The organism is Vibrio sp. YT-15, assembly GCF_033337445.1.
Lineage (GTDB): Bacteria > Pseudomonadota > Gammaproteobacteria > Enterobacterales > Vibrionaceae > Vibrio > Vibrio alginolyticus.
In genome coordinates this window covers 1-57,671 of record NZ_JAWOQR010000008.1, presented here as the reverse complement: position 1 = coordinate 57,671, position 57,671 = coordinate 1, and the positions used below count along the sequence as shown (strand labels likewise).

General features: G+C 43.7%; 46 protein-coding genes and 3 tRNA genes (1 of these 49 running past the window's edge). 23 read left to right on the top strand and 26 right to left on the bottom strand.

Features of this window, described 5'->3' with window-relative positions; translation table 11 throughout:
- Nucleotides 1-1,129, bottom strand: the 5' portion of a protein-coding gene (gene nrdD / locus R7D93_RS15745; RefSeq protein ID WP_213867725.1) for an anaerobic ribonucleoside-triphosphate reductase. The gene continues 992 nt to the left of window position 1, outside the view; 1,129 of the gene's 2,121 nt are visible here — the first part of the coding sequence; its start codon is at nt 1,127-1,129; its stop codon lies off the left edge, out of view.
- 309 nt (nt 1,130-1,438) lie between these two features.
- Here nrdD and R7D93_RS15740 point away from each other — a divergent pair, with 309 nt between their 5' ends.
- On the top strand, nt 1,439-2,302 hold the full coding sequence (locus R7D93_RS15740) for an endonuclease/exonuclease/phosphatase family protein (protein WP_225495871.1): 864 nt from the start codon (nt 1,439-1,441) through the stop codon (nt 2,300-2,302).
- A 52-nt stretch (nt 2,303-2,354) separates the two neighbouring features.
- Here the strand turns inward: R7D93_RS15740 and R7D93_RS15735 are convergent, their stop codons facing one another.
- From R7D93_RS15735 to R7D93_RS15725, 3 genes are read right to left on the bottom strand one after another with little or no spacing between them, the layout of a single operon-like run.
- On the bottom strand, nt 2,355-2,795 hold the full coding sequence (locus R7D93_RS15735; protein ID WP_225495869.1) for a YeeE/YedE family protein: 441 nt from the start codon (nt 2,793-2,795) through the stop codon (nt 2,355-2,357).
- Nucleotides 2,796-2,809: 14 nt separating this feature from the next.
- On the bottom strand, nt 2,810-3,223 hold the full coding sequence (locus tag R7D93_RS15730) for a YeeE/YedE family protein (RefSeq protein WP_254901900.1): 414 nt from the start codon (nt 3,221-3,223) through the stop codon (nt 2,810-2,812).
- 5 nt (nt 3,224-3,228) lie between these two features.
- Nucleotides 3,229-3,519, bottom strand: coding sequence for an ArsR/SmtB family transcription factor (locus tag R7D93_RS15725; RefSeq protein WP_005376206.1), 291 nt, complete (start codon nt 3,517-3,519; stop codon nt 3,229-3,231).
- A gap of 151 nt (nt 3,520-3,670) precedes the next feature.
- Here R7D93_RS15725 and R7D93_RS15720 point away from each other — a divergent pair, with 151 nt between their 5' ends.
- A complete protein-coding gene (locus R7D93_RS15720) occupies nt 3,671-5,374 on the top strand; it encodes an FAD-dependent oxidoreductase (protein WP_225495859.1) in 1,704 nt (567 codons plus the stop codon).
- A 67-nt stretch (nt 5,375-5,441) separates the two neighbouring features.
- On the opposite strand, the gene R7D93_RS15715 is transcribed toward R7D93_RS15720, so the two are convergent.
- The gene (locus tag R7D93_RS15715; protein ID WP_176311566.1) at nt 5,442-6,140 is read right to left on the bottom strand and encodes an aspartate/glutamate racemase family protein; all 699 of its coding nucleotides are present in this window, start codon (nt 6,138-6,140) and stop codon (nt 5,442-5,444) included.
- 136 nt (nt 6,141-6,276) lie between these two features.
- Complete coding sequence (locus tag R7D93_RS15710) at nt 6,277-7,077, bottom strand: PhzF family phenazine biosynthesis protein (RefSeq protein WP_225495857.1); 801 nt, start codon at nt 7,075-7,077, stop codon at nt 6,277-6,279.
- Between the two features lie 147 nt (nt 7,078-7,224).
- Between R7D93_RS15710 and R7D93_RS15705 the strand changes: the two genes are divergently transcribed.
- Nucleotides 7,225-7,674 carry a YkgB family protein gene (locus R7D93_RS15705; protein ID WP_005376100.1) on the top strand — a complete coding sequence of 150 codons (450 nt, stop codon included), beginning with the start codon at nt 7,225-7,227 and terminating at the stop codon, nt 7,672-7,674.
- Between the two features lie 198 nt (nt 7,675-7,872).
- Here the strand turns inward: R7D93_RS15705 and R7D93_RS15700 are convergent, their stop codons facing one another.
- Together R7D93_RS15700 and R7D93_RS15695 are read right to left on the bottom strand one after the other, a co-directional pair.
- The gene (locus R7D93_RS15700; RefSeq protein WP_213970862.1) at nt 7,873-8,349 is read right to left on the bottom strand and encodes a DM13 domain-containing protein; all 477 of its coding nucleotides are present in this window, start codon (nt 8,347-8,349) and stop codon (nt 7,873-7,875) included.
- A gap of 195 nt (nt 8,350-8,544) precedes the next feature.
- Nucleotides 8,545-10,869 (bottom strand): FdhF/YdeP family oxidoreductase, encoded by a 2,325-nt coding sequence (locus R7D93_RS15695; protein ID WP_222711870.1) that lies wholly within the window; start codon nt 10,867-10,869, stop codon nt 8,545-8,547.
- Nucleotides 10,870-11,535: 666 nt separating this feature from the next.
- On the opposite strand from R7D93_RS15695, the gene R7D93_RS15690 reads away from it, so the two are divergent.
- The 10 genes from R7D93_RS15690 (at nt 11,536) to R7D93_RS15645 (ending at nt 24,967) form a co-directional block, all read left to right on the top strand.
- Entirely contained in the window at nt 11,536-12,420 is an 885-nt protein-coding gene (locus R7D93_RS15690; RefSeq protein WP_005460961.1) for a LysR family transcriptional regulator, read from the top strand.
- 53 nt (nt 12,421-12,473) lie between these two features.
- A complete protein-coding gene (gene fdhD / locus R7D93_RS15685) occupies nt 12,474-13,304 on the top strand; it encodes a formate dehydrogenase accessory sulfurtransferase FdhD (protein ID WP_017447522.1) in 831 nt (276 codons plus the stop codon).
- Between the two features lie 405 nt (nt 13,305-13,709).
- Nucleotides 13,710-15,104: a hexose-6-phosphate:phosphate antiporter gene (gene uhpT / locus R7D93_RS15680; protein ID WP_021707729.1), complete on the top strand. Its 1,395-nt coding sequence runs from the start codon at nt 13,710-13,712 to the stop codon at nt 15,102-15,104.
- A 138-nt stretch (nt 15,105-15,242) separates the two neighbouring features.
- Nucleotides 15,243-15,851 carry a transcriptional regulator UhpA gene (gene uhpA / locus R7D93_RS15675; protein WP_064369242.1) on the top strand — a complete coding sequence of 203 codons (609 nt, stop codon included), beginning with the start codon at nt 15,243-15,245 and terminating at the stop codon, nt 15,849-15,851.
- Nucleotides 15,851-17,353, top strand: a complete 1,503-nt coding sequence (gene uhpB / locus R7D93_RS15670) for a signal transduction histidine-protein kinase/phosphatase UhpB (RefSeq protein WP_213867729.1) — start codon at nt 15,851-15,853, stop codon at nt 17,351-17,353. The genes uhpA and uhpB overlap by 1 nt, the downstream gene beginning before the upstream one ends.
- A gap of 6 nt (nt 17,354-17,359) precedes the next feature.
- Nucleotides 17,360-18,700, top strand: a complete 1,341-nt coding sequence (locus tag R7D93_RS15665) for an MFS transporter (RefSeq protein WP_005480243.1) — start codon at nt 17,360-17,362, stop codon at nt 18,698-18,700.
- Nucleotides 18,701-18,824: 124 nt separating this feature from the next.
- On the top strand, nt 18,825-20,042 hold the full coding sequence (gene manA / locus R7D93_RS15660) for a mannose-6-phosphate isomerase, class I (protein ID WP_213867730.1): 1,218 nt from the start codon (nt 18,825-18,827) through the stop codon (nt 20,040-20,042).
- 351 nt (nt 20,043-20,393) lie between these two features.
- Complete coding sequence (locus R7D93_RS15655) at nt 20,394-21,656, top strand: hydroxymethylglutaryl-CoA reductase (protein ID WP_225495855.1); 1,263 nt, start codon at nt 20,394-20,396, stop codon at nt 21,654-21,656.
- A gap of 407 nt (nt 21,657-22,063) precedes the next feature.
- Complete coding sequence (locus R7D93_RS15650) at nt 22,064-23,632, top strand: DUF1800 domain-containing protein (RefSeq protein ID WP_064369239.1); 1,569 nt, start codon at nt 22,064-22,066, stop codon at nt 23,630-23,632.
- Nucleotides 23,633-23,641: 9 nt separating this feature from the next.
- On the top strand, nt 23,642-24,967 hold the full coding sequence (locus R7D93_RS15645; protein WP_213867731.1) for a DUF1501 domain-containing protein: 1,326 nt from the start codon (nt 23,642-23,644) through the stop codon (nt 24,965-24,967).
- A gap of 85 nt (nt 24,968-25,052) precedes the next feature.
- On the opposite strand, the gene R7D93_RS15640 is transcribed toward R7D93_RS15645, so the two are convergent.
- Nucleotides 25,053-26,147, bottom strand: coding sequence for a ketoacyl-ACP synthase III (locus R7D93_RS15640; RefSeq protein WP_005387993.1), 1,095 nt, complete (start codon nt 26,145-26,147; stop codon nt 25,053-25,055).
- Nucleotides 26,148-26,309: 162 nt separating this feature from the next.
- On the opposite strand from R7D93_RS15640, the gene trxC reads away from it, so the two are divergent.
- Complete coding sequence (gene trxC, locus R7D93_RS15635) at nt 26,310-26,744, top strand: thioredoxin TrxC (protein WP_213867732.1); 435 nt, start codon at nt 26,310-26,312, stop codon at nt 26,742-26,744.
- Nucleotides 26,745-26,920: 176 nt separating this feature from the next.
- Entirely contained in the window at nt 26,921-28,081 is a 1,161-nt protein-coding gene (locus tag R7D93_RS15630) for an MFS transporter (RefSeq protein ID WP_033907039.1), read from the top strand.
- Nucleotides 28,082-28,130: 49 nt separating this feature from the next.
- Here the strand turns inward: R7D93_RS15630 and R7D93_RS15625 are convergent, their stop codons facing one another.
- Entirely contained in the window at nt 28,131-28,520 is a 390-nt protein-coding gene (locus R7D93_RS15625) for a nitrous oxide-stimulated promoter family protein (RefSeq protein WP_005387988.1), read from the bottom strand.
- A 14-nt stretch (nt 28,521-28,534) separates the two neighbouring features.
- Nucleotides 28,535-29,044 carry a GNAT family N-acetyltransferase gene (locus tag R7D93_RS15620; protein ID WP_054865303.1) on the bottom strand — a complete coding sequence of 170 codons (510 nt, stop codon included), beginning with the start codon at nt 29,042-29,044 and terminating at the stop codon, nt 28,535-28,537.
- Between the two features lie 136 nt (nt 29,045-29,180).
- Here R7D93_RS15620 and R7D93_RS15615 point away from each other — a divergent pair, with 136 nt between their 5' ends.
- Nucleotides 29,181-29,372, top strand: a complete 192-nt coding sequence (locus R7D93_RS15615; protein ID WP_171342947.1) for a DUF2986 domain-containing protein — start codon at nt 29,181-29,183, stop codon at nt 29,370-29,372.
- Between the two features lie 49 nt (nt 29,373-29,421).
- On the opposite strand, the gene R7D93_RS15610 is transcribed toward R7D93_RS15615, so the two are convergent.
- Together R7D93_RS15610 and R7D93_RS15605 are read right to left on the bottom strand one after the other, a co-directional pair.
- Nucleotides 29,422-31,593, bottom strand: coding sequence for a TonB-dependent receptor (locus R7D93_RS15610; protein WP_005376064.1), 2,172 nt, complete (start codon nt 31,591-31,593; stop codon nt 29,422-29,424).
- An 89-nt stretch (nt 31,594-31,682) separates the two neighbouring features.
- Nucleotides 31,683-32,420, bottom strand: a complete 738-nt coding sequence (locus tag R7D93_RS15605; protein WP_213867733.1) for a siderophore ferric iron reductase — start codon at nt 32,418-32,420, stop codon at nt 31,683-31,685.
- A gap of 419 nt (nt 32,421-32,839) precedes the next feature.
- On the opposite strand from R7D93_RS15605, the gene R7D93_RS15600 reads away from it, so the two are divergent.
- On the top strand, nt 32,840-34,171 hold the full coding sequence (locus tag R7D93_RS15600; protein WP_213867734.1) for an anaerobic C4-dicarboxylate transporter: 1,332 nt from the start codon (nt 32,840-32,842) through the stop codon (nt 34,169-34,171).
- Nucleotides 34,172-34,258: 87 nt separating this feature from the next.
- On the opposite strand, the gene R7D93_RS15595 is transcribed toward R7D93_RS15600, so the two are convergent.
- A complete protein-coding gene (locus R7D93_RS15595; RefSeq protein ID WP_005387978.1) occupies nt 34,259-34,747 on the bottom strand; it encodes an NYN domain-containing protein in 489 nt (162 codons plus the stop codon).
- A gap of 119 nt (nt 34,748-34,866) precedes the next feature.
- On the opposite strand from R7D93_RS15595, the gene R7D93_RS15590 reads away from it, so the two are divergent.
- Nucleotides 34,867-35,307, top strand: coding sequence for a DUF4174 domain-containing protein (locus R7D93_RS15590; RefSeq protein WP_213867735.1), 441 nt, complete (start codon nt 34,867-34,869; stop codon nt 35,305-35,307).
- Between the two features lie 16 nt (nt 35,308-35,323).
- On the opposite strand, the gene cobA is transcribed toward R7D93_RS15590, so the two are convergent.
- The 4 genes from cobA to nirB form a co-directional block, all read right to left on the bottom strand.
- Nucleotides 35,324-36,082, bottom strand: coding sequence for a uroporphyrinogen-III C-methyltransferase (cobA, locus tag R7D93_RS15585; RefSeq protein WP_025767740.1), 759 nt, complete (start codon nt 36,080-36,082; stop codon nt 35,324-35,326).
- A gap of 116 nt (nt 36,083-36,198) precedes the next feature.
- Nucleotides 36,199-37,050 carry a formate/nitrite transporter family protein gene (locus R7D93_RS15580; RefSeq protein ID WP_025767739.1) on the bottom strand — a complete coding sequence of 284 codons (852 nt, stop codon included), beginning with the start codon at nt 37,048-37,050 and terminating at the stop codon, nt 36,199-36,201.
- Between the two features lie 195 nt (nt 37,051-37,245).
- Nucleotides 37,246-37,569, bottom strand: a complete 324-nt coding sequence (gene nirD, locus R7D93_RS15575) for a nitrite reductase small subunit NirD (RefSeq protein WP_005387969.1) — start codon at nt 37,567-37,569, stop codon at nt 37,246-37,248.
- 13 nt (nt 37,570-37,582) lie between these two features.
- On the bottom strand, nt 37,583-40,147 hold the full coding sequence (nirB, locus tag R7D93_RS15570) for a nitrite reductase large subunit NirB (RefSeq protein ID WP_213867736.1): 2,565 nt from the start codon (nt 40,145-40,147) through the stop codon (nt 37,583-37,585).
- 527 nt (nt 40,148-40,674) lie between these two features.
- On the opposite strand from nirB, the gene rnk reads away from it, so the two are divergent.
- Both rnk and R7D93_RS15560 read left to right on the top strand, forming a co-directional pair.
- Nucleotides 40,675-41,082, top strand: coding sequence for a nucleoside diphosphate kinase regulator (gene rnk / locus R7D93_RS15565; protein WP_005390213.1), 408 nt, complete (start codon nt 40,675-40,677; stop codon nt 41,080-41,082).
- 539 nt (nt 41,083-41,621) lie between these two features.
- Entirely contained in the window at nt 41,622-42,899 is a 1,278-nt protein-coding gene (locus R7D93_RS15560) for a hypothetical protein (protein WP_005390212.1), read from the top strand.
- Between the two features lie 70 nt (nt 42,900-42,969).
- Here the strand turns inward: R7D93_RS15560 and R7D93_RS15555 are convergent, their stop codons facing one another.
- From R7D93_RS15555 to R7D93_RS15545, 3 genes are all read right to left on the bottom strand, one after another.
- Complete coding sequence (locus tag R7D93_RS15555) at nt 42,970-44,634, bottom strand: Ig-like domain-containing protein (protein WP_225495851.1); 1,665 nt, start codon at nt 44,632-44,634, stop codon at nt 42,970-42,972.
- A gap of 942 nt (nt 44,635-45,576) precedes the next feature.
- Nucleotides 45,577-45,650 (bottom strand) — tRNA-Cys (locus R7D93_RS15550).
- A gap of 36 nt (nt 45,651-45,686) precedes the next feature.
- Nucleotides 45,687-45,773: transfer RNA gene (locus R7D93_RS15545), tRNA-Leu, on the bottom strand.
- 692 nt (nt 45,774-46,465) lie between these two features.
- Here R7D93_RS15545 and R7D93_RS15540 point away from each other — a divergent pair.
- Nucleotides 46,466-48,715: a hypothetical protein gene (locus tag R7D93_RS15540; protein WP_213867738.1), complete on the top strand. Its 2,250-nt coding sequence runs from the start codon at nt 46,466-46,468 to the stop codon at nt 48,713-48,715.
- 108 nt (nt 48,716-48,823) lie between these two features.
- Here the strand turns inward: R7D93_RS15540 and R7D93_RS15535 are convergent, their stop codons facing one another.
- Both R7D93_RS15535 and R7D93_RS15530 read right to left on the bottom strand, forming a co-directional pair.
- Complete coding sequence (locus R7D93_RS15535) at nt 48,824-51,511, bottom strand: Ig-like domain-containing protein (RefSeq protein ID WP_213867739.1); 2,688 nt, start codon at nt 51,509-51,511, stop codon at nt 48,824-48,826.
- Nucleotides 51,512-52,299: 788 nt separating this feature from the next.
- The gene (locus tag R7D93_RS15530; RefSeq protein ID WP_005389872.1) at nt 52,300-53,088 is read right to left on the bottom strand and encodes a DsbA family protein; all 789 of its coding nucleotides are present in this window, start codon (nt 53,086-53,088) and stop codon (nt 52,300-52,302) included.
- Between the two features lie 422 nt (nt 53,089-53,510).
- On the opposite strand from R7D93_RS15530, the gene R7D93_RS15525 reads away from it, so the two are divergent.
- Together R7D93_RS15525 and R7D93_RS15520 are read left to right on the top strand one after the other, a co-directional pair.
- Nucleotides 53,511-54,446, top strand: coding sequence for a CHAD domain-containing protein (locus R7D93_RS15525; RefSeq protein WP_225495847.1), 936 nt, complete (start codon nt 53,511-53,513; stop codon nt 54,444-54,446).
- Between the two features lie 69 nt (nt 54,447-54,515).
- Nucleotides 54,516-55,304: a lipase family protein gene (locus tag R7D93_RS15520; protein ID WP_033907029.1), complete on the top strand. Its 789-nt coding sequence runs from the start codon at nt 54,516-54,518 to the stop codon at nt 55,302-55,304.
- A 74-nt stretch (nt 55,305-55,378) separates the two neighbouring features.
- On the opposite strand, the gene R7D93_RS15515 is transcribed toward R7D93_RS15520, so the two are convergent.
- From R7D93_RS15515 to R7D93_RS15505, 3 genes are all read right to left on the bottom strand, one after another.
- Entirely contained in the window at nt 55,379-55,633 is a 255-nt protein-coding gene (locus tag R7D93_RS15515; protein WP_005375990.1) for a hypothetical protein, read from the bottom strand.
- A gap of 130 nt (nt 55,634-55,763) precedes the next feature.
- Nucleotides 55,764-57,287 (bottom strand): alpha-amylase, encoded by a 1,524-nt coding sequence (gene amyS, locus R7D93_RS15510; protein ID WP_213867740.1) that lies wholly within the window; start codon nt 57,285-57,287, stop codon nt 55,764-55,766.
- 307 nt (nt 57,288-57,594) lie between these two features.
- Nucleotides 57,595-57,668 (bottom strand) — tRNA-Cys (locus R7D93_RS15505).
- Nucleotides 57,669-57,671 lie beyond the last annotated feature (3 nt).

The window sequence follows — 57,671 nt, the reverse complement described above, 5'->3', positions numbered from 1 at the left end:
AACCCGTTACTTCCACTACTTTGTCGTAGTTAAGAATGTCTGGGTACATACGCTTAGACGCACACTCAAGCGCAAGTTGCTTGATGTCGTAGTTTGGATCTTCTGATTTGTGGTTCAAGCCATCTTTGATGCCGAATACCAGTTTAGGGAATACCGCTGTTTTACGGTTCTTACCTAGACCTGCAATTCGGTTCTTCAGAATCGATTTCTGGATAAGGCGTGATGCCCAGCTAGTACCAAGACCAAAACCAAACGTAACGAATGGTGTTTGACCGTTCGCCGTGTGTAGCGTGTTTACTTCGTATTCTAGAGATTGGAACGCGTCGTAACACTCTTTCTCTGTGCGTGCTTTTGCGAACTCTTCTGGCTCAGCAATGTTCCACTCTTTTGCGATCTCTAGGTGTTTCTCGTAGCTTGTGATTACGTACGGCTCTAGAACTTCATCAATACGGTTGATGGTTGTACCGCCGTAAATGTGGCTCGCGACTTGAGCAATGATTTGTGCTGTTACCGCTGTTGCAGTCGAAATTGATTTTGGCGTATCAATCTCAGCGTTACCCATTTTAAAACCATGCGTCAGCATGCCTTTAAGATCGATAAGCATACAGTTAAACATTGGGAAGAACGGTGCGTAGTCTAAATCGTGGTAGTGAATGTCACCCACTTCGTGCGCTTGAACCACATCGCGAGGAAGGATGTGCGTCTTCGCGTAGTGTTTCGCTACGATACCAGCCAACAAGTCACGTTGAGTCGGAATTACTTTGCCGTCTTTGTTCGCGTTCTCGTTGATTAGATCCAGATTACTTTCTTCAATCAAACCTTCGATTTCGCGAGTTAGTGCACTTTGCTTCTCACGAGCGATGTCGCGATCGTGGCGATATTCAATGTAAGAACGCGCTAGGGCTTTGTAAGGACCTTGCATGAGTTCATTTTCGACTAAGTCTTGAATCTCATGGATGTGAACTTCATCGTGTTCTCTTAACTGTAACTCGACAGCAAGAGCCACATTAAGAGCATAAATAGCGACATCCTTATCTTTGTTTTCCGCTGCTGCTTCAACTGCTGCTTGGATACGATCCCTGTTGAACGGAGCTCTTGATCCGTCGCGTTTGATTACGATTGGTTTCACTTTGTTCTCCTTACCCGAGCATACTCACAGAGTTATCCACAAACACACTATATGGGGTTATTTTTTATTCTGGCAACACAATATATTGTGGCGTATTTAACGAGAAGCACCACTCGAAAACATTGATTTTGATCAATAAAGATTGGCTAGCGAACAAGAAGAAATCGATCTTATTGGCGTTGATCTCAGTTGCGAAGAAAACCATGAAAATTGCAAAATTGGTACTAAATCTACTTGCTATTTTTGGAGGTCTTGTAGGATAAAGGATGGAAAGGAATACGCTAAAAGATAGGAGTGCAACAGGCCAAAATGCGATCACTTTTTGTTACGTTAATATTACTTTTTAGTTCTCTTTCATTTGCTCAAAACTCCATCAATCTAACCAGTTGGAACATAGAATGGTTATCTATAGATGGTGGAAAAGTGTCGAGAACACCACAAGATTTTGAAAAACTGACCCACTATGTGGATAAAACACAAGCCGACATTCTTGCTTTTCAAGAAGTCGAAAGCGTCGCTGCAATGCAAAAAGCTGTTGGCAATGACTTCACTATCTATCTTTCCGATCGTTCAAACGCCTCCAACCGACACCTTCAGTTTAACGACACCAACCAATACACAGGCTTTGCCGTGCGCAATGGCGTAAGCATATTAGACAAGCCAGACTTCTCTATCACACGAGGCAACAGCAAGCTGCGCTTCGCGAGCTACCTTGTTTTAAATCCAAACCAAGAAAACGAGACTCATCTACTCTCTGTACATCTGAAAGCGGGTTGCAGTGGCGCGTATCGTAATAACCGCGATTGTAAGATAGTGAAACAACAAGGACAGGCACTAACTAAGTGGATAAAGGCGCGCGAGGACAACAAACAACATTATGTCGTGCTTGGCGACTTTAACCACAACTTGGGTTATCAAGGAGATTGGTTATGGGACGTGATATCGGACAATACTAGTGCAAAGCTAGTGACTAAAGACACTAAAGCGGAATGTAAAGTGCGTTCTAATCGTAATCCGAATAAAACCCACCAATTCCGCTCGGTGATAGACCACATTATTGTGAGTGGTGATTTAAAGGCGTCGTCTGGTGTTCAAACCGTTTTCAAAACACAAGATGTACTCGACTATAAACTGAGTGACCATTGCCCGGTTTCTACGACACTCACTTTTTAGCGTTTAAGTTCTCTGTTAACGTTGAGATACTCTTTTTGCGTTGAAGAACTCTTTAGCCACGAACCACTCTTTTAGCGGTGAATGACCCAACCAACATTGCCGCTATAAAGAGCAGAACTTGTACGTTGCCAGTAAAAAGGCTGGCAACCGCAGGACCAGGACACACACCCAGTAAGCCCCAACCAATACCAAACAGTGCTGCACCACCGACTAACTTTTTGTCTATCGTTTTAGAAGTTGGGCGTACAATCTCATCACCAAACACAGATTCGCTTCTTGGCTTTATTAATAAAAGATAAGCTGGAACGAACACCGCAAGTGCTCCGCCCATTACAAAGGCTAAGCTTGGATCCCATGCTCCAGTAATATCGAGAAAGCCAATCACTTTTGCCGGTTCAGCCATACCAGAGACCACCATACCAATACCAAAGAGCACACCAGAAAATGCAACAACGGACATTTGCTTAATACTTTTCATTACATGAGTTTTCATAACGGCACTATTCCTCACGATACTAGCAAGACGGTTAACATGGCTGTGGCCATAAAAGTACACGTCGCGACCACAGAACGGATTGAGAAACGCCCTATCCCACAAATGCCATGACCACTAGTACAACCATTGCCGATACGCGTACCAACACCGACTAACAAGCCAGCAACGATAACTAAAATAAGAGAACCGCTGTACTGATCTGGTACATGCCCGCCAAGAACATAAACAGCAAACAAGCCACCTAATACCATCGCAATTAAAAAAACAATTCGCCAAACGCGGTCTGCGCTCTCAACGGCACCGTTTAAGATCCCACTGATCCCAGCAGTCTTGCCAGTAAATAGCATCAGTGTTATCGCTGATACGCCAACTATTATGCCGCCCAAAAGCGACATCCAAGGAACTTCAAACATAGCATCCGCCAAACTAATTACTTACAGAAAACTTGCTTAAACGCTTCAACCAGCGGACCAACTCTTTCATCAGAAATTGAATAAAATACCTGCTGAGAAACCTTCCTAGCTTTAATGATGTCGTGCTTTCTCAATACGGTGAGATGTTGTGAAAAAGCAGATTGGCTTAATGATGAACCTTCAAACAGTTCACCGACCCCTTTCTCACCTTCAATCAGCTTACACATCACGATTAGGCGCTCTGGATGAGCCATAATTTTAAGCAGCTCACTCGCTTCGGTCGCACTTTGTAGCATACTGTCGCCCATTCTTATGCCTCTTCATTACTACATTACATTTTATTAGATATTACTAATTAATATTATTAAGTCAATGCTAATGTAGATTAAATAACATTAGACTTAGCTAATTTATTTAAGTAAGGTGTAGGCGTTTTCGATCATTCAGCAGGAGAAATCCATGAGCAAAATCGTGATTATTGGTGGGGTTGCTGGCGGTGCATCTGCAGCAGCTCGCGCTCGTCGTCTTAGTGAAGACGCAGAAATCATTATGTTTGAACGCGGTCCATTTGTGTCATTTGCAAACTGTGGCTTACCCTATCACATTGGTGGCGATATCCAAGAGCGCAGCAAACTGCTTCTTCAAACGCCTGAGAGCTTTCTAGCGCGTTTCAATGTTGATGTCCGTGTGATGAACGAAGTGGTTTCTATTAACCGTCAAGACAAAACGGTTACGGTTAACAATTTGCTTGATGGCTCTGAATACCAAGAGAGCTACGACTTTCTTCTACTCAGCCCTGGCGCAGGTCCAGTTGTGCCGCCTATTCCGGGTATTGATAACCCGTTAACGCACTCGCTGCGCAATATTCCAGATATGGATCGCATCATTAAAACGATCGAAACCAACAAAGTTGAACACGCTACGGTCGTTGGTGGTGGTTTTATCGGTTTGGAAATGATGGAAGCCTTCCACCAGCTAGGCATAAAAACCACATTAGTTGAAATGGCGGATCAAGTGATGACGCCCGTTGACCGTGAAATGGCTGGCTTCGCACATGCTGAAATTCGTGAGAAAGGCATCGACCTTAAACTTGGCGTCGCACTTGAGTCGGTGAAATTCGTACCTAACGAGCACGTGGCAAGTTTCGACTCTGGTGAAAGCGAAAAACACCAACATCTAGAAGGTGAATTGGAATTAACACTAAACAATGGTGAAAGACTCACCACCGATATTCTGATTATGGCAATTGGTGTTCGCCCCGAGACCAAATTAGCAAAAGAAGCTGGCTTAGAAATCGGCGCTCTTGGTGGTATTTATACCAATGAATACATGCAAACCAGCGATCCTTCGATCTACGCTGTCGGCGACGCGGTAGAAGAGAAAGACTTCGTGACTGGCGAGCAAACTCTAGTGCCACTTGCGGGCCCGGCAAACCGTCAAGGCCGAATGGCAGCAGACAACATGTTTGGCCGCCAAGAAACTTACCAAGGTACGCAAGGCACGGCGATCTGTAAGATTTTTGATTTAGCCGTCGCTTCTACTGGTAAAAACGAGAAACAGCTGAAACGTGAAAACATCGCTTATGAAAAAGTGTATGTGCATACAGCAAGTCACGCGAGTTACTACCCAGGTGCAGAAACCGTGTCATTCAAAATGCTGTTTGATCCAGTAACAGGTAAAATATTAGGTGCGCAAGCAGTAGGTAAAGACGGTGTTGATAAACGTATCGACGTAATGGCAGTTGCTCAGCGTGCTGGTATGACGGTAGAGCAACTGCAACACCTCGAGCTAACTTACGCGCCACCTTATGGCTCTGCTAAAGATGTAATTAACCAAGCGGCGTTTGTGGCAAATAACATCATCAAAGGCGATGCGACCGCGATTCATTATGATGAAATGGATTCACTGACAGAAGACCAACTGTTACTTGATGTTCGTAATCCTGGTGAATTGGAGTCCGTTGGTTATCTTGAAGGTGCAATTAATATTCCTGTCGATCAACTACGTCGTCGCATGCACGAACTTCCTAAAGACAAAGAGATCGTGATTTACTGTCAAGTTGGGTTACGCGGTAACGTAGCATACCGTCAGCTGGTCAACAATGGTTACAAAGCCCGCAACTTGATTGGTGGATACAGAACTCTCAAATTTGCTCGCTTATAACTTGATAATAAAAAAGAGAAAACCACGTGCTTGGTTTTCTCTTTTTTTGCAGGAAAGAAAGCGTAGATCATTCACCTTCAATTGCCAAACGGACTGCTGCTTGAGCATGGATAGAAGTGGTATCGAGTAGTGTAACATCGGTGTGACTTTGGTTTACAAGTAAGGCAATTTCAGTACACCCGAGAATCACAGCTTCAGCTCCCTGCTCTTTTAGTTTTTCAATAATTTGCAAGTATATCGTCCTTGACTCCTCTTTGATTTCACCTTGGCATAACTCTTTATAAATAATGTTATGTACTTTAGAGCGGTCGTCTTGATCGGGAATGATGACATCAAGCCCATAGAGGTCTGAAAGCCTTCCTTTATAAAAGTCTTGCTCCATTGTGAATTGAGTACCAAGGAGTCCGACCTTTTGAACCCCTTTCTCACGAAGTAACTCAGCAGTCGCGTCTGCGATATGTAGTATGGGGATATTAATACTGGCTTCAATTTGAGGCGCAACTTTGTGCATTGTGTTAGTACAAATAAGAATGAAGTCAGCGCCCCCTTTTTCTATTGAAGATGCAGCATCAGATAGAATGCTTGCCGTTTCTTCCCATTTACCTTGATGTTGAAGTTTCTCTATCTCTGAAAAATTCACGCTATACATACAAATTTTTGCGGAATTTAGGCCGCCTAACGCCTCTTTGACTCCTTCGTTGATCAATTTGTAATAGCTAAGCGTCGACTCCCAGCTCATACCACCTAGAAGGCCGATAGTTTTCATATAACTCTCCAATCGTTATACACCACCGTGTCAGGGGGGCTACAAACAAAATTAACCACTTAAATAAGAAGCATTCAAGCGTTTTCACTATTGAGCATTGGGTAACACGAAAATAAAATCATTCCCACAAGGACCGCTACGCGATTCTCATATATCCTCGCAATATCGTTACCGCATTTCCAGAAAGCTTAACGTGCTCAGTGCTTAACAACTCTGTATGGACGACCCCACTTCTCTTGGAGGCTTGGAAGCCTTTCAGTTGCTTTTTGTTGAGCTCTTTAGCCCAGTAAACACATAAAGCGCAATGTGCAGAGCCTGTAACTGGGTCCTCGTTAACACCCACCCAAGGCGCGAAGTATCGAGAGACAAAATCGGCGTCAGTGCTTGATTGAGCAGTGATGACGACGCCACGGCCTTTTTGTTTAAGCAGCGCACCAAAATCAGGGTCGAGTTGTTCAAGCACAAATTCATCATTAATGACGATCAACGGCTTATTATCAAACTGACCGTAGGCGACTACATTGGCGGCATCTAGCCCCAAACCATGAAGTAAGTCTTTGTTAATACTAGCTCGCATATCTAAAGTTGGAGCAGGAAACACCAAATGAATTTCTTCATGATCGAGTTGTGCGGTTAAAACCCCAGATAGCGTAACGAACTCAATCGTATCTCCAGTATTATATAACCCCTGCTCTTTCAGAACGTGTGCCGTTGCAAGTGTGCCGTGTCCACACAAAGCAACTTCCGTCCTCGGTGTAAACCAACGAAGTTGCATTGTACTGAGTGACAGAAATGCCGTTTCAGATAACGACATCTCGGCCGCGATGGCCAACATCGTTTCCTCATCAAGGCTTGACTCTGTGATACAAACACCTGCGGGATTACCTTTGAAAACCTTTGATGTAAACGAGTCAACCTGAAAAATTTTAACTTCCACGAAATATCCTTAAGTTCTATCAAACACGTAATTCTGTATCACGTGATTTTTAATATCTGTTGTTTGAGCGAAAAAAACCTATGAAATTTTCTACCAACCTTATAGGTCTTGTTGGAAGCGCTAACAAACAGGAGAATGTAGTTAATTATGCAAAACGTAAAAAGCCATCATCAATGTGACTCAATTGGATATCTTATCGGAGTTTTCGGCGTTTCTTTAGTTCTAATATGGATTGGTATTTATAAATTCACACCTACAGAGGCCAAGCTTATACAACCGCTCGTTGAAAATCATTTTCTGATGAGTTGGTTGTATGATGTGATGTCAGTTCAAGCCGTATCAAACATCATTGGCGCAACAGAAATCATTGTCGCTATTGGATTAATCGTTGGCCTTAAAAACACACGAGTCGCTTATTTTTCTGGCATAGCCGCCGCAATTATTTTTCTTGCGACACTCAGCTTTCTAATTACGACACCGAATACATGGAAAGTGTCTGATGGGGTTTTGGTGACAAACTTCTTTTTAGTAAAAGATATTCTATTTTTAGCCATTGCGATTAGCGTCATCGAACGAAACAAGCCAAACAGAGAATAACTCTAAATAGTTCGAAATCTTGTTTTTCCAGAACGTAGCCTGAAAGGTGCAAACGACTTACAAGTCGAATGGTTCTGTCAATAACTCTAAACAAAGACTCTTAAATTTAGAATGTTTAAGAGTCTTTGCCTTCTAATGATGCGAAACAACATCCTAGCGTAAAGTGAAAAGAAAAGCCTTTTACTCTACTGCTAAGGTTTATTGATACTTTGCCGAAGTAATGAACTCACCGAATGTCTCGCACCATACAACAACCGTATTGTATTCAGAAATTGAAGTGCTTTGAGGAACCTCAACAACGAAGTTATCGAACGTTTTGACATCACCAATTAAGCTCATTTCAGATTTAAGGTCATTAAACTCTTGTTCCGTTTCGACAAACTTAGGAGATAGATAGAGTTTATAGTCTGGTCCGGGAGCGAGTTTTCCTACCAACGTAATGACTTCAGAACTCAAATGAATCTCTCCCTCTCCCCAATGAAAAGCATCGCTACCTTTGAGTTCCCTCTTAAACACTGCGCTGTATTCTGCGCCTTGCTTACTCTTAGCAACTTGCTCATCGGTCGGCGCAGGTGGTGCAATAAGGATCGGTAAAGTATAGATACCTATCGCAATGCCAATAGAAACTGACACTAAGTGACTGATTGTTAATTTAATTATATTTTTCAAGGTCATAAGCATCTTCTTATTAGTTTTACTACTTGAATTTAGATTCAAATCGGCCTTATCTGTCTATTATCGAGCAGCATAATGTCATTAACATTATACACAAGCTATGCGCACTAAATGCAGACTGAGCGCAATTAAAAACGGCTGATAATTAATATCAGCCGTTTGCTTATCGGAAATGTCGTTGTGCCGGTTTGGTCACTATTCCGCTTCCACCAAAGCGATCTTATCGGATGTCGATTTTTCCAATTTGATCGCAATAAACTTAGAGGTTGGCGTAAACGTTCTATCCCCATAACTGTCCAAAGGAACTAATGGGTTTGTTTCTGGATAGTAAGCCGCCGCCTGACCTGCTGGCACATCATAGGCAACAAGCGTAAATCCGCTCACACGGCGCTCAACGCCATCTTCCCACAATGACACCATGTCCACTTTGTCGCCCGGTTCAAAACCGAGTTTACGAATATCCGCTTCATTGATAAACAGCACTTCGCGCATACCAAATACTCCACGATAACGGTCATTCAAGCCGTAAAGTGTCGTATTGTATTGGTCGTGTGAGCGCATGGTTTGCAAGATCAAATCTGGCTTTTGGCCTTTTTCGAGTATCGCTTCGCTGATCAACTGCTTCGGCAACTCGCTAGAGCTGAACTGTGCTTTGCCGCTTGGTGTATTCCATCGACGCTCGGCAGCTGGGTTTACCAAGTGGAATCCACCTGGGTGTTTAAGCTTATGGTTAAAGTCGGTAAAGCCCGGAATCGTGTCGGCAATCAAATCGCGAATACGGTCGTAATCTTCAATTGCCCACAACCAATCAATTGGTTTTGCCCCGAGTGTCGCATTGGCAATACCAGCAATAATCGCTGGTTCTGAACGCAAATGCTCCGAACGCGGTTTTAGCTGACCAAATGAGATATGCACCATGCTGAAAGTATCTTCAACCGTCACACCTTGTGGGCCCGTCGCTTGCTGATCAATCTCGGTACGGCCTAAGCACGGAAGAATAAGCGCATCTTTACCTGTGACAAGGTGAGAACGATTTAACTTCGTCGAAATGTGTACGGTTAAATTACAGTTTCGCATCGCGTTGTGCGTACGTTCTGTGTCTGGCGTTGCTTGTGCAAAGTTACCGCCCAAACCGATAAATACTTTCGCTTGTCCTTCTTCCATCGCTTTAATGGCTTGCACAGTGTTGTGGCCTTCACCACGCGGGACGGCAAAGTTAAATCGACTTTCAATGCGATCCAATAACAGATCTGAAGGTTTTTCATCAATGCCCATCGTACGGTCGCCCTGAACGTTACTGTGACCACGCACTGGTGAAAGACCCGCGCCCGGCTTACCAACGTTACCTCGTAACATTTGCACGTTTGCGACTTCTTTAATGGTTGGCACAGAGTGACGATGCTGAGTCAACCCCATCGCCCAACACATGATCACACGTTCTGCACGTCGATACATGCTCGCCACCATCTCGATTTCACTTAAATCAAGACCCGATTGTTCAGCGATGTGTTCCCAAGAGGTTGCGTCCACTTCAGCCAAATACTCATCAATACCTATCGTGTGTTGCTTGATGAACTCACGGTCAAATACCGCTTTGCCACCGTTTTGCAATGCCTCGCGTTCCCATTGCAACAAGAATTTCGCGATGCCACGAAACACTGCCATGTCTCCACCTAAAGCAGGACGCAGGTACGCCGTGTTGGTAGGTTCTGAGCCGTTACTCAACATCTCAATCGGCATTTGTGGGTTTTGGAAACGCTCTAATCCGCGCTCTTTCAGCGGGTTTAGACAGATAACCTGTGCACCACGTTTTACCGCTTCGCGCAGAGGTTCCAGCATTCGTGGGTGGTTCGTGCCCGGATTTTGACCAATCACGAAAATCGCATCAGCTTCTTCAAAATCATCAAAGATCACTGTGCCTTTACCAACACCAATGGTGTCTTTCATCCCTATTGCACTGGCTTCGTGACACATGTTGGAACAATCTGGAAAGTTATTGGTACCGAATGCGCGGACAAATAGCTGATACAAAAACGCCGCTTCGTTGCTTGCACGACCAGAGGTATAAAACTCCGCTTGGTTCGGTGAATCCAATTGATTGAGATGCTTCGCGACAAGTGCAAAAGCCTCATCCCAAGAGACTGGCACATAGTGATCGGATTCTGCATCGTATCGCATTGGGTGCGTGATACGGCCTTGGTATTCCAACCAGTAATCGGTTTGCGTTGAGAGAGAAGAAACGCTGTGATTGGCAAAAAACTCAGGATCAACCAGACGATTGGTCGCCTCCCAGTTTACCGCTTTCGCGCCATTCTCACAGAAATTGACTTTACCGCTATCTGGCGACTCACCCCATGCACATCCCGGGCAGTCGAAACCGCCATTTTGGTTGGTTTTGAGCATAGTGCGAATGTTTTTAACTGCATTTTCACTGCCCCACCAACTTCTGGTTACGGCTTTCAGTGCACCCCAACCACCAGCTGGACCTTTGTATGCTTTTATTTGTTCTTTTTGGCTCACGACTTTACTCCTCGCAGATATACCAGCAAGCAGGGTGCCCGTGAAAACAAGCGCGTTATTTATTGAGATAATGCGGAAGTATTGAAGGGCTTAGTTTCTAATCCATGTATTTTTTAATCCAAATAAGTAACCACTCAACATGCTCTCGCCTGTCCGAGCGTTTACTTATCTAGATTCTTGATATCGGATACCCGCCTACTGTTTCTAAGACTGGTAGATTCAATTTGCATCGCTGCGTCTTGATCTAAATCAAAGATTAAGTCGATATTCAATATGCGTCCAATTGATAATCCTGACCGAGTGATAAACAAAATCTATGACGAATTTTTCCACTGACGGTTATCACATTTTTAATCAATACAACTTATGAGGTTAATCGTTTTCCCATTCGATTCCACCTAGTTCGATTAACGAACTCAATAAAATCGGTACTCTTGATAATAGATAATATCTATCACACTATAGATACTTTAAATTTGACCCTAATTAATATCAGGAATAGCCTTGATTCAGATCAATTTTGAGTGTGGTTTTATTCTTGACTTGGTTTTGGTTTTCCATTCCCTAGTTAAAACGCTCCAGCGCTTAAAAAGTACGGTAGTGCTGTGCCCTTTTTAGGGAGTTCCCTCGTACATGTGACTCACAACGCAAGGTTAACAAGCCATTATGGATATCAAACAACTTAAATATCTCATCGCACTTGAACAGACCAAACACTTTGGTCAAGCCGCCGCATTGTGCCACATTACGCAGCCTACTTTGTCCATGAGAATCCGAAGCTTAGAGGAAGAACTCGACCTCGAATTAATCCAGAGAAGTCAACGATTTGAAGGATTTACTGAAGCCGGAGAGCGTATTTTAGCTTGGGCAAAAACCGTCTTAGCCGCTCATGATGGATTGCAAGCCGAAGCCGCCAACTGCCGTGGTCAGTTAGTCGGCTCTCTTCGGCTTGGAATGGTGCCACTCGCCAGCCAAAACCCTATGCAATTGCTCAAACCATTAGCTCAACAGTTCCCTGAGTTACGCTTTCAAATACTCTCCATGACGACCGAACAGATCATAGACCAACTCAATCGCAATCAACTTGATTTGGGGATGTGTTATGTCGATCAAGTCAACACCGCTTACTTTGATGTTATCGAGCTAGATTCAACCAAACTTGGCGTTTTATTCGATGAGCGTCATTTTGATTTTGCCGAATCTGAAGTGTTATGGGAGTCACTCAATAACATTCCGCTAGGGCTGCTTTCGAAGGGCATGCACTATCGCCACTCCATTGATCTTAGCTTTGTGAGTAAAGGGCTGGTTCCGCAAACCGTCATTGAAAGTAACTCCACCTTTCACTTGATCCAAGCAGTAACCAGCGGCCTTTGTTGCGCCATTATGCCGCTGAATTGTGGATTGGAAGAGTTGAACGATACGCTTCGCATTATCCCTATCGAAGAAGCCGCCGTTCACGCCCCGCTAGGTTTGTTAAAGCGAAAACAAGAACCCTTCTCCGCGCTAACCGATCAGTGCTTCGCAGAAGCAAAAAACATATTCAATCGATAACAAGAATCCACACGTCAATTTTTGGCATACATAACGGCTTATGAGGTGATTTCATGAGATGTACTACTCAATCTTATTTTGAACTGTCCGATTTCAATCAAGCACCACCTCAACCAAGTGCGTTCAATTACCGAGAATTGATTGATGGCCGCCCAGTGCAACAAATGTCGCTGGCGAGTGAATCCGCCTTAGCTATCAGCTATAACGGCATTAGCCAAGCGGTCATGATGGTGACGCCAGGCCATCTGGAAGACTTCGTGAAAGGATTTAGCCTAAGCACAGGCATCGTCCACGATTTCAAAGAGATTAAAGACATTGAAATTGGTGGCGATCACGAATCTCACTATGCGGAAGTGGAAATCAGCAACCGCGCTTTCTGGGCGTTAAAAACACAGCGCCGAAATCTTGCCGGCACAACCGGATGCGGCATTTGTGGTGTAGAGGCTCTGGAACAAGCTTTGCCTGATTTGGCACCGCTAACACCGTCTCTTCCTCCGCGCTCCGATGTATTTGAAGGGCTGCGAGACAAAGTCGCACTGCATCAAGAAGCCGCACGTGAATCTGGCGCGTTACACGCCGCTTTATTTGCAGATTTACAAGGCAACATCAAGTTGTGCCGAGAGGACATCGGCCGTCACAACGCGCTAGATAAGTTGATTGGCGCATTGGCCAACAATCACATCGAGCCTCAAAGTGGCTTCGCTATCATGACAAGCCGTTGCAGCTTAGAGTTGATCCACAAAGCCGTTCGCGCGCGTATCCCCACTCTGGTTTGCTTATCTGCACCTACAGCGTTAACTGTCGAATGGGCAAGAAGAAACCATTTGAACCTAATTCACTTACCAAAACACGGCTCGCCACGTCTATACAGCCCTGCGCCTTAACACGTCAACCTAGCCAAATTCCTAATATTTCTAACAGAGACCTCCGGGTTTCTGTTGTTTGCTTCTCGTTCCCAATTGATACTTAGCGACAAGCCACTATTCTCTCCAACCAAACGTGCTCACCCCTTGTCAGCACTAAGCTTGCGTATATTAACCTGCTTGCATTTGAACGCTTTCCAATCCGATAGAACCCTGTCAAAGACCCATAGATTAGTAAGGATTTTGTGTGACTCTTTTCACGCTTTTCCGCCTTACTAGGCATTTCTAGGAATTTTTCCTAGCCGATCTAGGCAACCATCTCATGTGCCTCACAAAACCACTCTCTAGAATTCCGCTCAGTCAAAGGTAACAAGAGCGCATAACGGTCTCCGTTGTGTTTCTAAAACAATTACAAGAGAGTTCATCATGTTAAAATTCCTCGAACAGGTGCGGAAGCCGACCCTCGATCTTCCCGTCGAAGTTAGAAGAAAGATGTGGTTTAAACCGTTCATCCAATCTTACTTGGTCGTATTCATCGGCTACCTAACCATGTACTTGATTCGTAAGAACTTCAATGTCGCGCAAAACGACATGATCTCAACTTACGGTTTGAGCATGACAGACCTAGGTCTTATTGGCCTTGGCTTCTCCATCACATACGGCATCGGTAAAACCGTTGTGTCTTACTACGCTGACGGTAAGAACACCAAGCAATTCCTCCCTTTTATGCTGATCCTTTCTGGTCTTGCAATGCTTGGTTTCAGCTTCAGCATGGGCGGCGGTAGTGCAAGCCTGTTCTTGATGGTGGCTTTCTACGCTCTAAGTGGTTTCTTCCAAAGTACTGGTGGCCCTTCTAGTTACTCAACCATTACAAAATGGACACCTCGTAACAAACGCGGCTCTTACCTCGGCTTGTGGAACATGTCACACAACGTTGGTGGTGCGGGCGCAGCGGGTGTTGCTCTTTTCGGTGCCAACTACCTATTCGACGGGCACGTAATCGGCATGTTCGTGTTCCCTTCTATCATCGCGATCATCGTCGGCTTTATCGGTATGCGCTTTGGTAGCGACTCTCCAGAAGCTTACGGTCTAGGTAAAGTAGAAGAACTTTTCGATGAAGCAGTGAGTGAAGAAGACACCGCCGCTGAAGAAAACCAGATGACCAAAAAAGAAATCTTTGTTGAATACGTTCTTAAAAACAAAGTTATCTGGCTACTTTGCTTTGCCAACATCTTCCTTTACATCGTGCGTATCGGTATCGACCAATGGTCAACGGTATACGCATACCAAGAGCTTGGTCTTTCAAAAGAAACGGCAATCTCTGGCTTTACTCTGTTCGAAGTCGGTGCGCTTGTGGGTACTTTGATGTGGGGTTACTTATCTGACCTAGCAAACGGTCGCCGCGCATTGGTAGCTTGTGTGTCTCTTGGCTTGATCATCGTATCGCTTGAGTTCTACCAACACGCCACTAGCGAGTTCATGTACTTAGCCTCTCTATTTGTATTGGGCTTCTTGGTGTTTGGTCCGCAACTTCTTATCGGTGTTGCCGCGGTTGGTTTTGTCCCTAAAAAAGCAATCAGTGTGGCTGACGGCGTAAAAGGTACATTCGCTTACCTAATCGGTGACAGCTTCGCGAAACTTGGTCTCGGTATGATTGCAGACGGTACACCTATCTTCGGCTTAACAGGTTGGAAAGGTACCTTCGCAGCCCTAGATACCTCCGCCATGATTTGTATTGTTTTGCTTGCTTTCGTCGCTATCGCGGAAGAGAAGAAGATTCGACACGCGAAGAAGCTTCAACTTGCACAAAACCAAGCCTAACTTCTCTGCGCGCTTTACTTCGGTAAAGCGCGCAAGATCATTAAAAAGCATGGCTCAATTCAGTATCATTAAAGGTTTTTCTATTGGCTCCTGTTGGAGCTTATTGTTGTTAGTCGTCTGCTCTATTTGGTTGTAATAATGATTCATGTTGCTCTAGTTGATGATCACGTCATCGTGCGTTCAGGTTTCGCACAATTATTAAATTTAGAAAGTGATGTTACCGTTGTTGGTGAATTTGGTTCTGTCGCAGAAGCGCGCAAAGGGTTGCCTGTGGTACACCCACACGTCGTCATCCTAGATATTTCCATGCCAGATGAAAGCGGCTTAAACTTTCTCAGCGAAATACCAACTGGCATTGCCTGCGTGATGCTTAGCGTGCATGACTCCCCTGCGATGGTGGAAAAATCACTAAAGTTAGGTGCAAAAGGCTATCTTAGTAAACGCTGTAGCCCAGACGAACTTATTCAAGCCGTGAGAACCAGTGCTTCTGGCGGCTGTTACCTCACATCAGATATTGCACTTAAACTTGCAACGCCTAGCGACAACACCACCTCTCTATGCCAACTGACAAAACGTGAAAACGAGGTATGTCAGCTACTTGCCACTGGGTTGGATGTAAAGTCTGTCGCGGCAGAGCTTGGCTTGAGCCACAAGACTGTGCATGTTCATCGTGCGAATGCCATCGACAAACTCGGCGTGAAAAACAACGTTGAGCTCGCCAAACTATTTTCTCAAGAGTCCTTTTAATGCGAGCTTATGCTGTTACCACCATTTGCGGACTTTTTGTTATGGCTTGCGCCTGGTTCTGCTTATGGGTGATTGCCTATTACTTTGTCAATGATCCCGAGCTGGCGATCTTATTGTTTCCTTTCGCTTTACGATTAGGTGCCGCCCTTCACACTCGCACCGCTTATTGGCCGACGATTTACCTTTCGGAGTGGGGACTTTCCATCGCACTTGCGATCTTACTGGGTCAACCGCAGTGGCTTACCGTGCTGATTGCGAGCATTGCCAGTATCCCGGTCACTCTGATTGCGAAAAAATACTACTACGGAGACCAAAACCGCCATTTAGCCGTGATGAGCGCAGTCATTATCATTAGCGCGTTTATTAATGTGATGGCCGTTGGTTTTCACGTTCCTTCGGTTTACATGGTATGGCTGGCTAGCATTTCTGGAGGCTTGCTCGTGGTGCCTATGTGCTACTTGTTATGGAGTTATTTGTTCCAAAGTCGTTGGTCTCCGCTTAGCTCTCTCCTACTTAGTAATGCCGTTGTATTTCAGGTGCGTCATATAGTGCTTTATGCGCTGCTTTTGATCGGCAGTATTTTGGTGCAAACCAGTTTGCCTGAAGAGCTAAAACGATTTGCGCCGTTTTGTATGGCGATTCCAATCATCGTGCTTGCTCTGCGTTACGGCTGGCAAGGTGCTCTACTCGCCACCATGCTCAACAGCATTGCGCTGATTGCGGCTCGCAGCGGCGTATCAAATCTAGAAATCACCGATTTGTTATTATCTCTCTCGGCGCAAACCATCACCGGCATTATGCTCGGCTTAGGGGTTCAGAAACAAAAAGACCTCAATCACAAACTGCGCGGCGAGCTTGCACGCAATCAGAATTTGTCTCGCCAGCTTATCAAAGCGGAAGAATCCGTAAGACGCGATATTGCGCGCGAGCTACATGACGAAATTGGACAGAACATCACGGCGATCCGCACACAAGCCAACATCATTAAGCGGGTAAATAACGCCGAAACAAGCGTGGGTTGCGCCGACATGATCGAAGGGCTTTCCCTCAACGTGTACGACACCACTAAGCGACTGTTAAGCAAGCTAAGACCAAAAATGCTGGATGATTTGGACTTGAAAGAATCCGTCGAGCAACTGACGCGAGAGATGGAATTTGCCAATCACGGAACGACTGTTCAACTGAACTGGCAAGGCGATTACACCAACTTGAGTGACACGCTCAAAGTCACCCTATTCCGTTTATGCCAAGAGTCATTGAATAACGCCGCCAAATATGCAGAAGCGCAGTTGATCAGTATTGAACTGACGATCGGAGAAGCGGCGGTGTCACTAATGATTCACGATGATGGTGTCGGTTTCAAAGTTCAGGACAGCATGAAAGGCATGGGCGTTCGCGGCATGCAAGAGCGTGTGCACGCGTTAGGTGGAAAAATGGTTATCTACTCCACCAGCGATCAAGTGATCGGCACACAAATCAGCATTACTTTACCTAAGGTGTAACTCAAGATGTTTGGATTTTTACGTTCACCTAAATTTACTCAACCGAGTCTGAGCAACGAGCAAATCGACCAGCGTTACCGCCATTGGCGTTTGCACATTATGTTGGGGATGTACATCGGCTACGCAGGTTTCTACTTTACCCGTAAGACCTTTAACTACGCCGCACCAGCGATGATCACCGACCTTGGCTTAGATAAAGGCGATTTGGGTCTTATCGGTACACTTTTCTACATCACCTACGGCTGCTCGAAGTTTATTTCTGGCACGATTTCGGATCGCTCTAACCCTCGTTATTTCATGGGATTAGGATTGATTGCGACAGGTCTGGTCAATATCGCGTTCGGTTTTTCTAGCTCACTCGCGGCTTTCATTACTCTGTGGATCTTAAACGCCTGGTTCCAAGGCTGGGGCTGGCCTTCATGCTCCAAGCTGTTAACCACTTGGTATTCACGTTCCGAGCGTGGCTTCTTATGGGCGATTTGGAACACCGCACACAACGTTGGTGGCGCGCTTATCCCTATTTTGGTGGGCTATTTAACGTTGCACTACAGCTGGCGTGAAGGTTTTATTCTACCCGGCATCATCGGGGTATTGCTCGGTCTATTCGTTTGTTGGCGATTGCGCGACAAACCCACAACAATGGGTTTACCAAGTGTCGGCCAATGGCGCAACGACGCACTAGAACTTGCGCAAGAAAATTACGGACGTGGCCTCACCTACCGAGAAATTCTGAAATCGTACGTATTTAACAACAAATACATCTGGCTGCTCGCGTTCAGTTATGTGTTGGTTTACATCGTCCGAACCGCAATCAACGACTGGGGAAACCTGTACTTGACCGAGCAGCATCACTATAGCCTGATTAACGCCAACGCTGCTCTGTCGATGTTTGAAATCGGCGGTTTTGTTGGTTCATTGGTTGCGGGTTGGGGCTCAGACAAACTCTTTGGCGGTAACCGTGGGCCAATGAACTTGCTGTTCGCTATTGGGATTTTCTTATCTGTCTCCGCGCTTTGGCTGATGCCTCTGACCAACTTTGCATTCCAAGCGGCGGGATTGTTCTCCATCGGCTTCTTTGTCTTTGGGCCACAAATGCTTATCGGTATGGCGGCGGCTGAGTGCTCTCACAAAGATTCTGCCGGCGCGGCAACAGGATTCGTGGGCTTGTTCGCCTACATGGGTGCAGCATTGTCTGGCTATCCACTGGCATTAATTCTTGAAGAATATCATTGGACAGGTTTCTTCATCACCATTTCAGTTTGTGCAGCCGTCATTGGCCTTTTGTTGCTGCCATTTTTGCAAGCGCAGCCATCACGAAAACCACTCGAACCAAAGCCTCGGTTGTAAATCGACTTATCGCCCTTCGGGCCAATTGGCGAGTGACCTAACCGCGCTCGCCCTCCTTATTTAACGTATCTCTGCTCAATTTTTCTTCCGATTCAGTTCGGAGGGTTAACTATGGGAAAAATTCATGAATTTGAACACTATTTCATCGCATAGCTTCTTTCAAATGAACAACAAAATCCAAAACTACGCTTGGGGAAGCACCTCTTCTATTCACGATTTGTTTGGCTTTTCTAACGAAACGAATGAGCCTCAAGCAGAAGTATGGATGGGTACTCACCCAAACGGCTGCTCTGAAGTTCAGGTTGAGCAAAACACGCTGCCTTTGTCTGAACTGATCAAACAAAACCAACCCGCTTACTTATCAGCAGAAACCGCAGCGAAATTTGGCGACCTGCCCTTTCTGTTTAAGATCTTAGCGGCCGAACATGCACTGTCGATTCAAGTTCACCCAAGCAAACAAGATGCCGAAATAGGCTTCGAAAAAGAACAAAGTGCCGGGATCCCACTAAACGCAAGCCATCGTAACTACAAGGATCCAAACCATAAACCTGAGTTGGTGTACGCGCTGACAAGTTACCAAGCCATGAACGGTTTTCGTTCGTATGACGATATTATTAAGGCATTTGGCCTTTGCGATATCAATGAGCTACGCACACCGCTAGATGCATTCAAACGCGAAATCAACTCACAAGGTTTACGCGATTTCTTTGTGCACATTCTGACCATGGAAGGCGAAACAAAAGAGCGTGCACTGAAACAGCTTCTTGCCCAAGCTTCAGACCAATCAGAGCAAGGTACTAACAACGACGTTTTCCAGCTCATCTTGGATCTATCCACTCAATACCCTGGCGATGTCGGCTTGTTTGCGCCATTACTGTTGAATGTCATCACGCTGCAACCTGGCGAATCCATGTTCCTGAGCGCAAGAACGCCACACGCTTACATTAAAGGTACGGGATTAGAGATCATGGCGAACTCAGATAACGTTTTGCGTGCAGGACTCACGCCGAAACATATGGATGTTGAAGAACTGGTTAAATGCACAGACTTTGTGCCTAAGCCGTTTCACAGCCTTGTCCTAAAACCCAATGCAAATGGTTGCCAGAGCCTTTATCCCGTTCCAGTGGCAGACTTTAGTTTCAGCATTCTTAACCAACCGAACAATGAAGTGGTTGAGGCAAACAGCGCAGAGATTTTGATGGCGATTGATGCCGACCTGACACTCATCAGTGATAACGGTGAGACGTTAACCGCCGCGAAAGGACAATCTGTATTTGTTCCTGCTTACGTTGGCCATTACCGTATTAAAAGTGCGGGACGTGTGGCTCGCGCATTTAACTAACTTCTGAATAACAGATTCAAGCTAGCGTCTGACCCAAGGGACTGGGTTAGACAATTTATTCCTTTCATAGATTGAACCATTCCGCTCTTAAGGCACTCATGCTTACACCTTGTCGAATCCAAACACCTACAGGCCAGTTTCTCTAAAAGCCATAACCTCCCGGATCTACCATTTACTCAACATTCATTGTCAAAACCCATTTATGTCCGATAAATTCGTCGCTCCAATATCAAATCACTTGGATAATAAAGGCGCTTGCACAGTGGTATTTGTTGCAAAACGTATAATCAACGTTGTAATCAAAGCCTCAATCACTACAATCTCTGGTTCGATTTTTCAGTTAACGTTTGTATGCCGAAGTTAAACCAAGATAACCCTGTTCAAAGCTCCGCCCTTTCCGATATCGAAACCAGCAGTAAGATTCAATCGGCATTAGAACCGAAGTTTCACAAGCCAGAGAAACGTCTCTGCTTAAGCCCTGGCCTGTCGGATAAGCATTTGGCGCGCCGTTGGCAAGTATTGGAACACGTGACCAATAAAGATCATCTCCTTGATCCTTTCACGCAGTCACATTGCGATGCTTACTCCAACAACATCGAGCACTTCATTGGTACTGTTAATGTGCCGGTCGGCATTGCAGGCCCTTTGCGCGTCAACGGCTTGTATGCGAACGATGACTTTTTGGTTCCGCTCGCAACGACAGAAGCCGCGTTAGTCGCTTCCTACAACCGTGGCGCAAATCTTATCACCGCCGCTGGTGGCGCGAGCGCATTGTTACTAAGTGAAGGGGTGAGCCGAACACCAGTATTCGCCTTTAATCACCTTGCTGACGCCGGCCAGTTCGTCAGTTGGGTTGTGACCCAGTTTGACGTATTTCGTCAAATTGCGGAATCCACCACCTCACATGGCAAACTCAAAGACATCAATGTAAATATCGAAGGAAACCATGTTTATTTGGTCTTTGAATACGTGACTAGTGACGCTTCCGGACAAAACATGGTGACCATCGCAACAAACGAAGTGTTCCATCATATTTTGGCGACCAGCCCAATCAAACCAACTCAAGCATTCTTGGATGGCAACTTATCAGGCGACAAAAAACCAAACGCACACACACTGCGCTCGGTACGCGGTAAGAAAGTATCCGCCGAAGTGACCATTCCTGCTGAGTTGGTGGAAAAATATCTGCATACGACGCCGGAGTCTATGGTTCAATTTGGCAAAATGACCACGGTGGGTGGTTTACTCAGCGGGACAATTGGCGTCAACGCGCATTACGCAAATGCCCTTGCCGCGCTTTACATTGCTTGTGGTCAAGATGCCGCTTGCGTTGCAGAGTCTGCCATTGGAATCACTCGTATGGATGTGGACGCTCAAGGCAACTTGTACGCGTGCGTGACCTTGCCAAACATCATGGTGGGAACGGTTGGCGGTGGTACTGGCCTTCCAACGCAAAAAGCATGTTTGGATATTTTGGGTTTGCACGGCAACGGCAATGCGAAAGCGTTAGCCGAAGTCGCAGCTTCGCTTTGTCTGGCTGGCGAACTCTCGATTGTGGGCGCATTTTGTGCCGATCACTTTTCTCGTGCTCACCATAAGCTTGCCCGAAAATAACCTTTGTTGCTTTGTACAAGAGAACATCCGTGTGGTTTTCTCTTGTGCAAACCAATGGACTTTATTTATTGGCTCAATAATTTCTTGAAACTAACTTAAGCCTTAACAAACATACCAATCTCTTGTTAACCGTACTTTAGCTGTCCCCCTTCTATATCCATTGCGATATCTCTGCTTGTTACTCTTCATTGGCCATATTTAATATCAGTATCTTAGAAAAAATAGCATCAAAAACTTCTAGCACTATAGTACCAAATTCATCGTTTGAGTTTTTTGTTCACCACTTATAGCTACTATACTCGCCTATGCAGCTGCTTGATTTTCATAAATTTACTAAACAGCTCAAAAGAGCTTAATAACTCCCGTTAAATGGACTTAAATCGTTACTTCGGGTAAGCGAGTTAACTATGAGACGTCAGAAGCTAAATAAAATCTCTGCTTGGGTACTAGGATTGGCTATCTTATTGCTGAGCCATGTGCCTAATGTATCAGCACAAATACAGCAATCCCCATCCGATCAAACCGTTGCGCGTTTTCTCTATCAAACCTCTTTTGGACCAACACCTGCGTTAATTAATGAGGTTAGGGAAAACGGGTTAGAGGATTGGATACAGAAACAAATCAACCTGCCAGCAACCTACCATCAACCACTTTATCAAACGCCTTTTTCTAAAGGCCTACAGTCAAACCGCGAAAATGCTTGGTATCAAATTGTTGTTACTGCTGAAGATCAGCTTAGGCAGCGAACGGCTTATGCATTGAGTCAGATCGTAGTCGTTTCTCGTTATGGCGGCGTTCTTTCCAGCAAACCTACAGGGTTAGTGAATTACTACGATCTGTTGGTTGAGCATGCGTTTGGCAACTACCGAGACCTGTTGTATGACGTTTCCATCCATCCAGTCATGGGGAGCTATTTGTCTATGCTCGGTAGTGCAAAAGAAAATAGTGCGACAGGAACGCTTCCCGATGAGAACTTTGCTCGAGAGTTAATGCAGTTATTCACTATCGGTTTGTATGAACTCAATTTAGATGGCAGTAAAAAGCTAAACCACGCAACAGGCAAACCTATCCCCACGTACAATCAAACTGATATTCAAGAGCTCGCGCGAGCATTAACTGGATGGAAAAATTCCGACATCGCATTCGTGAAACCGATGCGAGTTATCAGTCAACGGCACGACACCGGCGAGAAGCGATTTCTAGGGAACGTGATCCCATCGGGTCTAACCGCACAAGAAGAGCTTTCAAAAGTGATTGATATGTTGATGTCTCACCCAAATGTTGCTCCATTTGTTTCAAAGTTACTTATCCAACGTTTGGTCAGTTCAAATCCAAGCCCAGAGTACGTCGCGCGTGTTGCTACGATATTTAACAACAATGGGGAAGGAGAAAAAGGCGATCTAACCGCCGTTGTTAGAGCCATATTGCTCGACCCTGAAGCATTAGGGATGACGGATACCCCGCCTATAAAAGTGAAAGAACCGATACTGGTCCTGACTAATTTTCATCGAGCATCAGGTTTTACGATTAAAGGATCACGTTACGAAGACGCAACAACGATGATGAACATCGCTAATCAAGGGCCGCTTCGTTCTCCTTCCGTGTTTAATTTTTACTCTCCAGACTATCAGCCGTCTAACGAGTTTACGGAGTCTGGTATTAACTCTCCAGAGTATGAACTTCTCAATTGGTCTGTTTATACCGATTTGGTCAACTATATGTTAACCAGCACTCGTAGAGGAGGTGGTGATTCCTACCACTTCGATCTTAACGAGTTTTATCTTCTTCTGGACGATCACCGTGCCTTAGTCGAATTGGTTAACGAGCGTTTCTTTGCTGGAACGGCTTCTGCTGAATTGAAAGAGCTCATGCTCACCGCCCTGAATGATTATCGTGGGGACTATGTGCCAACAACAAAACTCGCTCTAGTGATATTTACCGCCATTTCTGGCGACGAATTCTATATTCAGGATTAGGAGTGAATTATGGATATTTCACGACGACATTTTATACAAAGCACGCTATCGATGGGCGCACTAGCCTCTCTTAGTCTGCCAGGTTACTCTCTCGCAGCGCCATCCAATGACTTTCGAGCATTAATATGTGTGTATTTAGCAGGCGGAAACGATGCATTCAACACCATACTGCCATTATCGGAGGCGCACTATCGTCAATATTCCAAAGTCAGAGGGCCACTCTCTGTCGCCAAAGAAGACATACTCCCTATCAATTTAAGTGCTGTCGATAGCTCAAATCACCCAGTGAAGCTCGGCTTACACCCAAAGTTAAATGCGTTAACTTCCGTTTTCGAACAAGGCGATGCCAGCATCGTGCTCAATAGTGGCATTCTCAACCATCCCGTCACCAAACAAGCTATTGAGCAAGGTGAAGCATCACTTCCCGAGCAACTGTTTTCTCATAATTCTCAAACAGACGCTTGGTTACTTGGTGGAATGAGCGAGTCTAAAAATCTTGGTTGGGCTGGCAGAATGTTGGATGTATTAAACTCTGAATCAGAAATAACACCGCTATACAGTGTGCATGGCAACTCGCTTTGGTTACGGGCAATGGAACACCGCCAAACCGTCCTGAAAAAAGATCGCGCAGTTCAGCTTACCGCGATTGATAACCCGCTATACAAGGGGATCTATGATCGCCTTCTCTCTCATCAAACTGACAATCCATTTAATGGTCATTTTAATTTGATGGTTGATGAGTCGATGGTAATGAGTAGTGTACTGAGCGAGCAACTCAACCACATTGCTGACGAGCCGCTGTTTACGTCATCGACGCTCGGCAAGCAGATGCAAACCGTGTACAAATTGATAGCAAGCCAAGATGTCCTGAAGCAGCAACGACAAGTCTTTTTCGTTAAACACTCTGGGTATGACCTGCACGATTCGCAATTGGCACGTCATCCAGTGTTACTTGAGGATCTCGCAACAAACCTTTTAGCAATGTATCGTGCGGTCGAACGGTTAGGGCTAAACAAGCAAGTCACCTCTTTCACTATGTCTGACTTCGGTCGACGGATGATGAGCAACGGAGATGGTACCGATCATGGCTGGGGTGGCCATCAACTATTAATTGGAGGCGCGGTAAATGGGAAACAACCTATCGGTACATGGCCGGAACTCATACTGGGCGGAAACGATGATTACTCTCAAGGCCGACTCATACCCAAAATTGCCGCTGATCAAGTTGGTTCAACACTAGCACAGTGGATGGGCGTGAGTGATAACGCTGCACTGGAATACGTGTTCCCGAACATCCGTAATTTTACTCATTCAAACCTGGGTTTTATGTCGTAAGATATTTTACAGGTAGCTGTAGAACACATCATCAAATAAGGGAGCCTCGCGCTCCCTTACTCATCTTATGTTTGCAAAGTGTCCGTTACACCTCGTCGCGACGGCGTTCGTTACACAGCTTAATGGCACGCTCAAGTAATTCTAACGCGGATTGCTCACATTCAGGCAGAACCGCATCACTTTCGCCAATTGGCGTTACGCGGTCACCCCATTTCAATACTGCCGCACCCCATGTCAAACCTGCACCAAATGCAGCAAGAAGCATATTATCACCTGGGTTAACTCGACCTTGCTCTACCGCTTCACACAATGCAATTGGCACCGTCGCAGCTGAAGTATTGCCATAGTTTTGAATGTTAACAAACGCTTTGTCGTGTGGAATTCCAGACAGGTCACACAAGGTTTGAATAATACGAATATTCGCTTGATGCGGAATCACAACATCGATTTGTTCCGTCGTTAACTGTGATGCTTTCAGTACGGTTTTCGCAGCTAGCCCCATGCCTTTTACTGCACGTTTGAAAATTTCTTGTCCTACAAAGTTGAAATCCCAGTAACCGTTGTCTTCCGCAAAGCGATCCATACAAGTACCAAACTTTGGTACGGACAGAATATCGCGGCCTTTTGCGTCACAACCGATTTGAGACTGTAGTAAACCCGTTTCTTTTTCCGTTCTTGATAACACAACGGCGCCCGCACCATCACCAAATAGAACAGCGGTATCTCGCATTGCCCAATCGATGTAGAAAGACAATCTTTCCGCACCAATAATGATCGCGTTACGATAGTTACCTGATTGAATCAAACGTGTGCCCGTTTCTAGGCCATAGACAAATCCCGTACATGCGGCATTTAAGTCAAAGGCAGCGGCTGCACGAATACCTAGGTTCTGCTGTACCTTAGACGCGATATTTGGAATCAATGAATCTGGTGAACAAGTCGCCACAATGATTAAATCCACGTCTGTTGCATCGACGCCTGCTCGAGCTAATGCATGTTTAGCAGCAACGGTCGCCATGTCTGACGTGTTTACATGACTAATACGGCGGTTTTCGATACCAGTGCGGGTACGAATCCACTCATCGGAAGTATCGAGGAAAGTGCTAAGATCATCGTTAGAGAGCACGGCTGGCGGAACACATTTCCCCCAACCTGTAATTTCAGCGTAGTAATTTGTCATCGCAGACCTATTTATTGTTGTATTTTAATAAAATTTCTTAGAACCTTAGGCTCAAATACAAACCTGCGCTGCGTTATTTCGGCAGGTTAAAAAATAAGTATACAAATAATGAGGCTGACTGGTAAGTCATGTTTTCATCAATACGTAATAAAGGAAGAAGTCATGTCATCGTTTAAAACTCGCTGCCCTTCGTGCGGCGGTCTAAATCGTGTCCCTAATGAGCGCGTTGCCGAATCTGCAACTTGCGGTAAATGTAAAAGTGCACTTTTAGACGGCTCACCTATCGAAGGTACACAAGATAACTTTTCTGCTCTATTACAAAGTGATATGCCTGTTGTAGTAGATTTTTGGGCCCCATGGTGCAACCCGTGCGTTGGTTTTGCTCCTGTTTTCTCTGATGTTGCTCATGAGCAAGCCGGAACGGTTCGTTTTGTTAAGATTGATACCGAAGCTCAACAACAACTTGCGGCGCAATTTGGTATTCGCAGCATTCCTACCATTATGGTTTTCAAAAATGGTCAACGTGTTGATATGATCAATGGTGCGTTACCTAAAACTCAATTTGATCAATGGTTAAATCAAGCACTTACTAAATAATCTTCCACGCCAACCTTGTTTGTAGGTTGGCGTTTTTATGCAACTTATCAACCTATCTAGTTAATAAATATTATTTGTCGAAACGACTTAAATTTATCATTTTACTTGCCTAACTATTAGCCTCATATTCGCGCCGAATAACCCTTAGATTTCATTTAACTTATAGGCGCAAAACAGTGGAAAACACAGTCGTTCCTGCAGCATCACCACGAGTTACAGTTCCAGTCGTCGCACTGTCTCTTTATGCGGTGGCTTCGGGCTATTTAATGAGCTTGATCCCTCTCATGCTCGGTGAATACAACATCTCAGCAGATTACGCGAGTTGGTTGGCGAGTGTGTTTTATGGCGGCTTATTAACCGGTGCTATTTTTATTGAACGTATCGTACGTCAAGTTGGTCACCGTAACGCGTTTATTGGTTGCTTGGCCGTATTTTCGCTAACTATCGTCACACTACCCGTGTTTGCTAACGGATTGATGTGGCTTGCCGCTCGCTTTATTGCGGGTATCGCGGTTGCTGGTGTTTTTGTCATTGTTGAGTCTTGGCTAATGTCTGGAGACGAAGCATCGCGTGCGAAACGTTTGAGCTTGTACATGCTATCGCTTTATGGTGGTTCAGCATTAGGCCAGTTTGGTATTGGCGTGCTTGGCGTAAGTGGCGGCGTTCCGTTTATTGCGATCACGACGTTGATCCTAATGGCGATGCTGGTGCTAATGTTCATTGAGTGTGAGCAGCCAAACAGCCATGAATCAACCGCTTTATCATTTAAGCAAATTGCCAAACTAAACCATGCAGCAATTATTGGTTGTGTTGTTTCAGGTTTGACCTTAGGTGCAATCTACGGATTAATGCCAGTTGAGTTAACTAACCGTAAAATTAGCCATCAAGACATTGGTACATTGATGGCGCTAGTGATTCTAGGTGGCATGCTAGTTCAACCAATGGTGACCGCGTTAAACAAATACATGAGCCGCACAGTGCTAATGGCGTTTTTCTGTATTTTGGGTATTTTTTCGATCGGTATGACCTTTATTTCCTCGTCAGCCGTGGTATTGGCTGCTGCATTATTCTTTTTAGGTGCAGCTACTTTTGCCTTGTACCCGATAGCAATCAACTTAGGTTGCGAAGGACTTGATGAACGCTTTATTGTCTCTGCGACACAAGTCATGCTGTTTAGCTACAGCATCGGCTCTGTTGCTGGTCCTGTTGTCGCTGATAAATTCATGGGCCAAGAACACGGCTTGCTAGGCTACTTGTTTGCCGCTTTGGTTGCGACTGGCGTATACATGCTACTTGCTGCGAGCAAAACCAAGCAGCGTATGGCCGCTGGCCTCTAACCACGCCGCTTCTACTCAACGAAAACGAGGGCATGTCGCCCTCGTTTTTTTATTCTTCGCATTTTTGTTTAGATAAACGCTTGTGACGGTTTGACGCGTTCGCTGCAGGCTTTTCCGGTACCATGCGCTTTTCATGAAGCAAATGACGAACCGCCAAGATGGGATGTTTCAGTAACATTCTGGGGCCAGAGTAACGCATGACCAAACGCATTTGTTCTTTCGGCTCTGGTTTGTAGCAGTGAATCGGACATTTGTTACACGTCGGTTTATTCTCTCCATAAGGACAGCGGTCGAGGCGCACTTCTGCGTATTCAAGCAGCTCACGACATTCTGAGCATAAGTCACGTTTTGTTCCATGATGGTCATGACAGTAAACCTCTACCATGGCTTTTACTGTCTTAAATTCAGTGGCGAGTTTGCCAAGTAAAATATCGCTCATGCGCTATCCAAAAATCACAACATCATTGTGTAAAGTTCTAACGTGCGGCCATTATCATATTGCTGCTCAACTCGTTCAAACTCAAAGCCCAGTTTTTTGAGCAAACTTATACTACGAATATTGTCATTATTGGTGATGGCAACCAAATTATCGAGTTTCATTTCCTCTCTAGCGTATTCCAGCACTGCGGTTGCAGACTCCGTTCCGTAGCCGAAGCCATAAGCGGAAGGTAAAAATCCATATCCGAGATCATAGTGTTGTAATGTGTCACGTTTAACCAACCCACAAATCCCGATGGGTTGCCCATCTTCTTTCTTCTCTACAACGAGTAAACTCACGCCTTTAATTTGTTGCATGCGTAGCATGTTTTCTTTTATGTAACGCGCCGCTTCATATTCAGTACGAATTTGTTTGTCTCCGACAAAACGGTAGAAGTCTGGGTGGTTATAAAGTTCTAGTATAAATGGTGCATCATCTACACTCACAAGACGCAGTATCAAACGTTCGGTGTACAGTGTTTTCATTTGGGCTCCATTAAAACGCGATAGATGATTGGACATAGGAACGTACTTGAATTTTGCGACCGATACCGGCGCTTATTTAGTTGTAACTTGATAAAAAAGTAACTATCCTGCCTCGCTAAATTAAAGGACCACCACCATGAACCGCAAGAAGAAAATCAATCAGATCTTGAAAGCGAAGCAGAAGAAGCATAACGCTAAGCTACATAAGAGCAATAAGCCGCGTTATATCTCCAAAGCTGAACGCGCGAAAATGGAAGCTGAAGAACAAAACCAAGCTTCAGAACACACGGAAAACGTTGTAGACACAGCGAAGACAGATCAAGCCTAAAAGAAAAGCCGCTTCAAGCGGCTTTTTTGATATTCGGAGATAGTTAGCTTTAGTATTCGACACTGTAGTTCAGTGTGAATGTGCGACCTCTTCCTTTGTAGTCGTACGCTGCTGCATCGTAGTGTGCTGCATAAAGAATCTGCGCACGTTGTCCCCAAGCGGTTGTGTAGTCTTCGTCAAATAGGTTTTGAATACCAAAACCTAACTGCCCGATAGGTAGTGTTACGTTACCAAGAAGATCAAACGTAGTGTATCCATCTAGTTTATTGTTTGCGTCATCTTCGTAATCAAACATCGTCTGGCTTTGTAAACGTACTGAATAGCCATCCTGATAGTAAGCCGCCCACGCGTTCGCTTTTGATGTACTTGCTTTACCCGCGCTTAGATCTTCCCACTTACCGTTGGTTTTCAGCTCAGAAACCACATAGTGACCTGATGCACCTAACAAAATATCACGGTTTACCCAGTAGTTAATGTTTGCTTCGGCACCGTATACACGTTGCTCGTCATCAACATTGGTGATTAGGAGCGTCTTCTTGTCATACTTGATTGAGTTATCCGACACCGAGTAGTAACCCGCCGCTTGCAGTGCGACAGTATCCGTATCTAATCGGTAACCAATTTCATAGCTGTCCGTTTTGATGCCCGACATTTTTGAGTCAGATACATTAATGCTATTGTTCAACGCGTAGTGACCATTTGCATCCGCGGCATCGTAGCTACCTTGGCCGTAGTACTTTGCAGGATCAGCGAGTTCGAAACCTTGAGAGAAGTTCGCCCAAAGCTGAGATTCATCGTTAAGCTGATAAATGGTGCCCAAATTAAATAAGCTCACAGAGTAGTCAGTGCTGCCACCTGGTACCGCATCCGCTGATACACCATTACCCGATGCGATCTTCTTTTGTATACTATAGGCAACAAAATCATCAATCTTATTGTCCATGTATTGGTAGCGGTAGCCTGCTTGTACTGACCAATCTTGATTGATTTGGTAATCCCCTTGGACAAACATTGCGTAAGACGCCACATCAACATCTGGGTAACGCCCCACTTCGGCATAGGTTCGATTAATTAAGTTCCCAGAGCTGTTCGCAATGGTTGGATCGAACAGAGCCTGGTTACTTTCAAAACGGTCTAAGTACGCATCGACACCATAAACAAGTTTGAATGACTCCCAGCTTTTAGCTAACGCTAAGCGCCCAGCAAAAACTTCTGTTTTTTGTTGAGAGGCACTTTGGTAATAAGGAGTAAAGGTTTGGTCTTCACTACGGTAAGATAACTCGCCTATCAGTTGATGACCGAATACGCTGTCGTGAGCGTAGTTCGCACTTAAGAGAACTCGCTCTGTACCATGTTCACGGTCGGAATCGAACCCCTCTCGTACATCAACAAATTTATTGTTAACAATGTACAAACCGTATGGCGAGTCTTGCTGGCTGTCATAGTATTGTGCGACAAGGTTTAACTTGCTGGCATCGGAGATTTGAATCTCGGTCGATCCCATAACATCGAGCGTTGAATTATACTGCAAAGAGCCCTGTGAAATGTCTGGGGTGACAATGTCGCCATTTGCGTCAAATGCACCTTGTGTCTCGGTGTACACAACCGAACCTCTAGCGGTAATTCGCTCATTACCACCCGAGATAGACTGAGCGAGTTTGTAATCAAAGTCATCGCTGCTATTAAAGCCTGTAGTGCCACTCACGTAGGATTCAAACGACAAGTCATCCGAGTACGCTTTCTTGGTGATAATGTTAATAACACCACCAGTAGCGCCTGCACCATAAATGGAGGTTGCACCAGATAGTACTTCAATTCGCTCGATGTTGAATGGGTCTATTGCGTCTAACTGACGACTAATCGGGCGAGAAGACTGTAACGAGACACCATCAATCATTACCAACATTGCTCTACCGCGAAGGTTCTGACCATAGTTAGTTCGACCACCGGTGCCGACGTCTAAAGAAGGGATGGTTGCAGAAAGAATATCACCCAGTGTCTTGCCCGCACGATATTGCTGAGCAATCTCTTCTTGGCCAACAAACCAAACCGTTCCTGGAATATCGGAGATCGATTTCGGCATCACACTGCCTACAACAACCAATTGCTCATCGCTTGGAGTCGATGTTTGTTGAAGATCTTCTGCTGCTATTGAGCTAACTGCGTATCCACTGCTCATCGCAAGTACGATGAGATTGAAAGAAAACGTCCTTTTCATCATTGTATTTATCTTTTTGTTGTCAACAAGAGCATGCAATGATACTTATTCTCACTCTCAAATCGAGCACTGTTACACAAGTTAAATAAATGTTAATTAAGAACCTTCTTGCTCATAAGCTGTCGATTTTCCTCTAAACGAGGACAATCTGCACAAAGCTTTCTGCCTTCACACTTATAGACTAAACAACAACTTTTTCTTACTAACTTTAGCGACTGATCTGATTCCGTCTCATGAAGTGAGCGGCTATTATCAACATCCAAACCCATTGCGCTTAGCCACAAGACCGCATGCTCCTGAAGTGTCGAGTTAGTCATTTGCGGAAAGCGCTGTTGGAGACGAATTAAACAAGCCATGATTCCGTCCGACATCAATTGATGGGTGAAGCCAGGACGAATGCGTGTCCATTGACTCATCTCCTTTTGATAGAAGTCGAACAGTTCTCGGATTTGACGCCCCGCCTCTTTTATCAACGCCTCTGGCTCGCCATGTATATGCGCTTCGTCGGCGAATCGGTACCCAGAAACAAAACAAGGTTTGAGGTGCTGCGCTATCTCGCGAATGTTTGGCAACGTGTGGTAACCGTAAATAGAGATGAATGCGACATAAACTGGCTGCCAACAAAGTAAATCCCACGTTCTTGTCAACCAATATGCTTTTCCCGCTTCCGGATGAGCCTCCGAGATTTGCTGGTAAAGGCCTTGGATGATCGGGTTGATATCATTTTCGATATGGATAGCTTCTTGCCCTATCTCGCCGATATCACCGTGTAGGTAAGGTGTAATCTCACTCGAAGTTTGAAACAGTTGCGGGAAAAATTGCTCAGACATGATGGCTTATTGTTGGTGTAGTCATTCTGACATCTTTATACCCAAGCACCAATCGCAATGCAAACTATTATCCTTTGCGTTTTCATAACAAAGAAGCACTCTTAGGGTTAGTTATGAATGTATTTCCGAGTTCTGTGAAGCTGTAAGGTCTGGTTACGTATGCGATGAATAGCAACAAACTCTTAAACCTCTTCGCATTTAACGCTCACATGATCGCAAAAATACACAGCATAAAAACACCCTGATAAAACTGTGTTAACAGTTTCCCTGTGTAGCGTGAGTTATTGCCAATAATTGAATATTGCTGTTTCTTATCCAGCGGATTGTGAACAACATGAAGTATTTTCTTTCTGAATATCGAGACAATACAAAGAGGTAATTTGGCTATGTAGCCCTCTGTTTTGAATAAGGAAATCCACATGTTGTATCTTGAGTTTCTATTTTTGCTCGTGATGCTGTATATCGGCTCACGTTATGGTGGTATAGGCCTTGGGGTCGTATCCGGAATTGGCTTGGTGATTGAAGTATTCATCTTTAAGATGCCGCCAACCTCTCCTCCTGTCACCGTCATGTTGATCATTTTAGCGGTGGTAACATGTGCTTCCATTCTTGAAGCCGCTGGCGGTTTGAAATACATGCTGCAAGTTGCCGAGCGTGTGCTTCGTAAGAACCCAAAACGCGTCACCCTTATTGCTCCGTTCGTGACTTACTTTATGACCTTCCTACTTGGTACAGGTCACGCGGTTTACTCTATCATGCCAATCATTGGCGACGTTGCGCTTAAAAACGGCATTCGTCCAGAGCGTCCTATGGCTGCCGCTTCTGTCGCCTCTCAAATCGCAATCACAGCCTCGCCAATTTCAGCAGCAGTGGTTTACTACTTGGCGCAACTCTCCGACATTCAACACGAGATCACTCTGCTCTCAATTCTGCTCGTTACCGTACCTGCAACGCTATTCGGTACGTTGTTGATGTCACTTTACAGCCTAAAGCGTGGTAAAGAGCTAGACGACGATGAAGAATACCAAGAGCGTTTGAAAGATCCTGTGTGGAGAGAAAAAATCCTCAACACAACTGCAACGTCTCTTGATGAAGTACTACCAACAAGTGCTCGTAACTCTGTATTGCTGTTCATTGCTTCTATCTTGGTTATCGTCGTTATCGCGATGTGGCCAGACATTCGTACCATCGTTGAAGGCGCAAAACCAATCAGTATGGCCGTTGTGATTCAAATGATGATGCTCTGCTTCGGCGGTATCATTTTGCTAGCGACGAAGACCGATCCTCGCGATGTACCAAATGGGGTGGTATTTAAATCTGGTATGGTGGCGGCGATTGCTATCTTCGGTATTGCATGGATGTCAGATACCTACTTCCAGTACGCTATGCCTCAATTTAAATCTGGCATCGTAGAGATGGTAACCAACTATCCTTGGACATTCGCGCTTGCGTTATTCATTGTGTCGGTTGTGGTGAACTCTCAAGCTGCAACGGCTCGCATGATGCTGCCTGTTGGTCTCGGCTTAGGTTTGGAACCTGCGCTGCTTATCGGCTTGATGCCAGCGGTATACGGCTACTTCTTTATTCCCAACTACCCTTCAGATATCGCGACTGTGAACTTCGATACATCGGGCACAACTAAGATTGGTAAGTGGTACTTCAACCATTCATTCATGTCTGTGGGCTTAATCGGCGTGATTGGTGCGTGTTGCTTGGGTTACTTGCTAGGGCAAATGATCATTCCTTCGTAACTAGCCAAATCAACGATAAATTAGAGGCGAGTCATTGTACGTTTTCGTACAGCCTGAGTGACTCGCCTTTCTTTATTGCACTATTAACTACAGCAAGAAATCGTCATCAATCGCGACAAAATTGTCGGCACAATCAATCAGAGTTTGAGATGTAAGTTTAGGTACACCATAAACGGTCACCGTTTTATTGAAGCGCTGCTGAATTCTCTCTACTAGCAGACTAAAGTCTCCATCTCCCGAAACTAGAATCACTTCCTCAACTTCGGGAGCAATTTCAATTGCATCGAGAGTAATACCCACATCCCAATCGCCTTTCGAGCTACCATCACGACGCTGGATGTAGGGTTTAAGCATCACCTCAAAGCCAACACCACGAAGAATATGGTGGAACTGACGTTGCTTGGGATCATTGCTCGCAATAGCATAAGCACGAGCACTTACCACCTCTTTCCCTTGTGTGGCAACATACCAAAACTGGTTGTAATCAAAATTGCTTCGATACGCTTCGCGACAGGTGTAATACACATTCTGTACATCAACCAAAATAGCGATTTTTTGTTTGCTTTCCGAACTCATCTATTTCTACGCTCAATTTATTTGCTGCCTACCCTATGCCAGTTTTGGAAAAAGCACAATGAGCCAATTCCACTAAACTTAACGTATAAAAAGTTATTTGGGTTTCTAGGGGAACTGTCATGGGCGGAAAGTTACTAGTGATACTACTTTCTTGTATCTTGTCATCGACAGCATTTGGTTATCCAGCGCACTCCAAATACTGGCCACATAGAAGTGTGCTCTACTTTGCGCCGGAAAATGATGAATACGTCAAACAATTCGTGCTAGAAACACTTATGAATGAGTGTGAGTTGGAAGACAGAGATGTCGTCACACTGGTCATTACAGAGCAAGGGTATACCTTTCCTGCTTGGCTTAAAGAAGAGTTCGACTTAAAAATGCTAGCTCGTCTTTATGAGGTCGAAAAAGGATCTCACACCGCTATTTTGCTTGGTAAAGATGGTCTAGAAAAGCACCGCTGGGGCGCAGAAACAGACTGGCCGTTTATCAACAACCTCATTGATCAAATGCCTATGCGTAAGCAAGAAATGCAGAGGCAGCAAAGCCCCTGTAAAATATAGTCACTTCTGGGCAATGTTACTTTGCGAACCAATCCAACTTGTTGTGAAGTTGAGTCACGCTACCAACCACAATCAATGCTGGGCTCACGGCTTGCTCTGCCATGATCGATAGCTCGTTCAACTTTCCTTGGAACACGCGCTGCTCTGGGCGCGTACCGTTTTCAATAATGGCGCATGACATCTCAGGATCTAACCCATGAGTGATCAGCTTATCCATAATATGGCCGCTTTGCTTCAAACCCATGTAGAATACAAGCGTGTTATTAGACTGAGCTAGTGAATGCCACTCAATTTCACGACCATCTTTTTGTACATGACCAGTGATAAATTGAACGCTTTGTGCATGGTCGCGGTGTGTTAATGGAATACCAGCATAAGCCGTTGCACCCGCTGCTGCTGTGATACCCGGAACCACTTCGTATTTGATGCCAAATTCGGCTAGCTCTTCTAGCTCTTCACCACCACGGCCAAAGATAAATGAGTCCCCACCTTTTAGGCGCACAACGCGCTTACCTTCTTGCGCTTTTTGCACCAAGATTTGGTTGATTTGATCTTGAGGCACACAGTGAAAATCGAGTTTTTTCCCAACATAAATCATCTCTGCTGATGCATGAGCCAACTCAAGAATCTCTTTTGATACCAATCGGTCGTACACAACAACTTCAGCCGCTTGAATGGCTTTTAAGCCTTTTACTGTGAGCAAATCAGGATCACCAGGACCTGCACCAACAAGAGAAACAAAGCCGCTGTTTAAAGATGAGTTAACAGTTGTCATATCAACGCCTATCGAAAATTTGGACATAAAAAGTAACACTCAAGTCATTAACTCAAGGTTAAAATCACCCCGTTGAACAGCCCTACCTACCATAGGTAGGGCCAGATAAAAGCGGTTTATTTTGCGATTGCAGGCTCTGCTTTTACTTCTTCTTCAACTACGTTGATAGAAGGCGCTGTTTTCGCGTGAGTTAGGTACAGTGGAATACAAGTCATTACGAGACCACCAACAATATTACCTAGAATGGTTGGAATAAGGTTGAAGTTCAACCAAGTCGCGATACCAAAATCCGCACCTAGAATCATACCTAGTGGGAATAGGAACATGTTTACTACGGTGTGTTCAAATACTAGCGCAAAGAAGATGAAGATTGGGAACCACATCATTGCTACGCGACCAGACACCGAACGTGCCGTCATGTTGCCTATAACGCCTAGACACACCATTAGGTTACAGAAGATGCCGCGTACGAAACATGTGATCCATCCGTCCATACCCATGTTTTCAAAACCAAGGCTACGCGCCGTAGAAACAGCGACAAATTTCTTCGCTACTGCGTTCAGTTCTAGAGAGAAGTTACCTGTTAGAGAGATAGCCACTAGGTAAGCAACGATCAGAGAACCGATAAGGTTACCCAAGCCTACAAGACCCCAACAACGGAAGATACGACCCCAAGTGATGCCCGGACGGTTCGCAAACTTAGCCAGAGGCGCTAGACCAAAAACACCGGTCACTAGGTCATACCCCATCACACTTAGAATTACGAAACCAACGGGGAAAACAAGTGCTCCTACAAGGCCGATACCCGTTTGTACAATCGCGGTAATAGCAACCACCACCGCAAGCGAAAGAATAACGCCAGCCATCGTACCGCGAAGCAGAAGATCTCGCGTGCTTGTATTGGTTTTCGCTTCACCAACATTGATCATGGTTTGCACGAATTCTGCAGGCTTAAAATCAGTAGACATGAATGTGTCCTTATCCAAAATTGAAAGTTAAAAAGTTAAAGATTGAATAGAGAAAGGCTTCCCGTTGACACCTGAACGCTGTCTACAACACCTCGCTTCCCTGTTCCCCTGAGTTGATGCTTGGAAAGCCTTTGTCTATTAAATCTAGGTTTCAGTTCATTCCCTCCCCCTAAGAGGAGGGAATGAAAACCAAGCTTACGCAGAGATTTCTACTTCGCCGTTGGTTACGCGGGTTTTGTACGCTTTCACGCTAAAACGCTCGTCTTCCATGCACGCACCTGTTGTCAGGTTAAAGCGTTGCTTCTTAAGTGGGCTAGCCACCCAAAGCTCGCCTTGGTGCTCACAGATCAAACCGCGAGAAAGCACGTTTGATTGGAAGAACGGGTCTGTGTTGCTGATCGCCAGCACTTCTTCTGCTTGTGTTGGGCGAAATACCGCAACTTGCTGACCATCAACCAGTGCACAAACACCTGTGCCCGGTACGATGTCGCTGATTTGGCAAATCTTTTCAAATGACATAATCAACCTTCCCTTATGCTTCAGTGATCGCTACGTGTAGGATGTCGCCTTTCGCTTCAGGGTGCTTTTCCGTGAAGGTTGCTGGGCGGTGCTGTTCACGCTCTTGTACAAACACAACGTTGTCATCGCGCTTGTCAGAGTTGATGAAGTGCGCGAAACGAGTCAGTTGTGATTCGTCGTTGATGGTCGCAGTCCACTCACACTCGTACTCGTCTACAAGCTTCGCTACGTCAGCTTCTAGTTGAGTGTTGATGCCAAGTTTGTCTTCAACAATCACTTCGCGTAGGTAGTCAACGCCACCTTCCATGTTTTCCATCCAAACTGATGTGCGTTGTAGTGGCGCAGCAGTACGGATGTAGAACATCATGAAGCGGTCGATGTACTTGATTAGCGTTTCTTTATCTAGGTCACTTGCAAGTAGGTCTGCGTGACGAGGCTTCATACCACCGTTACCACATACGTACATGTTCCAACCTGCATCAGTCGCGATAATGCCAAGGTCTTTACCTTGTGCTTCCGCACACTCACGAGTACAGCCAGAAACACCGAACTTCATCTTATGAGGGGTACGAATGCCTTTGTAACGGTTCTCGATGTAAGAACCTAGACCAACAGAGTCTTGAACGCCGTAACGACACCACGTTGAGCCAACACAGGTCTTCGCCATACGAAGTGCTTTTGCGTACGCTTGACCTGTTTCGAAACCAGCGTCGATAAGCTTGCGCCAGATCTCTGGAAGATCGTCTTTTTGAGCACCGAACAGACCAATACGTTGAGCACCGGTTACTTTGGTGTATAGGTTGTAATCTTCAGCAACGTTCGCTAACGCACCCAGTGCTTGAGGCGTTACTTCACCACCCGCCATACGTGGGATAACAGAGTAAGTACCGTCTTTTTGGATGTTACCTAGGAAGTTGTCGTTCGTGTCGTGCAGCTTAACCAGTTGTGGCTTAAGAATGTGCTCACCCCAGCAAGAAGCCAAGATAGAACCAGCCAGTGGTTTACAAACTTCACAGCCGTAACCTTTACCGTATTTCTCTAGCAGCTCATCAAACGTTTTGATCTCTTCTATGCGGATTAGGTGGAACAGCTCTTGGCGTGAGTATGCAAAGTGCTCACACACGTCGTTCTTCACTTCGATACCAGATTTAGCAAGCTCTGCGTTTAGGACAGAGGTTACTAGAGGAATACAACCACCACAGCCTGTACCTGCGCCAGTCACTGCTTTGATGTCGCCCAATGTGTGGTGACCATTAGCCACCGCTTGAGCGATCTTGCCTTTGGTTACGTCGAAACAAGAACAGATCACTGCGCTTTCTGGTAGAGCATCTGCACCGAGTGCTGGTTTCTCAGCGCCTGCGTGTGCAGGAAGGATCAACGCATCTGGGTGTTCTGGTAGGTCGATTTCGTTCAACATAAGTTGAAGCAGGTCGCCGTAGTCAGAGGTGTCACCAACCATAACCGCGCCAAGCAGTTTCTTGTTGTCTTTAGAAACGATAAGACGTTTGTAAACTTCTTGTTCTTCGTTCTGGTAAACGTAACTCTTACAGCCTTCAGTACGACCGTTCGCGTCACCGATAGAGCCTACTTTAACGCCAAGAAGTTTCAGCTTCGCAGACATATCAGCGCCTTCGAATTTGCTTTCTGTGTTACCTAGTAGGTGATCAACGGCAACTGTCGCCATCTTGTAGCCAGGAGCAACAAGGCCGTAGAACATTTCGTTCCAAGACGCACATTCACCGATAGCGTAGATGTTCTCATCAGAAGTCTGACAGTGGTCGTTAATAGCAACACCGCCACGAGGTGCCACTTCTAGCTCCATTTGGCGTGCTAGTTTGTCTTGTGGACGAATACCTGCAGAGAATACAATGAAGTCTGTTTCTAGCTCTGAACCGTCAGCAAAACGCATAACGTTGCGTGCGTTTGTGCCTTCTGCCGCAATCTCAAGCGTGTTTTTGCTGGTGTGAACGTTCACGCCCATACGCTCGATCTTTTGACGAAGTTGGTTACCACCAGCCAGGTCAAGTTGCTCAGCCATTAGTTTAGGCGCGAACTCAACAACGTGCGTTTCTACACCCAGTGCTTTCAGTGCGCCTGCTGCCTCAAGACCTAGCAGACCACCACCGACAACAACGCCTGATTTGCTCTTCTTCGCACACGCTTCGATCGCTTTAAGATCTTCGATAGTACGGTAAACAAAACAGTCTTTGCTTTCGTGACCTTTGATAGGTGGAACAAATGGGAATGAGCCAGTAGCAAGAATCAGCTTGTCGTATTGAACTTCACGGCCAGTGCTTGAGTAAACAATGCGGTTTTCACGGTTGATGTTAATCGCGCGTTCGCCGATCAGCATGTTAATACCGTGTTTCTCGTAGAAGCCTTCTTTTACTAAAGAAAGTTCATCTGCAGTATGGTGAGAAAAGTAAGAGGAAAGGTGCACACGGTCGTATGCGACACGAGGTTCTTCACAGAAAACCGTAATGTCTATATTAGACATATCAGCTTTCTCGACTAAGTCTTCAATATAACGGTGCCCTACCATACCGTTACCGATGACTACTAGCTTCAACTTGCTCATTATAATTCCTAAGGGTTAGGTTCTTATCACTGAGCTCATTGTTAATTGTGAAAGAAAATTAATACATGATGTAAATCAATTACAATTTCAAACTACCCTAAAGGGGTAGATGAACGTATTTATCTGACTATTGCAGAATAAAAAGTAATTTATTAACGGATATTGGTAGTTTTAACAAACTGAGATAACCGAAGCCATGCTAGCAACGGACTATACCGTTTTGCTTTTATGAAGTTAGGCTGACCATCGAAACCGAGCACACCTACGATAAATCCTGCTTTTCTTCTAAACGACGCACTCACTTGACTTCACCGTTTCAAGGTGATCAGAGAACAATATCTGAAGTGATTGAAAGATTTAGAAAAATCAAGCTTCACAACAAAAATTTTTTACTAGCTAAGTCGCACTATAAAGACTAAAATCAGGTTTAGTTCATATGGAATAGCGTCCATATGATTGATACCGTAATTGACATATAGAGTGCCGTCCCATTTTTGTGAGGCGGCCTTTTATTTGGGAGTCATAAAATGTCAGAAAACAATTCTATCTACATCTCAAGCTTAGATATGAACCGAATCACGGCCTTGTTGGATAAAATGCCAAACATCGCAGCGGAGCTTGTGGAATTAGAAGCAGAGCTCGACCGAGCAACAGTTCTTGAGCCAGAACAAATGCCAGATAACGTGGTCACGATGAACTCGACTGTAGAGTTTAAATTTTCAGGTGAAGATAGAACCATGACAAAGACACTGGTTTACCCTTCTGAACTGAAAAGCAGTGATGATATCTCTATTTTTGCACCCGTAGGCAGCGCACTGATCGGTTTGTCTGTCGGCCAAAAACTTGACTGGCCAATGCCAAATAATCAAGTGAAGACAATTGAAATTGTCGATATCACATACCAACCTGAGCGTTGTGGTGCACTAAACCGCTAACCCTCAGTAGTCCCGGTGCAAAGGCCTCCATTTAAGACTTTGCACCAGGAGAGTTATCCACCTTGAAAAACACTCTAAAGCCCCCTTCAAACCAACTAAAATTTCGACCTATCATATACACTGTCATCTACCTCTCTATTAGACTCACCATACTTTGCAACTCAGTAGCGCATACGAATTCCGGGCCCAACCGACTAAAGCTATTCACTTTGTGAATTGTGGCAGTGGAGATTAAGGGAGCCATAACCCTCATGTGTAACACTGCTGAACACTGTGTAACATTGCTGTGGACATTTTTACTTCGAACTTAAATCTTCCCAATCATAGAGTTAACTGAAATCAAAAATACGCCTGCATAAAACTGTAAAAAGCGCTGACACAATTTTATCATCAAAAATCACAAAAATAATGCAAATACAAATAGTTATCTAATGGCATGCTCTGTGCTTTTATTTTCACCCGAAGTTGACGTTCCACAACAAATAACAAACTAACAACGAGTTTTGGTAAGCAGTACCCCCAGGCTCAACGGAGGTTTTATGGAAAGCAATATTAATTCATGTTGGATCACAAACGTATTGAGTTGTGCCAACATAACCAAGGCAAAACTATTGGCTTTATTACTAGTTGTTCTAAGCTTTGTTTTAAGCACGCAAAATGCGTTAGCTAACGACCCTGGTGAACCTACAGACAATGGGGTACACCCTATGTTTGTAGAGGGCAATCCAACTTGTTCGGATCTTATGGGCAATGTTGAAGGGCTCGTGGAGTATCGCATAGATGGAGATCAATTGGGCGATGGTGTGCTCGGCGATGGGGAATTAAGCGTTACTATCGATGTTCAACCAGATAAGACATTTGATTGGTCAAGCAGCGGAGGTATTGTCCACTCTATCTTTGTTAAAGGCGGACCAAATGGTAATTTCTACGAATATTATAGTGACGGTGGTGTAATAACTTATTCCGACGGAAACTTACACTCTCCCGTTAATCCTAAAAATGGTAACTACTACGGTCTGAGCCATGTGTCATTCTGTTACACACCAGGAGAACCAGAAATTACTCTTGTTAAAGAATGTACATTTGGCGAAGTTGTTGGTGGTGATTCATTGCGATTCAATTACAAGTTAACCGTAACAAACTCAGGAACCGTGCCGCTATACGATATTGTCGTCACTGATGATACCGCAGAAGATATAGATGGTTTAGGTAGCCACACAACCAATATAGGTATGCTCGATCTGGACGACTCACAGGTTATTAATGGCAGTTTTGTTATTAACCAGAATGGTATCCTGAACCATGCTAGTGCTAAAGCTGCAACTGAAGTAGGTGGCGAAGTGGCAACTCAAGACACGGCAAGTTGGGATTGTCCTGAACAAAACCTTATCGGTTCATTATCACTTGAAAAAGATTGTGACGTGCTCGTAGTGCTTAACGACTATGGACATTACGGACTACAAGTGAATTACAGTGGTGAAGTCTGTAACACATCCGAAGTAACCATAAATAACGTATTTGTGACTGACGATAAAGACGCTGATCCTCAATTTATCGGTACCTTAACCCCTATGGGAACTATAGGGGCATGTGCTCCATATTCAGGTAGCTACGTTCCTGTTCCAGGAGAAGACGAATTGGGTGAAGGTACTCCGGGATTTTATGTAGGTGCCTTTAAAGATATGGTAACTGCAACGGGTGTTCCTGTGTTTGGCGATCTAGCACCAGTTATGCCTGCTGAGGCAGAATGTACCTTGTGTCCTCAATGTGTAGATCTCGAGATGTGCCCTGCGCCCGCATCGGACCTTAACCTATAAAATGCGTTTCTAATAATTAGAAATAGGAAAATGCCTGACTCAAAGAGTCAGGCATTTTTATGTGATTCTGCTACTTGTTTTTTCCTTTACCTGGCTTGCTGTTATCACCACCATCCGACTGTAGCTTTATCAACACATCGGCCGTTGAGCGACTATTACCATCGCTAATGGTATAACTAAAGCTATCATTATTCTTGAACCTTCGGCTTGGTGTGTAGCGCAAAGAACCATCTGACAATAGTTCGACACTGCCTTTATTAGGCTCTGTAAATGAGACGACTGAGGCCGAAGCTTGCGCATCAATAATATCGTTTACCAACACATCTATTAGAACAGACTTTTTTTCATTCAAGATAACGGTATCATCAACAGCAGCCAGTTCAGGCTTTGTCAATTCATCTGCCATCACAGCATACATTACTGATGTTGCAGCATCATAAGATAGATCAGCTGAGTGCTGAGTTTGAATAGATAGTGAGTAATTTTTTGCTTCAGTTTCTGTTGCTGAGGTCACAACGACTACTGCTTGTCCGGACTCACCAGAAGCCAGTGTTAACTGATTGTCACTAGCTTGCCAACCAATCGGTACCACGGTATTGATATTAAAGGTAGAAGTTCCGCAATCTATAGAGTCATTGTTTGTTATGCTCACCTGATACTGCACATCTTCACCTGCCAGAACTGAGTTTTTCGTAATCGCTTGAGCCGTTATACTCGGTGCGTTAATAGTGCAGTTACCCATGCCACCACCAGGCTCAGAACCACTTAGCGTTACCGTCACCTCAGCCTGAGTACCATTTGCGCTATTTAAGTTGATCGTCGCTCCAGAAAGCGGATCAGTATAACTATCACCAACTGGCATGGCTGGATCGTACCAGTCGTTTGAGCCAGTAATGGCATAATATTCAGAGCCCATTTTAAAATGAAGCAGATTGCTACTGCGTTCATCACCTTCTAGTGCTGAGCGAATGACAATGCCGTCCGTTACATCGCCACGATAAAAAATGTAAGAGCGTGCATCTAAAAAACTGTCGTAGCCAACTGATTGGCGATACTCAATATAAAACCAGCTTTTCTTCCCCGTAGTCGGATCAATACCACGTGGTACCTTGATGGTTACAGGAGCGCTACTTTGTGTTTCGTAGTTTGCAATTACATAAGTGCCACTTTGAGTAACTTCAATTGTTTTAGCAGCATGACTACCTTCTAACCAACCTAGCTGCTCTCTCTGGAAAGTATTGATATAACCATTAGAGCCCCCCATCACATCATAGCTGTCACCATATTCACGTCTTGTACAGTGATCTGAGATAGGTTGGTCACCACAGTCAAGTGCACCCGAGTGACGCATTCCAAGATTATGTCCCAATTCATGAGCAATGTTCATTGCGGAAAAGTTGCCATTAATCCAAGCTCGTGACGGCTTACCCTGCATCGTCGCTGAGCCAGCAATGCTGCACGCCGTTTTCGTCATCATATAAACGATACGATCATACTGGCCCAAGTCTATACCTGATGAAATAGCTTTCTGATCTGCCGCTTCGCGCACGGCGCTTAAGTCACATATCTGGTTTGAAACAGGCAGTGTATACCAACCCACAACTTGACCAGAAAACCAAGTCTGGCCAAAAGAATTCTCGCGATAAAAATCATCCACAGTATCAAATACTAAATGATTTGCTTCGGCCTTGCTCAACGGTTGCTCATTCGGGTTCTCTTTGAAATTCAGCAACATAACTAGTGTATTTTGTTGTCCCGTCGTATTTGCTGTTGCATTGGCGTAGTGGGTACTCTGTAGAAAAGAGAATATTACCAATAAAAATGACAACCCTTTATTTAGAGTTTTTCTATTTATTTTAATATTTTTTATCACTGCTTCACCTAATTTAGAATAGTAAATAATTCATTTTTCAATGAAAATACATAATGTAAATAATATAAAATTTAGACAATAAAATGCCCTAGCCTACTAATCCAGGCATGTCCTCATTTAACATGAATATGTTCATAAATGAATAATAAACAAAAATATATTCGCGAGAATCATAACAAAACAAATGGTCAAAATTCAACCACAAAGACGAACAACTTAAATAAAGAGCACAAACAAAAAATTTATCTTACCTATCAAATATTTAATTGAATATAAAAACAATTTTATATAAACAACATTTATATTATAAAATAAATTTAGCAATTAAGTTTAACCGCAAAAATTAATTCTTTAAATATCAGTGAAATAGAGACGAAAACCAAAATAAATAAAATATACAACAAAAGTTATAAGCTTTAAATTCATTAACTTAATAACGGCACATAATGTTAATATTATTCATCATTCCCTGAACCACACTAACTCATTCTATTGTTAAATTTAAGTCAAATAAAAACAATGAAACATCACAATACTCACCTATACTCATATTTATTAAAAGGTTAAACCGAAGTACAGAGCACACTAATAAATCAAGAAAAATATATTTAAAAGGAGATAAATATTAAATTCAGTATTAGACTAAGTTAACTATAATTATATAGAGAGAAATATAACTAAGTTAGATATAATAATTAATTTAGGTCTGTAGTTTATACACAACTACTATTTAGATATGTATTGGAATGGTTTGAAATGCCAAATATAAAAAAACCGGCTATAAGCCGGTTTTTTTATAAATATTGGAGGCGCCTCCCGGAGTCGAACCGAGGTCCACGGATTTGCAATCCGCTGCATAGCCACTCTGCCAAGGCGCCTTTCTGATATTGTATCTCTGTCACCAAAGATTTTGATGGTGCCCCGGGCCGGACTTGAACCGGCACAGCGCGAACGCCGAGGGATTTTAAATCCCTTGTGTCTACCAATTCCACCACCAGGGCAACGCAATCATGCGATGGGTTAGACACCATCTGTCTCATCGACCTTTGCCGTGAGAACGAGGCGTACTTTAACGGATTAATTTATTAGGTCAACAATAAATTTTATCTTTTTGATTCATATGGTTAAGAAACAGCCCGAAAGAGTAAATAACCTTCAAATTGTAGATCTATTATCCTAATTATATCCATGTAGCTTCTCAGAATAATCCTTTCAATAAACATCTAATTGGCCATCCTTCCACCAGATTCTTAAATAACAGTATTCCGTATTTATTCAGCATACCCTTTAGCATCGAATACCGACAAAGTGTTCACTTGTAAACTAGAAACACATACTAAAGGTATGTTCTTCTGCCTCCTTGCAACTTATTGATATTAAATTTAATTCTCGTTTTCTGTCTTCCATGCGAATGCGAACAAGTTAACACTCTGTTCACAATGTGTATTTTAAAGACACTTGTCAAAAAACAAAAACAATAAAAATCAAACAGTTAAGCTTGGTTTGATTTTTGCTCTCTTATCGTCACCGACAACCGCTCCAAAAGCACAGTTTCTAGTTATCCACTTTGGAGTAATTGTCTTAGGACTAGGGGCACAGCAGTTCGTGTACTCAATGATGCCGAAGTCCAGTGTTGGCATCATTGGGTATTCACATCGCCCTTTTATCAACTTTCAAGAAGAAAAGAAGGTAGATGATGGAACATTTAATAAATAGCCGACATAAAAGGCTGCTTAGCGCCATGTTAATAGGTGCCGCGGCATTTTATGGGCAAACCGCATTCGCGCAAGACCCTGGTATACAAAGTATTTGTATGGAGGATCAATATGGTAAGAATTTGAATTGTACCGCTAATGATATCAATATCGCAGAAGCTACAAATATCGAAGTTACTGCAATCGGTGGTAATCCGGTAGACCCAGGAACGACGGTCTGTGTAGCTCAACAAACCGTAACGTTTACCGCTGACTTTGAAGTTGTATCAACTGCAAGTGATCGTTATGACATCGGACTTTACTTCCAGAACGAAGGAGGACCGAATGCACTTAATGGTAGCTGTAACATCTATACTTTGAGCGATGAATACTCTCAGAACGCGAACGACACCGATGGTGACGCTTGTTTTGACGTACAACAAGCACAAGTCGTTATCCATTCTGCCGAGGTAACCACGCTGTGTGAAGATACTGACGGAGATGGTCAACTCAACCTACCAAACTGTGTTAGCTGGCGCCAACCTGGTAAAAATGAAGTCTGTGAAGATGGTAATGATGCCTACCCTGGCGCTCCATCAAAATGTAATTGTGACGACAATTACAACATTCCAATTTTTATTCAACCAGATCCACCCGTTTCCACCAAATCGGTTAATAAAATGGCGGGAACAGAACCTGGCGACGAATTTATCTACACAATTAAAATCGTCCCAGCTGAAAGTACTGGTAACAGCGTTTTCGTGACTAAAATCGAAGATGAAATATCCTCTAGCACTAACTCTGATTCACAAACATTCTTGCTAAACAGTGTAGGTGGCGGTAATGATATTGGCATGACGAAAGGTCACTACACATTAATGTCAAGTGAGCTAGCCAACGCTTGTGAAAACATCGTGCTTCCTTATGAGATTCCGCCAGAAGCGGTTGGTTTAGAGTGTACATTCAAAATTGCTATTAGTGACGACGACTTACCAGATATCCCTACTGACGAATCGTTTGAAAACTATGTTCGTTCCACTATCGTCGATGAATATGACGAACCTGTCGGAGACAACACTTGTACCGTCGCGAGTACCGCTGGTACGCCAAATCCAAACTGTAGTAATGAGATCATCGTAAAACTCACGAATGTATCTCCTGAAATTTCTGTTACTAAATCAGCTAATCCAACAACCGTTGTCGAAAGTCTTGCTGGTGAACCTGTCGAATACACTGTTGTTATCACCAACAATTCGTCGGTTGACGAGGTAGAGATCACATCTATAACAGATGACCAATACAACATCGCAACTGAAGCAGCAACGTGCTTGGGAGCAATGCTTGGAATCGGTGAGTCTTGTCAATTTAGCTATACACGAAATGTTGCAGGTAATGTGGGTGATCCTGCATTTGTGAACAACGTTACTGCTATCGCTTTTGATAACGAAAACGACTCGGATGAAGACTCTGGTCAAGCGAGTGTGTCCTTTAGTAACAGCCCTGGTGCTATTGATTTGGTCAAAACTCCTAACGCTTTAGACGAGCCACCATATTCTGTAACCGAGTCTGGTGATAATGTAGACTTCACGTTTACTATTACCAATACGTCCCCTGTAGACAGTATCACTCTCACAGAAATGACGGATGACAAACTTGGTGTGTTATTCGATGCAGGAAGCTTCCAAGGCAATTGTAACTTCTATGGTGATATCTTAGCTCCTGGAGAAAGTCGATTCTGTACTGTTACGACTTTCCTATCGGGTGAACCAGACATGCCACATATGAACACAGCGGAAGTAACAGGTGAAACCGATGATTTCATTCCTGAAATCGTCACAGATACCGATAACGGTAAAGTTGCATTTATCAATGAACCAGCTGATATCAACTTGAATTTCGCTCTGTCATTAACATTGAGCCTTAACATTGAGAACGCCTCTAGCTATGAAGCGGTTAATTTAAATGCTCTTAGTATTGCGGGCACTCCAATAGAAGCTGGTCAAGGTAATACACATTACTTGATTACCGCAAGTAATTGTCCAGTTGCGTTCCCATTCTCTATCGCAGCGAACGGTAGCATGAACTGTACATTTAGTGTTGATTTGCTCACACCGGATGCTTCTGTAGATAACCTATTTAGGTCTGCAGGCTCTGGAGGCTTATTGGTAATCTCAGTAGCAGATGAAGATGGTGGGCCAGCAGTAGAGCCAGTGATTGTTGTCAACGCACAAGCCGCATTGGCGCCCTAACTAATGATGATGAGGTAAATAAAGTTATCGGCTTACCTTAGTTAAAAAAGGTGCAATGATTTAACACATTGCACCTTTTAATCTTACTGAGCCTTGTTTACAGAAAAATTATTTTCTACCCTTTCCTTTATTGGTATTAGAGCCTGAAGTGCTCGCCATACTAATATACACTAGCGCTGACGCAGTAAGATCGCCATCGCTGATGGTATAACTGAAACTATCACTTCCTTTAAAGTTCTTAGCTGGCGTATATATTAACTGACCATCTGACGTCATTCGTACCGCTCCTTTCGAACCCTGAGTTACAGATGTTATCGTTAGTTTATCCCCTTCAGGATCGCTATCATTTGCGAGCACATTAATACTTACTGAGTCTTTTGAACTTACTTCCACTCGATCTGTCTGGGCAACTGGTGCGCTATTCACCTGGACTGGAACTGAGATTCCGAAGCTCACCTTTTTGCTAATATTCAGGCTCGTATCTGCTGAATGCTGAGCGTTAATGGCGATATCGTATGTTCCATCTGTTGCTTCTGCGCTTGACGTAACATTCATTGTGAATGATTGAGTTTCACTAGGGCTCAAAGTAATACCACCGCTATTAGCAGTCCACCCACTTGGTACACTCGCTGATAGGGTAAATGTACTCGAATCACAAGTTGCACTATCTTGGTTGGTCAGAGTTGCTGTGTAACTAGCAGTACTGCCCGGTTCAAACTCCCCCGTTTGATTTGCAGATAACACCAACAAAGGCGTTCCACGTGAACAGACGTCCACTGGCGTTTTGATAACAAAATTTGCTTCTGTATTTGTGTAGTAATCAGTATCAATACTGTTTATTACGCTAAATAGCATCGAGTAACTACCATCCGTCGCCGTTAAGTCAGAAGTCACATCAATGACCACACTCTCACTGTCTCCTGGCGCTAAACTTAGCTTAGATGAGGTGGCATTCCACCCACTTGGTACCGAAGCTTCAACGTCAAACTCTGAGGTATCGCAACCTTCTGCGTCATTATTAGTGACTGTAACACTATAACCGAGCGTGCTCCCCGACTCCGCTGTGGTATTTTGGCTAGGAGAAACGGCAACAGTGGGAGCATTTTTATGGCATGTTGGCTGCGTAAAGCTGATATGGACGCTTGCTCCGGTATTGTCGGCCCACTCGGTGGTAATGGTTAACCCAGCCTCTATATCTGTATAACTTTTTCCAACAGCCAAAGCAGAATCGTTCCAGTCAGTTATTTGGCTAGCCGGGGTTAAATCAATAAGTTGGCTACTGTTCATATCGGACTCTGTACTTAGGCGCATTGTTACACCAGACGTAAGATCCGAATAACTCGCAAGATAGCTGTCAAAACCTTTAGGCTGCCGATACTCTAGGTAGTACCAAAGTTTCTTTCCTGTTGAAGAGTCCACACCTCGCTGAATCTTTATTGCTTTGGCTTCCCCCTCAGGAACGGACTCATAAGGCTCAAGTATGTAACTACCATCAGAATTTACTTCAATAATTTTACTTGCAATTGATGATGGCTCAGAAGAAAACCACCCTAGACTGTCTTTGTTGAAAGCACTGAAATGTCCGGTAAAGCCCGGAGCTCCCATGATCTCCAAACTATCACCGTATTCAACTGTGTAACAATCACCACTAATGACCTCAACACCACATTCAAGCTTTTTCGCATGATGCAATCCAAGGTTATGGCCAAGTTCGTGGGCTACAGTTCTTAGTGTCATAGAACCATTGATCCAAGTTCTCGACGGTGTCCCACCCACTGTACCTTTTCCTGTCCACCCACAATCAGCAATTTTAGGAAAAACGAAAACCACTCGATCATAGGTATCGATGTCTACGCTGTCAGCTGTAGCAGCTTCTTTAGCCGCAGTATAAATTTGCGCAGTATTACATACTGCGTTCATAGGCAGCGTGTAATAGCCTAGAACGTCTCCAGTAAACCATGTCTGATTATTTGAATTTTCTTTATAGAAATCATTCACCGAGCCAAATACTAGATCAGTTACTTCTTCAACAGTCCATGGTTCTTGTACATCATCCAGAAAATTCACTAACATCACTAGTGTCGACTGTTCACCTAAAGTATTGGACAAAGTGAAAGGTGAAGTACTGGTTGATGCGGCATCTGTATCTCCATCAGCCAATACAAGAAGACCTTGCTGAGACTCTTCCAAAACTAACGCGTTTTGATCATCAAACTTCCAACCGCTAGCGCGAACTTTAGCACCAGATGGAATTGGGTTGATTTGTGATTTAGAAGAACCATAAACCTCAACAGAGCCCTCAGAGGTTTGCAGTACATATCGAAGACGGCTCTTGCTGTGATCTTCATAATCTTCATAGAAAACCTCCAGTTCGCCTTCTAGCGTTTGCTCCTGCTCTAACAAAGCTTGCACTTTTTCAGGCATACCTTTGCGAGCTTTTGCAGTCAGAGCAACCTGCGCTACCGTGCTAGGGTCTGACTGAAACAACTCGGAAATTAATACTTGACGATCGTGAGCAAGAGAAATCATTTGCTCTAAATAGTGATGTTTGTTTTTCGCCGATGCACCATGATAATTAATCATCGTCTGCTTTAGCACGCTAGTATTATCTTGAGCCTGCTGGCGCTTCTCCTTGGCAGTAGGTGAAACCGATTTTTCTTGTTGAATCAAATGCTCATGCGGGATGTCTTGTGACTGCGCCGTCGCGTTGAATGTCAGAGATAAGAGGCTGATAAGAGCCGTTGTTGAAAGTTTAAATGTATTGGAAGTAACAATATTAAAATGGGTATTAAACATACTTAATTTCTTATGTGGTTTTATCTTTGGTTCTAATTTTTCACACAGCATAAGTCCGAAATCATGTCGAACGATTGATGATTAGCGAGCGAAAAAAAATAACTAGCCTAAACGTATAAATTTAATTTAATTTCAAACACTTATAAACGTTAAAATCAATAAAATAAGCTATAATTAAAACCAAAAGACATCTAATAATTATTCAATAAAAGGCATTGCCTTTTAAACAATCAAAAAGCAAAATAAAAATCATAAATTAGTTATTTACTATTTAAGTTAAACTTGCGTTAGTCACACAAGATAAATCATTTATTCGTATGCAATTAATTTACCTCTTTTTCTTCAGTATTTAAGCATAGGTTGGTTTTTGTGGGTAAAATCCTACAAACACGGCGATTAAATTTCAACCAAAAAAATTAATTTTCATCACAATATCAAACATTATTATTCAAATCATGAATATATAAGAAGATTTATCTTATAAGTAAACTCTCACCACTAATATGAGCCCAGACTAATATTAATTTAATATTTTTATATAATTCAAAAATTACTATATGAAAAATAAGAACTTTATTTTAAACAACAAAAAACTAACACAAACAAAACAACTATTAATAATCGATGATTTAATAAAAAAATATGCATGCCGTTTCAATTCACCACAACAGCTATAAATCTCGACACTTAATATCAAATATCGATAGATAATCTCTAAATCAACAAATTAGTTTAGATAAAATAAAAGGCAACTAACATTAGTTGCCTTTTATTAAATATGAAAATCATTATTCTTTTTTATCACTATTTGATAACCCCTCTAATAGTGATTCAAACACCGCATAGCCCTGTGCACCTACCACGATTTGCGGTTCTACAAGTTGATCATTTTCTACCCGACCAATTAAAAAAGTTGGTGTGCCGCGAATACCTAAGGATTTTCCTAGCGTCATATCTTGCTCAATCTTGTCAGCAACAGATTGATCTTCCATACATTTATTGAACTCTTCAATGTTTAAAGATAAGTCTATCGCTGCTTTTTGATAGAACTCCTCCCCTAAATCTTTAGCGTTGTTAAACAGCATTTCTCGCATAGTCCAATAGGAGTTTTGCTTAAGACTACATGCAGCCGCGATCGCAGCCCCCTTGGCTTTGGCATGAAAACTTAAAGGAAAATCTCGCGCAATATATTGCACCTTTCCGTTATCGATATAATTTTCCTTTATCTGTTTAAAAGCATTATCCGTAAATCGCTTACAATAAGGACATTGAAAGTCAGAAAATTCAACGATAGCAATTTTTGCTTCTTTATTCCCAAGAATTGGAAGTCTACCACCTTCGGAAAAGTTAAGTTGGTTTGGCAAAGTCGGAGGTTCTTTTTTCGGTGGATTAAATGCTAAGTCTTTAATTTCTTTAACTTCATTTTGTATCACCCCCATTTCTTTTGTTAATTCACTTATCTCTTCCTTTAACAACTCAACTTCTAATTTTAGATTATCATTATCATCTGACTGACAACCGGTTAAAAATTGCAGTAGCACTAATGGTATGATGAATCTTACTGTTTGTATAAACATCTCACGTCCTCAATATGAAACAGAACAAATATAAAGATTTAACTTTACTTTTCTCTATCAAAAGATTTGCTGAGGCGTCAATGGTGAAATAAGCCTATAAATGAATATCTAACACAGAAACCATCAGTAATAACAACAAGCTACAAGGTACCACCGAATTCAAAAACTAATAAATTATAAATGACCATTCACACTCCGATAAGACAGCAATTTCTTTCGAGTTGATAAAAAGTATTGTAAAAGAGTAATTATAAGTCAATGAAGTCACAAAGATTATGACGTCATTTTAAATAGTTTAGAATGGAGAGAATAAATGTTATTTAATAACTAGTTATTGTTTTAAGATCAAATTTATATAAGCCACTATTAGTCGTACAAAAAATCAGCCTCTACACTAAGTTTAAGCTTTTTGGAGGACAATCATGACCATTCATAAGAAACCATCATTTCACTTACCCTTACATGCCGACTCCGAACTCGACTTCGTAGTGCCCTACTTCTTCCTTAGTGAATTTGATTATGCACGCTCTCTGGAGCTGGGGGTCATCGAAGACTTAGATCCTGAATTTACACATCAATATCGCGTCACACTGAGGCGCTTACGCTCACTATGCTTACTACTTCGCGAACTGCTCCCTCCTTTTGAACAGCGTATTTTGAAACCTCATTTAAAAATAATGATGAAGAAAACAAATAAGCTGCGTGATTTGGACGTATTTATCTTGGACAAAAACCAATACATTGAAATGCTCCCAAATCACAAATCGTCTCTTGAGCAGCTTTTTGGCTTTATCGAAGCCGAACGTGCTTACGAACAGGCAAAAGTTACGCGTTGGCTAGCTACAGAAGAATACACAACGCACTGCACTTTGGTCAGGAATAGTCTGCTGCGAAGTACGCAACACGAACGAGTGGATAGCAACGTACCTGCGTTACTCTTCGCAAGCCAAAAAATCTCCGATCAATTTAAAAAAGTTGATAAAGCACGACGCAAGATCTCGGACAAAAGTCGTGACAGCGTGATTCATTCGATGCGGATAAAGTGCAAAGCGCTTCGTTATTTGTTAGAAGGATTTTCCACGCTCTATCCTTCCCAACAGCACAAAAACAACGTGAAACAACTAAAACTATTGCAAGACAAGCTCGGTGACTTTAACGACACTTCAAGTCAAATTGAATTTTTCGCACAACTCAAAGAGACAGCAAATCTCAATAAACAAGATCGTAAGGCTTTGAAAAAGCTAATTAACGTGCTTAGCGAACATCATGCACTCTCTCGCCAAACCATCTTGACGCATTTAAGGCAGTTTGAGTCTTTCATTCGCGATACCAATACACAGAATCTCTATCGGCTCTAAATCAAGGTTCACGTATTTTTAATATTCATTAATTACAGTCAATCGTTAGGCTCCACTAAGAAAGATAACGTGAAACCATTAAAACGATACCAATACGAGCGCTATGCGGTGCTTTGTAATCTCGCCTACCCTCGCGTCTTCAGGCAAACTCAATACGGGTTCGATCCTAATGGGCAACGAGTCATTAGAAATGAACACGGTAAGATTATGATTCGCGTGCTCTGGAGTAAAAAACAGAGTGAAGTGGTCGTAGTGATTAAAGGCTCACACAGTATCAGTGATTGGTTGTTGAACTTCGCGATGTGGACGAGAAGCTGTCGAAGGTTGGGACTAAACTATCGCATTCACGCGGGTTTCTATCATCTTCTGTTTCAAGAAAGTTTACCGAGCCGAAATGAAGATCGGTTGGGGTTGACCGTGCTCGAGCGCCTCGAAGGTATCGTTGTACCGCTCATTCTCAGGGGAAAAAGAATCACTATTACTGGCCACTCTTCAGGTGGCGCGATTGGCAGTGTTTTTGCTGACTATATTGAGAAAAAATACCCAAAAAGCATTAAACGCGTGGTCACTTTCGGACAGCCCGCTGTCGGGGATTGGACGTTTAAGAAACGCTACCGTTTGGGGCACAAAACATACAGGATTTGTTGCGACATCGACATCGTGACCTTTATGCCGCCCGTACCTTTTTTGTATTGGCATGTAGGCAAAATGCTATGGTTATATAACGGGAGAATATACGAGAACACCCCAACGCTCATACGGCTTGGGCGCTCCTTATTTAGTTGGTTAATGCGACCGTTCTCTTATCACTTTATGAGTAAATACATTCGCGACAAAGACTTTTTTGATGAACGTTGAGTTAAACATCCGAAAGGTATGAAGTATAGACACGAAAAAGCCGGACTTCGCCGGCTTTACGATTAAGTGGTGATCTACAGAGAGGCAATTTCTTTTTCAAGTTGATATTTGTTATCTGTGACAATTCGCTCTAACACTTCAACACGTCGCTTCAAGTCACCAATTTGCTTGTTAAGGTTATCTTGTTCTTCTCGGCTCATCGTATTACGTTCAGATATCTCCAACGCTCTTACTTCTTTACGATGGTTCAAGATTAACTTTATTATCCCGCCCCCAAATATGGCACCGAACACAATAGCCACAACCAATACATCAGCAATAGATTCCATTCTTTATCTTCCTCTAGATTATGCTCAAATATAAGTTACTCATTTGTCGAATGAATATCAAATAACACATTGATTCATTGAAAAGTTTTATTAAGAATTGCCTACTCTGTATCAAAATCACAGGAATGGATTATTCAACGCCAACCCAAACCGAGACAGATCCGCCGTTTACTGGGAACTCAGCCCAACCATTCGCATCAGTCCAAACTTCTTCAGTTCGGATACCCAACTTGTCTACGTAGCGAGCACTTGGTTTACCCGTATACATCCACTTCGAGCCGCCAGGTCCATCACTCATGATCACGGCCATTGAATGTGGATGATTTGCATCACCTTCTCGAGTCCAACCAATTACGTCCCAGTGGTCGAGATAAGAATGTTGTTTGCCATACGCATAATCTTTACGCAGTGTTACTAGCTCTTTAATGTAAGGCACTTTGACCATATTGATGTCATGCCCTTTATCACTGTACTGCGCGCCGTAGTAATCTGCATAAAACACGGATGGATAACCTTCTTCACGCAATAAGATAAATGCGTAAGCGAGCGGCTTAAACCACCAATCAACCGTCGACTCCAAAGCCTGCAAAGGTTGAGTATCATGGTTTTCTACTAAGGTTACCGCTTTGACTGGATTGTCCTTCATCAGCGTACCATCCATGATTTGACGCATATCGTAGCTACCACCCGATTTAGACGCATTGTAGAAGTTCATATGTAACGGTGCGTCGAATAGAGACATGCTGCCAGAAGTTTTGGTGATAAAGTTATGCAGCTGATTCACATCGTAGTTCCAGTACTCTCCGACCGTGAAAAGTTCATTCCCTGTTTTCCAACGTAGGTGATCAATCCATTCTTGCAGGTATTGATATTTGATGTGCTTCACCGCGTCCATTCTAAACCCATCAACACCAGTCATGTTGATATACCACTCACCCCAGTCTTTCAGCTCTTGCTTCACTTCAGGGTGATCCATGTCTAGGTCAGCGTACATAAGGTAATCGTAGTTGCCTTTTTCCGAGCTCACTTCCCAATCCCATGCCTTACCCTCGCCTTTGAATTTGAAGATAGCTTTTTCTTCGCCAGCATCGTCCCAATCCACGCCATCAAAGTGGTACCACGTCCAATGAAAGTTTGAGTACTTGTCGTTGCGCCCAGGGAAATCAAACTCTACCCACGCTTCAATCCATTTATCACCAAGTTCAATATTTCGGTTGTTCCAATCTACGCGCTTGGTATCAACCCAAGACTTTCCATCCGCACCACCGCGATGGTTGAACACCACATCGCCATAAATCTGGATATTGTTTTTATGGGCAGCATTGATGGCGTTTAGGTACTGATCTTTGGTGCCATACTTGGTTCGCACCGAACCTTTTTGATCAAACTCTCCCAAATCGTACATATCATAAACGCCATAACCGACGTCGTTGCTACCACCAGCACCTTTATAGGCGGGCGGCAACCATAACGCAGTAAAGCCGTTGTCAGATAGTGCCGAAGCGTTGTTTTCAACTTGTGTCCAGAGTGCACCGTCATTTGGCACATACCAATGGAAATACTGCATCATGGTGCCATTTTGTGCCGCCATTACAGGCGAACTGAGCAGCAAAGTTAAGGGTAAAAGTGTAGGTTTAAGGTTGAATGTTTTCATTATTTTTCTCTCACGTTAAGGACTAGAATCCTCCTTTCTGCATATACGCACCAAGCGATACTAACTATGACGCTAGCTAGGTTGCTGCCTGTAATACAAAAAGTTCGGATTACAATCGAAGAGAAACTATCACCAATCACACTATACAATTATTGAGTTGTCTAACATTTATAAAATCAATGATTAGCGCATTAAAAATATTGAATGGTGATCAAAACATGGGAGACTTTAGGAAAGCGCGAAGGGTTACGAAAAGGCGGACTAAAAACGAAAAAAGCCAGTCATTTAAGACTGGCTTTCGAAATAGTGGAGGCGCCTCCCGGAGTCGAACCGAGGTCCACGGATTTGCAATCCGCTGCATAGCCACTCTGCCAAGGCGCCTTT

Coding starts and splice junctions, on each gene's coding strand:
- R7D93_RS15650 (WP_064369239.1), top strand. CDS start 22,064: ATGAGACGTCAGAAGCTAAATAAAATCTCTGCTTGGGTACTAGGATTG.
- R7D93_RS15530 (WP_005389872.1), bottom strand. CDS start 53,088: ATGTTTATACAAACAGTAAGATTCATCATACCATTAGTGCTACTGCAA.
- R7D93_RS15620 (WP_054865303.1), bottom strand. CDS start 29,044: ATGAAAACACTGTACACCGAACGTTTGATACTGCGTCTTGTGAGTGTA.
- R7D93_RS15665 (WP_005480243.1), top strand. CDS start 17,360: ATGTTTGGATTTTTACGTTCACCTAAATTTACTCAACCGAGTCTGAGC.
- uhpB (WP_213867729.1), top strand. CDS start 15,851: ATGCGAGCTTATGCTGTTACCACCATTTGCGGACTTTTTGTTATGGCT.
- R7D93_RS15705 (WP_005376100.1), top strand. CDS start 7,225: ATGCAAAACGTAAAAAGCCATCATCAATGTGACTCAATTGGATATCTT.
- cobA (WP_025767740.1), bottom strand. CDS start 36,082: ATGACAACTGTTAACTCATCTTTAAACAGCGGCTTTGTTTCTCTTGTT.
- nirD (WP_005387969.1), bottom strand. CDS start 37,569: ATGTCATTTGAAAAGATTTGCCAAATCAGCGACATCGTACCGGGCACA.
- R7D93_RS15735 (WP_225495869.1), bottom strand. CDS start 2,795: ATGAAAACTCATGTAATGAAAAGTATTAAGCAAATGTCCGTTGTTGCA.
- R7D93_RS15560 (WP_005390212.1), top strand. CDS start 41,622: ATGGAAAGCAATATTAATTCATGTTGGATCACAAACGTATTGAGTTGT.
- R7D93_RS15555 (WP_225495851.1), bottom strand. CDS start 44,634: ATGTTGCTGAATTTCAAAGAGAACCCGAATGAGCAACCGTTGAGCAAG.
- uhpT (WP_021707729.1), top strand. CDS start 13,710: ATGTTAAAATTCCTCGAACAGGTGCGGAAGCCGACCCTCGATCTTCCC.
- R7D93_RS15645 (WP_213867731.1), top strand. CDS start 23,642: ATGGATATTTCACGACGACATTTTATACAAAGCACGCTATCGATGGGC.
- R7D93_RS15640 (WP_005387993.1), bottom strand. CDS start 26,147: ATGACAAATTACTACGCTGAAATTACAGGTTGGGGGAAATGTGTTCCG.
- R7D93_RS15615 (WP_171342947.1), top strand. CDS start 29,181: ATGAACCGCAAGAAGAAAATCAATCAGATCTTGAAAGCGAAGCAGAAG.
- R7D93_RS15515 (WP_005375990.1), bottom strand. CDS start 55,633: ATGGAATCTATTGCTGATGTATTGGTTGTGGCTATTGTGTTCGGTGCC.
- uhpA (WP_064369242.1), top strand. CDS start 15,243: ATGATTCATGTTGCTCTAGTTGATGATCACGTCATCGTGCGTTCAGGT.
- R7D93_RS15535 (WP_213867739.1), bottom strand. CDS start 51,511: ATGTTTAATACCCATTTTAATATTGTTACTTCCAATACATTTAAACTT.
- trxC (WP_213867732.1), top strand. CDS start 26,310: ATGTCATCGTTTAAAACTCGCTGCCCTTCGTGCGGCGGTCTAAATCGT.
- R7D93_RS15700 (WP_213970862.1), bottom strand. CDS start 8,349: ATGACCTTGAAAAATATAATTAAATTAACAATCAGTCACTTAGTGTCA.
- R7D93_RS15690 (WP_005460961.1), top strand. CDS start 11,536: ATGGATATCAAACAACTTAAATATCTCATCGCACTTGAACAGACCAAA.
- R7D93_RS15540 (WP_213867738.1), top strand. CDS start 46,466: ATGATGGAACATTTAATAAATAGCCGACATAAAAGGCTGCTTAGCGCC.
- R7D93_RS15625 (WP_005387988.1), bottom strand. CDS start 28,520: ATGAGCGATATTTTACTTGGCAAACTCGCCACTGAATTTAAGACAGTA.
- amyS (WP_213867740.1), bottom strand. CDS start 57,287: ATGAAAACATTCAACCTTAAACCTACACTTTTACCCTTAACTTTGCTG.
- R7D93_RS15600 (WP_213867734.1), top strand. CDS start 32,840: ATGTTGTATCTTGAGTTTCTATTTTTGCTCGTGATGCTGTATATCGGC.
- R7D93_RS15740 (WP_225495871.1), top strand. CDS start 1,439: ATGCGATCACTTTTTGTTACGTTAATATTACTTTTTAGTTCTCTTTCA.
- R7D93_RS15725 (WP_005376206.1), bottom strand. CDS start 3,519: ATGGGCGACAGTATGCTACAAAGTGCGACCGAAGCGAGTGAGCTGCTT.
- R7D93_RS15610 (WP_005376064.1), bottom strand. CDS start 31,593: ATGATGAAAAGGACGTTTTCTTTCAATCTCATCGTACTTGCGATGAGC.
- rnk (WP_005390213.1), top strand. CDS start 40,675: ATGTCAGAAAACAATTCTATCTACATCTCAAGCTTAGATATGAACCGA.
- R7D93_RS15525 (WP_225495847.1), top strand. CDS start 53,511: ATGACCATTCATAAGAAACCATCATTTCACTTACCCTTACATGCCGAC.
- R7D93_RS15720 (WP_225495859.1), top strand. CDS start 3,671: ATGAGCAAAATCGTGATTATTGGTGGGGTTGCTGGCGGTGCATCTGCA.
- R7D93_RS15595 (WP_005387978.1), bottom strand. CDS start 34,747: ATGAGTTCGGAAAGCAAACAAAAAATCGCTATTTTGGTTGATGTACAG.
- nirB (WP_213867736.1), bottom strand. CDS start 40,147: ATGAGCAAGTTGAAGCTAGTAGTCATCGGTAACGGTATGGTAGGGCAC.
- R7D93_RS15655 (WP_225495855.1), top strand. CDS start 20,394: ATGCCGAAGTTAAACCAAGATAACCCTGTTCAAAGCTCCGCCCTTTCC.
- manA (WP_213867730.1), top strand. CDS start 18,825: ATGAATTTGAACACTATTTCATCGCATAGCTTCTTTCAAATGAACAAC.
- R7D93_RS15715 (WP_176311566.1), bottom strand. CDS start 6,140: ATGAAAACTATCGGCCTTCTAGGTGGTATGAGCTGGGAGTCGACGCTT.
- R7D93_RS15605 (WP_213867733.1), bottom strand. CDS start 32,420: ATGTCTGAGCAATTTTTCCCGCAACTGTTTCAAACTTCGAGTGAGATT.
- R7D93_RS15590 (WP_213867735.1), top strand. CDS start 34,867: ATGGGCGGAAAGTTACTAGTGATACTACTTTCTTGTATCTTGTCATCG.
- R7D93_RS15580 (WP_025767739.1), bottom strand. CDS start 37,050: ATGTCTACTGATTTTAAGCCTGCAGAATTCGTGCAAACCATGATCAAT.
- fdhD (WP_017447522.1), top strand. CDS start 12,474: ATGAGATGTACTACTCAATCTTATTTTGAACTGTCCGATTTCAATCAA.